Origin of the sequence: Rhodococcus sp. AW25M09 (assembly GCF_000333955.1) — a bacterium.
Taxonomy (GTDB): Bacteria; Actinomycetota; Actinomycetes; order Mycobacteriales; family Mycobacteriaceae; genus Rhodococcoides.
Genome location: NZ_CAPS01000009.1, coordinates 57672 through 114932 on the forward strand (window position 1 = coordinate 57672; position 57261 = coordinate 114932).

57 protein-coding genes (2 of these 57 running past the window's edge) are annotated in these 57261 nt (G+C 60.3%); 27 read left to right on the forward strand and 30 right to left on the reverse strand.

The window, feature by feature from the left end:
- Positions 1–968, reverse strand: partial view of a non-ribosomal peptide synthetase gene (locus tag RHODMAR_RS01380; protein ID WP_008710472.1) — the beginning only. Its footprint begins 8956 nt before the window's first position; only the first 968 of its 9924 coding nucleotides appear in the window; the start codon lies at positions 966–968; its stop codon lies beyond the left edge, outside the window.
- A 504-nt stretch (positions 969–1472) separates the two neighbouring features.
- Here RHODMAR_RS01380 and RHODMAR_RS01385 point away from each other — a divergent pair.
- On the forward strand, positions 1473–2216 hold the full coding sequence (locus RHODMAR_RS01385) for an SGNH/GDSL hydrolase family protein (protein ID WP_157225940.1): 744 nt from the start codon (positions 1473–1475) through the stop codon (positions 2214–2216).
- Between the two features lie 170 nt (positions 2217–2386).
- Here the strand turns inward: RHODMAR_RS01385 and RHODMAR_RS01390 are convergent, their stop codons facing one another.
- Positions 2387–3763 (reverse strand): O-antigen ligase family protein, encoded by a 1377-nt coding sequence (locus RHODMAR_RS01390; RefSeq protein ID WP_008710476.1) that lies wholly within the window; start codon positions 3761–3763, stop codon positions 2387–2389.
- A gap of 193 nt (positions 3764–3956) precedes the next feature.
- Positions 3957–5003, reverse strand: coding sequence for a hypothetical protein (locus RHODMAR_RS01395; protein ID WP_008710478.1), 1047 nt, complete (start codon positions 5001–5003; stop codon positions 3957–3959).
- Between the two features lie 824 nt (positions 5004–5827).
- Between RHODMAR_RS01395 and RHODMAR_RS29530 the strand changes: the two genes are divergently transcribed.
- The 3 genes from RHODMAR_RS29530 to RHODMAR_RS01405 are packed head-to-tail and all read left to right on the forward strand — an operon-like array spanning position 5828 to position 8239.
- A complete protein-coding gene (locus RHODMAR_RS29530) occupies positions 5828–6187 on the forward strand; it encodes a DapH/DapD/GlmU-related protein (protein ID WP_198289375.1) in 360 nt (119 codons plus the stop codon).
- Positions 6187–7047, forward strand: a complete 861-nt coding sequence (locus RHODMAR_RS27345) for a glycosyltransferase family 2 protein (RefSeq protein WP_008710480.1) — start codon at positions 6187–6189, stop codon at positions 7045–7047. Before RHODMAR_RS29530 ends, RHODMAR_RS27345 begins: the two co-directional genes overlap by 1 nt.
- A complete protein-coding gene (locus RHODMAR_RS01405) occupies positions 7034–8239 on the forward strand; it encodes a glycosyltransferase family 4 protein (RefSeq protein WP_198289376.1) in 1206 nt (401 codons plus the stop codon). The genes RHODMAR_RS27345 and RHODMAR_RS01405 overlap by 14 nt, the downstream gene beginning before the upstream one ends.
- Here the strand turns inward: RHODMAR_RS01405 and RHODMAR_RS01410 are convergent.
- The 4 genes from RHODMAR_RS01410 to RHODMAR_RS28075 all read right to left on the reverse strand — a co-directional run bounded on the left by RHODMAR_RS01410 (position 8236) and on the right by RHODMAR_RS28075 (position 12544).
- A complete protein-coding gene (locus RHODMAR_RS01410) occupies positions 8236–9432 on the reverse strand; it encodes a hypothetical protein (RefSeq protein ID WP_008710484.1) in 1197 nt (398 codons plus the stop codon). The two genes, RHODMAR_RS01405 and RHODMAR_RS01410, sit on opposite strands and share 4 nt — an antisense overlap.
- A gap of 103 nt (positions 9433–9535) precedes the next feature.
- Complete coding sequence (locus tag RHODMAR_RS27350; protein WP_008710487.1) at positions 9536–10684, reverse strand: glycosyltransferase family 4 protein; 1149 nt, start codon at positions 10682–10684, stop codon at positions 9536–9538.
- Entirely contained in the window at positions 10681–11505 is an 825-nt protein-coding gene (locus RHODMAR_RS27355; protein ID WP_008710488.1) for a WecB/TagA/CpsF family glycosyltransferase, read from the reverse strand. Before RHODMAR_RS27355 ends, RHODMAR_RS27350 begins: the two co-directional genes overlap by 4 nt.
- Before the next feature lie 220 nt (positions 11506–11725).
- Positions 11726–12544 carry a hypothetical protein gene (locus tag RHODMAR_RS28075; protein WP_157225941.1) on the reverse strand — a complete coding sequence of 273 codons (819 nt, stop codon included), beginning with the start codon at positions 12542–12544 and terminating at the stop codon, positions 11726–11728.
- Between the two features lie 264 nt (positions 12545–12808).
- Between RHODMAR_RS28075 and RHODMAR_RS29535 the strand changes: the two genes are divergently transcribed.
- Both RHODMAR_RS29535 and RHODMAR_RS29365 read left to right on the forward strand, forming a co-directional pair.
- Positions 12809–13252, forward strand: a complete 444-nt coding sequence (locus RHODMAR_RS29535; RefSeq protein ID WP_442970014.1) for a lasso peptide biosynthesis B2 protein — start codon at positions 12809–12811, stop codon at positions 13250–13252.
- 119 nt (positions 13253–13371) lie between these two features.
- Positions 13372–13497: a hypothetical protein gene (locus tag RHODMAR_RS29365; RefSeq protein ID WP_269744586.1), complete on the forward strand. Its 126-nt coding sequence runs from the start codon at positions 13372–13374 to the stop codon at positions 13495–13497.
- 55 nt (positions 13498–13552) lie between these two features.
- Here the strand turns inward: RHODMAR_RS29365 and RHODMAR_RS01425 are convergent, their stop codons facing one another.
- A complete protein-coding gene (locus tag RHODMAR_RS01425; protein WP_008710493.1) occupies positions 13553–14752 on the reverse strand; it encodes an asparagine synthase-related protein in 1200 nt (399 codons plus the stop codon).
- Positions 14753–14852: 100 nt separating this feature from the next.
- Between RHODMAR_RS01425 and RHODMAR_RS01430 the strand changes: the two genes are divergently transcribed.
- Positions 14853–15107 carry a PqqD family protein gene (locus RHODMAR_RS01430; RefSeq protein ID WP_157225943.1) on the forward strand — a complete coding sequence of 85 codons (255 nt, stop codon included), beginning with the start codon at positions 14853–14855 and terminating at the stop codon, positions 15105–15107.
- Between the two features lie 12 nt (positions 15108–15119).
- Here the strand turns inward: RHODMAR_RS01430 and RHODMAR_RS01435 are convergent, their stop codons facing one another.
- Entirely contained in the window at positions 15120–16898 is a 1779-nt protein-coding gene (locus RHODMAR_RS01435) for an ABC transporter ATP-binding protein (protein WP_008710495.1), read from the reverse strand.
- A 42-nt stretch (positions 16899–16940) separates the two neighbouring features.
- Positions 16941–17903 carry a nucleotidyltransferase family protein gene (locus tag RHODMAR_RS01440; protein WP_157225944.1) on the reverse strand — a complete coding sequence of 321 codons (963 nt, stop codon included), beginning with the start codon at positions 17901–17903 and terminating at the stop codon, positions 16941–16943.
- A 121-nt stretch (positions 17904–18024) separates the two neighbouring features.
- On the opposite strand from RHODMAR_RS01440, the gene RHODMAR_RS01445 reads away from it, so the two are divergent.
- Positions 18025–18567 carry a YdcF family protein gene (locus RHODMAR_RS01445; protein ID WP_042937514.1) on the forward strand — a complete coding sequence of 181 codons (543 nt, stop codon included), beginning with the start codon at positions 18025–18027 and terminating at the stop codon, positions 18565–18567.
- A gap of 64 nt (positions 18568–18631) precedes the next feature.
- Here RHODMAR_RS01445 and RHODMAR_RS01450 read toward each other — a convergent pair whose 3' ends face one another.
- The 5 genes from RHODMAR_RS01450 to RHODMAR_RS01470 all read right to left on the reverse strand — a co-directional run bounded on the left by RHODMAR_RS01450 (position 18632) and on the right by RHODMAR_RS01470 (position 25613).
- Positions 18632–19618 (reverse strand): GDP-L-fucose synthase family protein, encoded by a 987-nt coding sequence (locus RHODMAR_RS01450; RefSeq protein WP_042937555.1) that lies wholly within the window; start codon positions 19616–19618, stop codon positions 18632–18634.
- Positions 19619–19623: 5 nt separating this feature from the next.
- Positions 19624–20646, reverse strand: coding sequence for a GDP-mannose 4,6-dehydratase (gene gmd / locus RHODMAR_RS01455; protein WP_008710503.1), 1023 nt, complete (start codon positions 20644–20646; stop codon positions 19624–19626).
- 123 nt (positions 20647–20769) lie between these two features.
- Positions 20770–22215 (reverse strand): sugar transferase, encoded by a 1446-nt coding sequence (locus RHODMAR_RS01460; protein ID WP_232433544.1) that lies wholly within the window; start codon positions 22213–22215, stop codon positions 20770–20772.
- Positions 22216–22712: 497 nt separating this feature from the next.
- Positions 22713–24032 carry a UDP-glucose dehydrogenase family protein gene (locus RHODMAR_RS01465; RefSeq protein WP_008710507.1) on the reverse strand — a complete coding sequence of 440 codons (1320 nt, stop codon included), beginning with the start codon at positions 24030–24032 and terminating at the stop codon, positions 22713–22715.
- 177 nt (positions 24033–24209) lie between these two features.
- Entirely contained in the window at positions 24210–25613 is a 1404-nt protein-coding gene (locus RHODMAR_RS01470) for a sugar transferase (protein ID WP_008710509.1), read from the reverse strand.
- Between the two features lie 511 nt (positions 25614–26124).
- Between RHODMAR_RS01470 and RHODMAR_RS01475 the strand changes: the two genes are divergently transcribed.
- Both RHODMAR_RS01475 and RHODMAR_RS01480 read left to right on the forward strand, forming a co-directional pair.
- Positions 26125–27327 carry a lipase family protein gene (locus tag RHODMAR_RS01475; protein ID WP_051047707.1) on the forward strand — a complete coding sequence of 401 codons (1203 nt, stop codon included), beginning with the start codon at positions 26125–26127 and terminating at the stop codon, positions 27325–27327.
- 41 nt (positions 27328–27368) lie between these two features.
- Positions 27369–27992: a serine O-acetyltransferase gene (locus RHODMAR_RS01480; protein WP_232433540.1), complete on the forward strand. Its 624-nt coding sequence runs from the start codon at positions 27369–27371 to the stop codon at positions 27990–27992.
- On the opposite strand, the gene RHODMAR_RS01485 is transcribed toward RHODMAR_RS01480, so the two are convergent.
- Positions 27971–29050: a cellulase family glycosylhydrolase gene (locus RHODMAR_RS01485; protein WP_008710515.1), complete on the reverse strand. Its 1080-nt coding sequence runs from the start codon at positions 29048–29050 to the stop codon at positions 27971–27973. The two genes, RHODMAR_RS01480 and RHODMAR_RS01485, sit on opposite strands and share 22 nt — an antisense overlap.
- Before the next feature lie 216 nt (positions 29051–29266).
- On the opposite strand from RHODMAR_RS01485, the gene RHODMAR_RS01490 reads away from it, so the two are divergent.
- Genes RHODMAR_RS01490 through RHODMAR_RS01500 form a run of 4 tightly spaced genes read left to right on the forward strand, consistent with a single transcriptional unit; the run spans position 29267 to position 32784 of the window.
- Complete coding sequence (locus RHODMAR_RS01490) at positions 29267–30820, forward strand: sugar transferase (protein ID WP_008710517.1); 1554 nt, start codon at positions 29267–29269, stop codon at positions 30818–30820.
- Between the two features lies 1 nt (position 30821).
- Positions 30822–31280, forward strand: coding sequence for a glycosyltransferase (locus tag RHODMAR_RS27875; protein WP_008710519.1), 459 nt, complete (start codon positions 30822–30824; stop codon positions 31278–31280).
- Positions 31268–32101, forward strand: coding sequence for a glycosyltransferase (locus RHODMAR_RS01495; RefSeq protein ID WP_008710521.1), 834 nt, complete (start codon positions 31268–31270; stop codon positions 32099–32101). The genes RHODMAR_RS27875 and RHODMAR_RS01495 overlap by 13 nt, the downstream gene beginning before the upstream one ends.
- Positions 32098–32784, forward strand: coding sequence for an acyltransferase (locus RHODMAR_RS01500; RefSeq protein ID WP_008710524.1), 687 nt, complete (start codon positions 32098–32100; stop codon positions 32782–32784). Before RHODMAR_RS01495 ends, RHODMAR_RS01500 begins: the two co-directional genes overlap by 4 nt.
- Here the strand turns inward: RHODMAR_RS01500 and RHODMAR_RS01505 are convergent.
- From RHODMAR_RS01505 to RHODMAR_RS01525, 5 genes are read right to left on the reverse strand one after another with little or no spacing between them, the layout of a single operon-like run.
- On the reverse strand, positions 32751–34205 hold the full coding sequence (locus tag RHODMAR_RS01505; RefSeq protein WP_008710525.1) for a lipopolysaccharide biosynthesis protein: 1455 nt from the start codon (positions 34203–34205) through the stop codon (positions 32751–32753). The two genes, RHODMAR_RS01500 and RHODMAR_RS01505, sit on opposite strands and share 34 nt — an antisense overlap.
- Positions 34195–35010, reverse strand: coding sequence for a glycosyltransferase (locus RHODMAR_RS01510; protein WP_008710528.1), 816 nt, complete (start codon positions 35008–35010; stop codon positions 34195–34197). The genes RHODMAR_RS01505 and RHODMAR_RS01510 overlap by 11 nt, the downstream gene beginning before the upstream one ends.
- A gap of 7 nt (positions 35011–35017) precedes the next feature.
- Positions 35018–35932 (reverse strand): glycosyltransferase family 2 protein, encoded by a 915-nt coding sequence (locus RHODMAR_RS01515; protein ID WP_008710529.1) that lies wholly within the window; start codon positions 35930–35932, stop codon positions 35018–35020.
- The gene (locus RHODMAR_RS01520) at positions 35929–37257 is read right to left on the reverse strand and encodes a hypothetical protein (RefSeq protein WP_008710531.1); all 1329 of its coding nucleotides are present in this window, start codon (positions 37255–37257) and stop codon (positions 35929–35931) included. Before RHODMAR_RS01520 ends, RHODMAR_RS01515 begins: the two co-directional genes overlap by 4 nt.
- Entirely contained in the window at positions 37254–38012 is a 759-nt protein-coding gene (locus RHODMAR_RS01525; RefSeq protein WP_008710533.1) for an acyltransferase, read from the reverse strand. The genes RHODMAR_RS01520 and RHODMAR_RS01525 overlap by 4 nt, the downstream gene beginning before the upstream one ends.
- A 103-nt stretch (positions 38013–38115) precedes the next feature.
- Between RHODMAR_RS01525 and RHODMAR_RS28855 the strand changes: the two genes are divergently transcribed.
- From RHODMAR_RS28855 to RHODMAR_RS01560, 7 genes are all read left to right on the forward strand, one after another.
- A complete protein-coding gene (locus RHODMAR_RS28855; protein ID WP_157225946.1) occupies positions 38116–38280 on the forward strand; it encodes a hypothetical protein in 165 nt (54 codons plus the stop codon).
- Positions 38277–38837: a colanic acid biosynthesis acetyltransferase WcaF gene (locus RHODMAR_RS01535; RefSeq protein ID WP_008710535.1), complete on the forward strand. Its 561-nt coding sequence runs from the start codon at positions 38277–38279 to the stop codon at positions 38835–38837. The genes RHODMAR_RS28855 and RHODMAR_RS01535 overlap by 4 nt, the downstream gene beginning before the upstream one ends.
- Before the next feature lies 1 nt (position 38838).
- Entirely contained in the window at positions 38839–39963 is a 1125-nt protein-coding gene (locus RHODMAR_RS01540; protein WP_008710537.1) for a glycosyltransferase, read from the forward strand.
- A 76-nt stretch (positions 39964–40039) separates the two neighbouring features.
- Entirely contained in the window at positions 40040–40666 is a 627-nt protein-coding gene (locus RHODMAR_RS01545; protein WP_008710538.1) for an SGNH/GDSL hydrolase family protein, read from the forward strand.
- A gap of 73 nt (positions 40667–40739) precedes the next feature.
- The gene (locus RHODMAR_RS01550) at positions 40740–41519 is read left to right on the forward strand and encodes an SGNH/GDSL hydrolase family protein (RefSeq protein ID WP_051047709.1); all 780 of its coding nucleotides are present in this window, start codon (positions 40740–40742) and stop codon (positions 41517–41519) included.
- Positions 41520–41562: 43 nt separating this feature from the next.
- Complete coding sequence (locus tag RHODMAR_RS26820; protein WP_008710542.1) at positions 41563–42888, forward strand: Wzz/FepE/Etk N-terminal domain-containing protein; 1326 nt, start codon at positions 41563–41565, stop codon at positions 42886–42888.
- Positions 42889–42946: 58 nt separating this feature from the next.
- Positions 42947–44263 carry a polysaccharide biosynthesis tyrosine autokinase gene (locus RHODMAR_RS01560; protein WP_008710544.1) on the forward strand — a complete coding sequence of 439 codons (1317 nt, stop codon included), beginning with the start codon at positions 42947–42949 and terminating at the stop codon, positions 44261–44263.
- Here RHODMAR_RS01560 and RHODMAR_RS01565 read toward each other — a convergent pair.
- A complete protein-coding gene (locus tag RHODMAR_RS01565) occupies positions 44260–45393 on the reverse strand; it encodes a hypothetical protein (protein WP_157225947.1) in 1134 nt (377 codons plus the stop codon). The two genes, RHODMAR_RS01560 and RHODMAR_RS01565, sit on opposite strands and share 4 nt — an antisense overlap.
- 296 nt (positions 45394–45689) lie before the next feature.
- Positions 45690–46880 (reverse strand): cellulase family glycosylhydrolase, encoded by a 1191-nt coding sequence (locus RHODMAR_RS01570; protein ID WP_157225948.1) that lies wholly within the window; start codon positions 46878–46880, stop codon positions 45690–45692.
- A gap of 179 nt (positions 46881–47059) precedes the next feature.
- Here RHODMAR_RS01570 and RHODMAR_RS01580 point away from each other — a divergent pair, with 179 nt between their 5' ends.
- From RHODMAR_RS01580 to RHODMAR_RS01590, 4 genes are all read left to right on the forward strand, one after another.
- Entirely contained in the window at positions 47060–47752 is a 693-nt protein-coding gene (locus RHODMAR_RS01580; RefSeq protein ID WP_157225949.1) for a hypothetical protein, read from the forward strand.
- 98 nt (positions 47753–47850) lie between these two features.
- Positions 47851–48168: a hypothetical protein gene (locus RHODMAR_RS27370; RefSeq protein ID WP_157225950.1), complete on the forward strand. Its 318-nt coding sequence runs from the start codon at positions 47851–47853 to the stop codon at positions 48166–48168.
- A gap of 175 nt (positions 48169–48343) precedes the next feature.
- Positions 48344–49006, forward strand: a complete 663-nt coding sequence (locus RHODMAR_RS01585; RefSeq protein ID WP_008710556.1) for a TetR/AcrR family transcriptional regulator — start codon at positions 48344–48346, stop codon at positions 49004–49006.
- Positions 49007–49106: 100 nt separating this feature from the next.
- Positions 49107–50252 (forward strand): FAD-dependent oxidoreductase, encoded by a 1146-nt coding sequence (locus RHODMAR_RS01590; protein ID WP_008710557.1) that lies wholly within the window; start codon positions 49107–49109, stop codon positions 50250–50252.
- On the opposite strand, the gene RHODMAR_RS01595 is transcribed toward RHODMAR_RS01590, so the two are convergent.
- A complete protein-coding gene (locus RHODMAR_RS01595) occupies positions 50224–51078 on the reverse strand; it encodes a helix-turn-helix transcriptional regulator (RefSeq protein WP_008710558.1) in 855 nt (284 codons plus the stop codon). The two genes, RHODMAR_RS01590 and RHODMAR_RS01595, sit on opposite strands and share 29 nt — an antisense overlap.
- Positions 51079–51232: 154 nt before the next feature.
- Here RHODMAR_RS01595 and RHODMAR_RS01600 point away from each other — a divergent pair, with 154 nt between their 5' ends.
- The gene (locus tag RHODMAR_RS01600; protein ID WP_008710559.1) at positions 51233–52048 is read left to right on the forward strand and encodes an NAD(P)H-dependent oxidoreductase; all 816 of its coding nucleotides are present in this window, start codon (positions 51233–51235) and stop codon (positions 52046–52048) included.
- A 47-nt stretch (positions 52049–52095) separates the two neighbouring features.
- On the opposite strand, the gene RHODMAR_RS01605 is transcribed toward RHODMAR_RS01600, so the two are convergent.
- The gene (locus RHODMAR_RS01605; protein WP_042937524.1) at positions 52096–53280 is read right to left on the reverse strand and encodes a DUF6461 domain-containing protein; all 1185 of its coding nucleotides are present in this window, start codon (positions 53278–53280) and stop codon (positions 52096–52098) included.
- Positions 53281–53412: 132 nt separating this feature from the next.
- On the opposite strand from RHODMAR_RS01605, the gene RHODMAR_RS01610 reads away from it, so the two are divergent.
- Positions 53413–53697: a hypothetical protein gene (locus RHODMAR_RS01610; RefSeq protein ID WP_008710561.1), complete on the forward strand. Its 285-nt coding sequence runs from the start codon at positions 53413–53415 to the stop codon at positions 53695–53697.
- Between the two features lie 59 nt (positions 53698–53756).
- Here the strand turns inward: RHODMAR_RS01610 and RHODMAR_RS01615 are convergent, their stop codons facing one another.
- The 5 genes in view from RHODMAR_RS01615 to RHODMAR_RS01635 are tightly spaced (at most 31 nt apart) and all read right to left on the reverse strand, a layout consistent with a single transcriptional unit that may run on beyond the window.
- Positions 53757–54593 (reverse strand): hypothetical protein, encoded by an 837-nt coding sequence (locus RHODMAR_RS01615; protein WP_008710562.1) that lies wholly within the window; start codon positions 54591–54593, stop codon positions 53757–53759.
- 31 nt (positions 54594–54624) lie between these two features.
- A complete protein-coding gene (locus tag RHODMAR_RS01620) occupies positions 54625–54933 on the reverse strand; it encodes a copper-binding protein (protein ID WP_008710564.1) in 309 nt (102 codons plus the stop codon).
- On the reverse strand, positions 54930–55268 hold the full coding sequence (locus RHODMAR_RS01625) for a cupredoxin domain-containing protein (protein ID WP_008710566.1): 339 nt from the start codon (positions 55266–55268) through the stop codon (positions 54930–54932). Before RHODMAR_RS01625 ends, RHODMAR_RS01620 begins: the two co-directional genes overlap by 4 nt.
- Positions 55269–55278: 10 nt before the next feature.
- On the reverse strand, positions 55279–56868 hold the full coding sequence (locus RHODMAR_RS01630) for a multicopper oxidase family protein (protein ID WP_008710568.1): 1590 nt from the start codon (positions 56866–56868) through the stop codon (positions 55279–55281).
- Positions 56865–57261 carry the 3' portion of a hypothetical protein gene (locus RHODMAR_RS01635; protein ID WP_008710570.1) on the reverse strand. It continues 914 nt past the right edge of the window, so only the last 397 of its 1311 coding nucleotides appear in the window; its start codon lies off the right edge, out of view; the stop codon is at positions 56865–56867. The genes RHODMAR_RS01630 and RHODMAR_RS01635 overlap by 4 nt, the downstream gene beginning before the upstream one ends.

The following is a 57261-nucleotide window of genomic DNA, read 5'->3' on the forward strand; positions in this document are numbered from 1 at the left end:
ACCTGAATTCGGCGCAGTAGTTCTTCGACCGTCACCCCACGTTCCACTCCGATTCGAAGCGGCACGACGTTGGACATCATGCCGGACGAATCCCGCAGCCTCGTGGTCGCTCTGCCGGACACCGGCAAGCTGAGCATGACGTCATCGGTGTCGGTCATCCGCGCGAGGTACAGCGCGAAGGCAGCAAGAACAACCGGGACGTCGGAGGAGTTGTACCGACGGGCCACTGCGGCCATGGCGTCGGTGAGGTCTGCGTCCAATACAGCACCTACGCTCACCGTCACACCGGATGGTGGCGTGGGTTCACGGGGGTTGCCGGCAAGGCGCGGGGCATCGGAGTGCCCGTCCAGCCTGTCGAGCCAGTAGCGCCGGTCGGTGTGATAGCGAGATGAATCTGGATACGCCGCTTCGTAGTCATAGATCTCGCGCACACCGACAGCACGGGTCTTCTCCACCTCGGTGTCGGTTATCAGGGCGGTGTAGACCGCTGCAGTGCGTTCCTGCACAGCTATGGCACCGAGCCCATCCATCACCACGTGATGTGCACGGCTGTACCAATAGAAGTGGGCTTCGCCGACCTGGATGATTTCGGACGAAATCAATTGGTCACGAACAAGATCGACGGGCCTGCGATATTGCTCGTCCATGTAGCGCTGAGCGTCTACGACCGCCCGGTCACGGTCTCTGAAATCGCGATAGATCATCGCGTACGGCGCGTCGAAGTCCGGCCACTGGTACGGCTGACCGTCATGCATCACAATTCGTACGAACGTCGATTCGAGTTGCCTGCATGCAATATCCGTAGCTCGGATCAGCACGGATGGATCGACATCGCCCCGAATCTCGACGTACTGCGCGATGGTGAACGGGACATCAGGCGAGAGTTGCTGGGCGAAGTAGATGTTCAGTTGGGCAGCCGACAGGGGAAAGTGGCCGTCGTCCAACGGCTCACCCGCCTCTGGCGACACTTGCTGCCCTCCTCGACATCCACGGCCCGACGGCTCTGCTGATTCAGCTCACACGCCACCGAGCAACGTCGACCCACGTCGCCCGTCTACAAAGTAGTCGACTCGATGTGAATGCTCTACTCGGGTGGAGCCTGCCTTCAGACATTTCATAAAGCGCAGAACGGCTCGTCCCCGCGAAGCGATGGGAGGTAAACAACGCTTCTAGAACTCGATCTGGACAAGATCTAGGGCTCAGTCACTTTCAGTGCAGGCAAGAAACGTGGAGTACCTGTCATTCAAAAGAATGATGCCGCAAACCCCAACATCGAGCACTTCGCCGACTTAGGCCGGTAGCGCTGATCGATCTCAGTAGATCAATTCTCGCGTTATGCGCCCGTCCGGGAGAGCCATTCGGTCGTAGGATCGAATCTGCGCTCGCACGGGTGGTACGGCATGATGTCCCCCATGCCGACACTGCGCCGACGTGACTCAAATGCCAACTCCAAGAGGCGAACTATTATCGGCTTGACAGTCGCCGCCCTGGTGCTCGTCCTGGTCGGAGCAGGTGTCTTCTACGACAAACAACGCGCAACCACCGCAGACGGGGAGTACGAGTCAACGTTCCAGGCTCCTACGCCTGAACCACCAGCAGCAGCCGGTACCTTTGAAATGCCTGCTGACCCGCGTCTCTTGATCCTGGGTGATTCGTATACCGAGGGCTACGCGGCCGATCCACTGAGCAACGGGTACGCGTACACCGTTACGAAACAGCTCGGATGGCCGAGTCAGGTCGATGGAATCGGCGACAGCGGGTTTACCTGGGGCGGAGGACCAGACGGTAACGGTGGCAACGACTACCTCAGCCGCATCAACCGCCGTGCCGAGGCGGGCGGATTCGCTCCGAACATTCTGCTCTTGCAAGGCGGACAAAGTGACTACCGAGCAGAGTCGACCGAGGTGTACGACAAGGTGCGCCAGACGATCGACGCAGCTCGCGCAGCGTGGCCCGACGTCCAGGTGATCATCCTTGGACCGTCACAGCCCCAACCGGGCGGGAACCTTCTCGACCGGGTGGCAACACCTATGGGTCAGGCAGCATTGTCCACTGGAGCTGCGTTCATTAACCCGATCGCACAACGCTGGCTGACAGAACAGAACAGTGAGGGCTATTCAGCAGCCGACGGGACGCAGCTGAACACCGAAGGTCACGTGTACATGGCATCGCGCCTGATCACTGCACTCGGCTGGATCGGTGTCCCGATCGTCTAGTGGCTACACAACTGGAAGCACCATCTGGAGAAAATGAGGTCAGCGAGGTCACGAGGAAGTACGGGATCACTGCCTCGACCTCGCCGCCGAGCGTAGGCCATCTGCTGTGCACCGAGATCAACGCTTGGCGTATCGGATACTACGCTTCGTAGCCGCAGTCTAGATTATCGTCATGCACGGCTGATCACCTTCGCGAGCTTGCCGGTTCCCACAGCTGTCCCTGCTCCCATTGACAGCAAGATGCCAACTGACCACCAGAACGGGACGGCACCGAACGGTGATTCCAGAACCACACCGACAGCGGCGATGGGCAGGATGGAGACCGCGAGTACCGCGCAGGTGAACAGCAATTCGTTATTACCGATTCGCCTGATGTTGGTCGCTATTCGAAAGGCAGTCGCGAGCAGGACCGCGGTGACAAGAACGAAGCCGACAATTCCAAACCGTGCGTAAAGGCCGACGAACCAGTTGTGCGGACTTCGCACGTTGGCGTACTGCGTTCCTTGGAGAACTGCGGCGGAGCCGGATTCGACGATGAAGTTCGGTCCCGGTCCAGCGCCGATCGTCTGCCGTGTCGACGTTTCAGCAGTCCAGTACAGCACCTTGTTCCACGCCTCGTTGCGGGCGGCGGCGGTACCCACCGCGCTCTTGGCTTCGACAGAAGACGCGCTGGATGAATCGACCGTAGCGATCAGTCGCTGCCCCACTACGGTGGAGGGCAGGAAGATGACCGCACCGAGAACGAGCGCCCCAGCGACCATGCCGAGCGCAGGACGCATCATCGTCTTGGACTCACGGAGCACGGCGTAGGTCGCCGCCAGACCCAGGATCACCGACGCAGCGATGGCCAAGTATCCGCCACGCGTATCGAGCCCCGATACAGCCAGGACACACACCGCCAAACCGAATAGCGAGCTTTTTACCATTCGCCGGAACAGCACGTTCCGGATCAACAGTGCTGTCGTGACACCAATGACTGCGCAGTCGATGTCTGGGCGAACTGTGCCGATCGGCACTTCCGCACCGGGGAAACGCGGGAATCCCGAGGTGTCGACACCAAGGCCTGCCGCCACGGCCGTCCAGGTGAGGTGGAAGATCAGCGCTCCCCATACGACCTTCATCGTGAGTGCCCGAGTTGCCTCGGTGGATCTCGCGAGTGAGGACGCCCCGACGATGCCGATGCCGATATAGACGTAGGGCGCTGCGTCCCGCACCCATTCGGCACCGAAATTGCCGACGCTGACCACCAGACGGAGCACGACATAGCCGAACAGGAACCAATACAGCGCTCCTGGTGTAGGGCGCGTGAATCCGCGCAGGGCGGGTTGCTGCGAGGCGGTGGTCGTCAGGATGTGATGGACGGTGCCACACGCAAGCAGCACGTCAGTCAGATACAGACCGCTTGCACCCGCGTAGGAACCCCACTTGGTCCCGGCCAGCATCAGTGCGACCGCGAGAGTGCAGGCGACGATGTACGGTGCCCTGACGGGCGCGAGGTCGAAGGACCCGCGCCGGTTAGACCGGACCGGAGGGTTTGCCAATGACATGCGTGGGACTCTATCGGGCCGAAGCGGTGGTCACGCGATGTGTTATCTACACAACGCCTGTGAACTTCGATGCCGCCGAGCGGACTGCTTCGCAGCCGACTTCGTTAGGCCTAAGGCCGTCCGGCAGGATTGGAGTCTAAATACCCCGTGGATCGGCGAAGAACGATTTGCATAGGTCAAGGTATCCCCGGCTCTAGCACGACGTGGCACCGGACAGTTGCGCGATCCGCTGAATATGCAGCGACCCATCGTCAGTTGTTCGGCGAGGTGCGGTGCGCGGATTCTGCCCGACCGCTGCGGCGGTCGATGTCAGGAGTCGATGTTGCACAGCCTCGGTCCACGCCTTGTACCGGTTGAGCCATTCCACCTGACCCGCAATCGAACCTTCGTTGTGGCCGGTATAGGAGAACGACACGGGTTGCCCGTAGTCGGGTGTCTCTTTCTTTAACCGGGCCGCGTTCGCGTGGTAGGCCATCGTGGAACTGGAGCGAAAGTTGTTCATCAGCAGCAGGGTCGGTGCGCCGCCGTAACTGGTCGAGTAGTCGACATAGCGTTGCCACAGCGCGGGCAGGTACGGAGTGATGCACGGCCCGTTCACTCCGTCGCGGATCTGCGTCTCGTTGACGCACCCGTTGGGTGGGGAACCTGCGGACTGCCGGCCTTCGCCGCCTGCCTCGAAAAGTGCGTTGCCGTGGTGGTGGTGCAACGCCGACCGTGCGCGGCCACAGGACAGTATCGGGCCGACCTGCGTCCAAACGATTCCGTCGTCGGCGGGTGATATCCACGTCTTGACGGTAATGTTTCCTTCCAAGCCGTGTACAAGTTCAATGGTGGTGCGCAACCACATAGCGGTGCCGCTGACACCAGTCAACAAGACACTGGGGTAGTAATTGTTTTCGTTGTAGCTGGACCCGTTCGCGGACATCGACAGTGACATCTTGCCGTTGGCTTTGGAGTAGCCACATGGACAACGGATCCTGCACAAGGATGCCGTTGGTGTCGACGAGGTAGCGAATGGCGAGTGCTCGGTCGCCGCTGCCCGGAGCCCACGAGGAGAGGGCTCGCACAGAATGCGGAGGTCAATATTGCCGAAGGTGAACAGTCCTTCGGCGGGGATCGCGGGCTTCCAGCGCAGCGAACCGCCGGTGAGGTCCGCGTAGCGGCTTCCTGCGGACTTCGCTTGCAGGGTGATCAATTTGCAGTGATCCTCGATGTTCGGATTCCACGTCTTGTCGATCACGTGGAAGTCGCGTAGGCCGCGCCAATGGCCTTCGCGAGCAGGATCGAGAATCGTTCGTAGGGGATCGTGGTGCCGTCGCCGTTGTGCAGTGCACCGTTGGAGTCACCCGACGAGTCAACGGAAAAAGGTGAACGCCGCTGCGCGGCCGATGTCGAGGCTCGGTCGGATCGGGAGCACCGACCAGTCGTTCGTCCCCCATTGACAGCGTCGATCGCGCCGAAGGCTTCGCCGAACATGTTGAGCATTGACTGATAGGGAGCACTACGATCGACATGAGCGGAGTCGTGCCGCGCCGACCGACGCACGCAGGCAATTGGACAACTTTCGTCATTCAAACGGCATACGTCCTCGTGTCGTCCGACCGTCACCCTCGAGTAAAAGTCATATGCTCATGTCATCAACTGCCCGCGACCCGACACTGACGGTCCCTGCCGTCGCGTCATGGGCTACTACTCAGACTTGGCAGATCGCCCCGCCGACCCAATCGGACCTTCAACGCGCTAAATTGAGCCGACCAATGTAGCATCTTCGCTGGCGATAGAGCGGAACCATCTCGAAGGCTCGACTGTCTACAACGTGAGATGGACTATCAACGTAAAGGATCGAGACTGGACATGGAAATCGTAACCCAAACCGCCGAACATCCTAAATCTTCTGACTCGACCTCCGCTATCTATAATCAATGGCGTGCTGACATTCGAGCAAACCGGCGGGATCCGAAGGCAATTTTCGTCATGACGACTCTCCGATTCACTAAACTCTTGATGGGGAATGGACCATCGTATCGAAAAGTCTCGATACCAGCGCAACTAGCATACAGATTCATGACCGAATTCATTCTAGGGTTAGAAATACGACCCAAAACGCGTATCGGTGGAGGTCTGACCATCTTTCACGGATACGGACTTGTTGTTCACGATCATTGCATCATTGGGGATAATGTGACACTGAGAAATGGAGTAACTATTGGACAAGCCAATCCCGGTGGCGGCGTACCCACTATCGGAGACAGAGTTCAAATCGGAGCGAACGCTTCAATCATTGGACAAATCTCGGTAGGCACCAACTCAGTTATTGGTGCTGGATCGGTAGTTGTGAAGAACGTACCGGCGAACTGTGTCGCTGCTGGGAATCCGGCACGCATAATTCGAACAAACCGAGAAGAAACTACCAGGACTTCATAATGCCCAGGGTTAGTGTGCTGCTACCGGCAAGAAACGCAGGCTCGACCCTCGTCACTGCAATCAGGTCGACCCTACTGGCAATGCCTAGGGATAGTGAGCTGGTGGTTTTCGACGATGGAAGTACCGATTCGACCGCCGATGTGCTGGAATCGTTCTATGACAGGCGACTCCGAACAATCTCGGGATCAAACACTGGCGGAAGTGGTGTCGCCAACGCATTGAACACACTAATTGAGAATACAGACAGCGAAATCATCGCGAGAATGGACGCGGACGACATCACCCTTCCGCACCGATTTTGGCTGCAAGAGCGGCAGATGGACTCTTCAGGCGCAAAAGTCGAATTCGGCAACGTAATACATTTCGGGGTAGGATTCTCAATTCCTAGACCGTCGAGACCTGTCGGAATCAGCATACGGGCGATGCCCTTGGCGCTCCTGATTTCCAATCCCGTGGCTCATTCGACGATGTTCGCAAGACGCGACGAACTGGTAAAGGCCGGCGGGTATCGTCCCGGTCCAGCCGAAGACTACGACCTTTGGTTGCGCCTCGCCACAGCGCGGGTCCCCATACACCGAGGCGCAACGCCGATACTCGCTTATCGCCACCACGCGAGTCAAGTTACGGCGAACACCGCATGGCTCGCTAAAGCGCGCATGGACCCAGCGGTAAAGTTAGCGTACCGAAACTGCCTCAAAGCCGTGCTGGGTGTAGATTCACAGGAAAAAGCGAATGAACCACTCGACCAGACTAATTACATCGTTGGCCTGAAAGCTGAAATATCTGCATTGCCTGATGGAGCCGATCGATCTTATCTTTCACGCTTCATGGCTGAAAAGTTCGGTAATGGATCTAGGTAGCTTAAGAATCATCAAGTACGGAGAAGCAATGCGGGTACTGATTGGATATAGTTATGCATCGAATAACCGAGATGCGGTAGCCAACGCAATTAACGACCTCGCGAAGGGGTTGTCGGAAGCTGGAGTGCAGACAGTTGTATACAAACAATACGATCCTTACCAAGAGAGGTCCCAACCGGTACCCGGGACAATCGCAGAGTCGTTCCGCAAGGTCAACCGACTGAAGGGGCAACTGCTGTACCTGGCGGGGTTCACCTTGCATCTGATTCGCACCGCATCAACGATCGACTGCGTCATTACGCTGGATACACCATCAGGACTTGCCTTTACGGGAAAACTCGCGAAGCTTGTCTCTCGTGGCAGAATCAAACATGTTGCGTGGATCATGGACCTGTACCGACTCCAGTCACGCAACCAAGAAAATAGCCCATCTAGTCGACTACGTGACGCACGACTAAAGTTTGAGACGGCAACCATAAAGTCTGCCGACAAGGTGGTCGTGCTGGGAGAGTGCATGCAGGTGGAGTTGCGGAGAAATGGAATTTCAGAATCCGTTGTACTGCCTATCTGGCACAACGCGAGCAGCACTCTTCCAATCCCGAAACCAGAAGCAAAGGCTGCGTACTACCGGAGTAGCGACTTTATCGTCATGTATAGCGGTAACGCTGGAGTAGCACATCCGCTAGACGGCCTAGTGAGGGCCGCGGAAATTCTGAAGAACGAAAAACAGATCCGCTTCATTGTCAGCGGCCATGGCAAATCCTACGACTCAGCACAGAAACTTGCTAGGCAAGCTGGCCTCGAGAATATCGAGTTCACATCAGGAGTTCCGTTCCACGAATTGAGCCTCTACCTAAGTAGCGCAGATATTCACGTAGTGTGTTTGAGCGAGCAGGCATTGGGCTCGTGCGTACCCTCGAAGGCATACGGAGCGATGGCCGCTGCGAGGCCAATTCTCTTCCTGGGTTCCGCAGGGTGCCAAGTTGCGTTGGATGTTGACGAGGCGCAGTGCGGCTACTGTATACCGACCGACGAAGCAGAGAAGATCGCAAACACCATATTTTCGCTCTACCGCCAACCAAGCCTCACCGACCAAATGGGCCGGAACTCCCGCCTATATTTTGAGGACCAACGGACTTTAGCAACTGGGGTCACACGATGGTCGCAGATGCTGAGGACAGTCATCGACTAACCTCGAACCGCTTCAGAGCCAGGAGCCAGATCGAATGAGACCGTCTCGGCAACGCGATCCAGTTTGAATCTTCTCTTGGAGAGGAACACGTCGACTGAAAATTGCACGCCGGCGCTCAACGCAATTGCTATGTAGAGCAGCACCATCTCATGGAAAATAAACGCCATTCCTCCGACAGCAACTAGGGTCGGAATTCCCGCTATTCGGGCGGCCACTATATCCCAACGGGCTTTGCTTGATTTGAGGTAAGCCGACCAGGGACCACTCGCAGAATAGAACGGGTATTGTATTGCTAAGATTGACGTATAGACTAGCGAAACCCCGGCAATTAAGTTAACACCGGAAAATTGCAACAATGAAAGCGCAAAGATGCAACAGGATGCAACTGCGAGAGTCACTGCACCTGCGGTCAACGACATACGAACCAGCGTACTGATATGCGAAACTCCACGGGAAATTGATACGAAGTTTGCAGTAGCTAAGGCGACCATGACGAGACCGACAGGCGCCAAAACAGACGAACTCAGTCTGTAATATCCCGCAGCCTCGATGGAGAACACACTGAAAGCCATAACGATGCCAAAGTTGAAGATAAGCTGAAAGGTCAGCGCCTCCAAAACCGAGTAAGCGACAAGGCCAGAACTAGAATTCTTGACCCTGCCAACTCCGCCTGATGTTGGGCGAACAAATCCCGCGAGCAGAATCCCGATTAACAGACTCGACAACGACGCCGCTGACCACGCTCGGAATACGGACGCACCATCGGCCAGCAAGCCGTTGAGACCATATGCAACTAGCGAGAGGAGCCAATACAGATCCATGGCCAAAGTTCGCGCAGGCTTCGCCTTCGCGAAATTAACCTGTCGCACATAATCCTGAATGACGATAAAACCGCCGGCTAGAACTAGTGCGGTTCGCACGTTCACGTCAAGTGATACAGAAACCAAAAGACTAGCGGTGCATAGCGTGAAGGCAAACAAAGTGACTAGTATCAGATAGTCCGTCTGAATTTGTGTTTGCTTACTCAAAAGCATCGGTTCGATAAACAATGCCCTGCTAAGCCCCAGACACACGGCTGTAACAGAGGCGTAAATCGCAGACTGCCCTACATCGGCGATACCACCGAAATGCGCAACCAGGAGGGTGAACGCCAGATTGTTGAGCGAGTAGACCCCCTGCGATGCAATGATCAAATTCCGTGGGTTCGCCAGTCGTACTGACAACCTATTTGTGTCATTTTTCTTTCTATGCCGATTCATTCTAGGCACCGATTTCTACCACGCCAGTGTCCCTGATCTATACAGCATTATCAGCCACTACTCGCTCATATATTCTGTTAATCGATCGTTGCCAAACATCTATGCCGAACTTCTGAATGTAGTTGGACCTTGCCTTCATTCGCATCTCCGCTCCCTGCCGCAGGACTGAATTCAGTGCCGTCGACAGGGAGCTATCTGCAAATGGACTGTAAACGGCCCCGGAACCATTCGCCGTAAGCGCCTTCACCGAGGCAAGCTTGTCGGAGACTATGAGCGGCGTCCCAACAGCAAGAGCCTCCAAAGCGACAGTAGGTATACCCTCACTCCACAAGCTGGGTATCACCAGCCCATCCGATGCGGCGATCAAGTCGAGGGTCTTGGTTGAGTCCGTCCTGCCCAACGTCCTAATATCGAGAGAGGACGATGCGACCATCTCGTTGACAGTGGAGTCAAGAGGCCCACTCCCGACAATGTCGAGCGCAAGGCCGACCGGCCATGACCGCAGGAGTTGCACAATTCCTTTTTCGTCCGTTAGCCTGCCCACGTAGATAAAACGATTTCGTCTTCTCGAACTAGGCTGAGCCCTCGCATTAGCAAAATTCGGTACCGTGACGATCCTGGATTCAGGGAGATACGTTCTGTAGAGGTCTTCGGCAGCAGAATTTAGAGTTATCAGAGTGTGCGGGTGCGCCAGAGTCGGACGTCTGGCGACGTCACCGAAACTTGCGATTGCCAGTGGCAATGTCGCCACCATCGATCCGCGATAGCATTTATGGACAACTGCTCGAATGCTGTTCCGGTCCAGGCACTCAGTGCAGGGTCTACCATCTCTGAACAGGGTTGCGGAAGCACAGACTGCACGGTAGTTGTGCAGCGTCTGCACAGTCTTCCGTCCCCAGAAAGACAACCAGTTCGATCGCCAGTTTGGGAATAAGTTATGAACGTGCACTACATCGGGATCAAACGAGGTTAATTGACTCGCAGGGTCTGAACCGGCGATGTTGGCGGTTGTTAGCGCCGCGCGAAGGCCGTAAAGGCGGCGATTTGATTCGCTGTCAGTCTCCTTTGAGATAAGTAAGACCTCGTGACCGGCCGCTCGCAACTGAATAACCTGGTCTGAAACCACTGTATTTTCACCACTGGGGCTTTGCCGGCTGTAGAAACTATGCACTACGGCAATTTTCATGCTTTCGCTCGCTTCATTTTCCACAGCGCCCGCTCTGCATTCACGACAAATCGCGGATTTCCAAATAGATAGCGCTTCCACAGCCGTCGCGGCTCGGTTGCTAAGCGGAACACCCACTCCAACCCAGAGTTCCGAATCCATTCAGGGGCTTCAGATGCCGTACCCGCTAAGAAGTCGAACGCCGCACCGACACCCGCTGTCGAGACCTGCAACCGGCGTGATAGTTCTGCGCTTGCGAAGTCTTGCTTCGGTGCACCAAGGGCAACCCAGACGAAATTCGGGCTGCACGGGGAAATTGCCTCCACGGATCTTTCGTAGAAGGTTTCATCTAGGGGTCCAAATGGTGGGGAATAGCTCCCTACGATCACGGCCCCAGGGTATTTGTCTTGAATAGAAGCCGTCAGTAGTGCCAAAGTCTCTTCAGAGGCTCCGAGCAGGAAGTGACGTAGATCATGCCGCCTGCCTTTGTCGAGTAGCATCTCGAAGAATGAGGGGCCTCGGACTGGCCTGCAAGTGACATGCCGACCAGTACGGCCCACTTTGAGTGCTCTGCGCATGTACCAGCTGACCGGTGTCCCGTCAGGGAAGTTGATTCCGGAGGAGCGCAACAGATTCTTATAACTCCGATCACGTGTCGCCTCTGCAACTGAGTATGCGTTCGCAAACCGCAGTGTTATGCCGTCGGATGCCGGATCGGCAATCGCAGAAAGCACGTCTTCTACGGCATCGCTCAACGTTGTGACTTGGAACGGTATACCCGCAACGAGTGCGGAGCGGCGATGAAGTGCATGCCCTTCGCCCGCCCCATTACTTCCGGTCATCACTCATCTCCATTAATCCGTCCTCGGTACCCGAGTTCGTGACAATCAGTACTGACTTGTGAACTGCACGATCCGCCGCTCCGTGGCGGTTGGTTGCTGCTGCGCAGGACGGCAGTCATCTATTGCTAACGAAACTGAGTCTACGGTTGGATACTGTAATCTCGCTTGCCGAGGTGATGGCCGCGTAGCACCGCGGAGGTCAGCACTCGATCGACGGGGTTCACGAACCCGAGATTGCGCCGATAATTCTGCGGCCCAAACCGTCGTCGAACGGCGGACCCCAAGGAATCTGCACCTGCCAACATTCGACAATCCTCGCCAGCTGAGACATCTCTCCAAAGTTGCGCAGCAGCCAGCCGTGGTCGATCCAACCCAGCATTCGTGGAGCGGCCAGCAGTTGCTTGAGGGCGTCGGGAGCGGCCAACTTGACTGCTACGACGCTATCGATGTCCCGTCTCGGCATCGGAAACACGCAGGCGCGAAGGGGAAGGGCATCCTCCGCTGCTGCCGCTACGGAAACGGCTGTGCGTCCGTCCGAGGTTCCCCGGTACGACGACACCGAGCCCCCGTCCGACAGGGCAGCCGAATTTTCCCGCAAGCGAAGCTCGCTCGCAGAGACGTAGACACGAGGATTGGACCCCAGGTCGACACGAAGCACATCGTCGGAAATCAGCGGATAACCAGCTTCCGCCAGCAAAGCGGCAACAGTCGACTTACCTGACCCCGACGGCCCGACCACGGCTATGGCGTCGCCTCGGACTTTCGCAGCACTTGCGTGCAGCACCGTGTGACCCTTCAAGCCAAGCCAAACTGCCAACAACGCGCCTGCCGCCATGACATCCAGGATGTCGTGATGTTGCGCCTCCAAGTCGGGGTGCGCGACGAAAACGGTGCCGTCGTCATTGCTCCCGAAATGTCCGACAGCGGGTATCAGCAACCTCGTCTTGCCACCGGAGATCTCGACACGGTGACCTCTCCCAGAGTTGTCCACGAGCTCGTTCACCACGAGAGCATCGCCGGACGGGCTTGGAACCGGCATCGGTCTACCTCTGACGATGGAGAGGTCGACCTTCCGATCAGCATCCGTGTCGACAGGGAGGTTCAGATCGAGGTCACTCGAGATCGAATATCCGTGCGCTCGGTACAGGTTCATTTCTTCCGTCTCGTGAGAACCAAGAAGCAGGCTGGCATGGAATACCATCCGAGCAGTGCGGCAACGGCCGCCGAGCCCACGTACAACGGCATATCCGCGCGGACGCTGAAACTGGCCATAATGTATCAGCCACCCCCTAGAAGGAACCCCATGCACTCCAGAGCTTCCTCATCGACCGGCCGAGCCGTCGAGCAGATCATCACCGCGGTTCGATTGGCCGCTCTGGTCATTTTCGTCGAGTTGGCCCTCCGTGTCACTAGCCTCGAACGCGTATGCCGGCTTCTCGATGTGTCATTCGACGTCTCGACCTGTGCCTCCACAGATCTTTACGACCAATCAGATCCCCACGTTGTACGCAGTCAGCGGCGAGTAGAGCGAGTTTCTCGGCGAATCGGTCTGGGAGACCGCTGCCTACGCCGGTGTGTGGTGCTCGCAGTCGAGATCCGAGATAGCACCCCAATACTTCGCATTGGTGTACGTCGTTTGAATGACAAAAGCTTTGCCGCGCACTCATGGCTCGAGCTAGCTGGAGGCAGCCTGGATTCGGACGCCAACCAATACCAGCCGGCAGTAGACCCCCGCCGTGCTCGCTGACCGCCGATTCGTGCAGCTCAGAGCCAGGGACAACGTGGGATTCAGGTGCTAGCCTTCACGCGGAGGGTCACATCGAATTCTGGGTCATCGTTGCACACATCTCGAACGAAAGGGTTCACATGGACAAGCAGCAGTACACCGCACCATCGATCGAAGACCTTGGCACCATTGAAGAACTGACAATGGCGTCCAGCTTCTCTTTCAAAGCCGACAACAGGACCGGCCTGCCGGTCGCGGGATCGTGACAACTCGGTGGTTGGGCGACGCTTAACTGCTCAACCACCGAGAACCCGGTTTCGCTCAACGTACGGAGTTGTGGCCATCACTCAGCCACGCTTGCTGCAACAGCATTGCTGATTGCAGTGTTACCAGGTTCTGCATCCAGGCGTCACGTAACCGGGACACGTCGACGTCCGGAGACTCAATCCCCGCTCCATCCCACTTAGCAGCAAAGCTTTTTGTGTCCTCACCGAACCTCGATCGGTTGAAGAACGCTTTACTCTCTCGATCAATAACGCTATCTGGCAACATTCCGTCAGACAACAGGCGCATACTTTGGCTACGCGATATACCGAAATAGTCGATGTGACCAAACCACGAGTCGATAAACTGGAAATCCAGGAACGGATCCACGGGGATACAGTCGAAAAGTCCCGCTATTCGATCTCTAGTTTCCAACGATACTTGCACCGCCCGCGTCTTCAGCTTTCTTCGCACTTCACTCTTCCATCCAAAATCATCATCAGCGGCCTGCTTGACGGAGGCGAAAAGTCCGTGAAGTGCGTCCTCCGTCAGCCAGGTAATGCCCGTCAGCATTGCGATTTCCTCCGCACCGATTGATCGCATGGATGGGAAAAGAGGTCTCACGACCCGCCTCATAGAAGTGCGACCAGAATATTTCAATTCCGATATTGAGCGACGAAAACGGTAAGATCTAGAATTCGCGAACAATTCGTCTCCGAATTCGCCGGTTACGAGAGACCCTCCCGCGGCGAATTGGTAGTCGAACAAGCTTGCGCCCGAGGCCGGCGGGAAAAAAGGACGCCCATTCATGGTGAGCAGATCAGTAAGAGGCTTTCCTAGTATGTCGAACTCAGTCGTAACGTCGTTTGTTATCCATTCAACCGGGAGGTCCAGCAAACGCAGATGATCGACAACGCGGTGTTGCCACACCGTCTCCTGGGCATCGACGTCCTCAGCGGGGTAGCGATGCGTCAAGGCCACCGGCCCTGGCAATCCGTGCTTCTTCGCAACCATCGCAGCCCTGGCGAGGAGTAGAGATGAGTCTCGACCACCGGAGAATGTGATAACGCACGGAGACTTCGTGAGGGCGTTCAGCAGTATCGTGTCAAGCACCTGGATCGGATGATCGGAAGGCCCGCGCCGCATCGGTGGTGAATTCTCCTGGATCGAACTGTCTGACATGCCGATCGGAAATCCATATGCAATTTCCCTATCGGTCAACTCCGGCAGCATGCCTGTCGAACCGAGGTAATCCATAACTTGCGATCTCCATTCGTAGCTACCGATGAACACCCGGTCGAGTCCGAAGATACTGTATCGTGAACCGACACGAATTCGCCATCAGATGGGGTCAGCCATGCAACTTCGCTCTCAAGATCTCGCCGTCAGCCAGTTGGATGACGAGACAGTACTTCTCGATCTGCGTAAATCATCGTACATATCGATCAAAGGGTCTGGCGTCGAGCTTGTTCGGCTCCTCAGCGACAACAGAAGCGAGACGGACCTAGTCTCAGCCCTCGTTGCAAAATTCGATGTGGGCGAAGCACAAGCAGCCACCGACGTGCGACAATTTTTGGACGGAATGCGTGATCGCGGCCTTCTCGACGAGTAGTTTGACCGAGAGTCAATCGAATGTGGAAGACTGCAAACGAAAAAGCGTAGAATACTCCCCCGCTTGCGCCATCAAATCTTCGTGTGTCCCGCTCTCGGTTATCCGACCCTCATGCATGACGTAAATTGTGTCCGCCAACCGCGCGCTCGAAATTCGATGAGTAATCAATACTGCTGTTTTTCCGAATAGCGTCTCGCGCATCTGTTGAAACAAGGCGTATTCGGCACGTGGGTCGAGAGACGCACTGGGCTCGTCGAGAATGACCATCGGCGCGTCTCGATACAGAGTTCGCGCAATGGCAATCCGTTGCCATTGGCCTCCAGATAGATCGGATCCTGGCTCGAAGATATTGCCGAGTAGCGTGTCGAGACCGTCAGGTAACTTCGCCGCAAACTCCGTGGCACCCGCCTTGGACAGGACAGAATGCACCCTCTCATCCAAATCGGCGTCACCGAAATCTGACAGTGCTACATTTTCGACAACACTCAAATGATACTCGACAAAGTCTTGAAACAAACATGCAACAGAAGCAGTGACAATCTGAGTGTCCCCCAGTTCCTCGCCGTTCCATAAATAGCGTCCAGATAGTGGCGAATAGAGACCTGCCAACACTTTTGCCAACGTAGTCTTTCCGGATCCATTGGAACCGACCAACGCGATAACTTCACCAGGTCTAATTGCAAGGTTTATGTCTTGTAAAGCAGCGGTGTTCGATTCCGGATACATGAATGCGATGTTCTCGAGGCGTACGGCAGGTGGGGCGTCCTGACGTACCGTGAGAGGAATCTCGCGCGAGTATTCACGCACGAACTCTTGATGGTCCTTGAGAAAAGGAACAGCCTCGGCCAACGTACCAACTGAGGAGAACGCGGTGGAAAACTGAGACGCCAGCAACCTGGACCCAACGGCCGCTGCAGCCGCCGAAGACACGCTCAGGTCACCGTCAGAAACAAGTAGAAACACGTACCCGAGCGCCAAAGCCAGAGCAACACTGTTGATAATTGCAGTCGCGACGGCGTCGAACTGTCGAGATCGAGCTGCATTCTTCAGCCTGACGAAGTAGTCGGTGTTGAGGGCAGTTTGACGGGCACTGAGAAAATCTGCGGTTTCGAATGATCGCAACTCTGCGGCATTCGGCTTCATCCCCATCAGCATTCGGATATACGAACGCCGTCGGTCGATCACATTTGCTCCAGTAGCGAACTGGAACTCCGTCCTACTGGAACGTGCGGCAAAGTACAGCGAGGGAATACCTGACATCAATATCAACGCAACGAGGAGCGGATTGATCGTGGCGAGCGCGATACACATACTGCCCGCTCCGATCACGCCCCCGAAAAGTGAGGACATCGCCGTCACCGTCTGCAAAGGTCGCGTCAGCGCGTTCTGCTGAATCCGTTCCAATGTCCCCAGAAAGTCGGGTGACTCGTACAACTCGAGTTCTACCGTAGTCGTCACAGACTGGAGATCCGACCACAGACGTTGAGACACACGTTCGCCCAGAACTCGCTGTTGCTGAACCTGGATCGCCGCGATGGACGAGACACCCGCAGTACAGACCGCAAGCAAAACCAGCGGAGCAACCAATCGCAACCCTCTGCCGGTCTCTGACGCAAGCAGAGCGTCCAGAGCGAGTTTGCTGGCAAATACAACGAGGACCGCCAGTGCAGCGCTCAAAATTTGTAACACGAATGTGAAGGACGCACCCCGCCGATCCGACTCGAAGACCGTTCTCACAGCGGTGACAATGTATCGGAGTCCACCGATTTTCTTGATGCGCGAGTCACCCATACAGCAGCCGTCTCGACCACAATCCTGCCAACGCCACGTTGATCACAACCCTGTGCCCTTTCGGTACCGCGCATAATCGCGAACAGCTGCCCGCAAGTCTGCAACTCCGCGACCTGCTCGCCGAAGTCTCGACATCGGCGGTGACAGCCGAATCAGACTATTCGATCGGTCACCGAAATCGATGGCGCGGGAACTCGGCCATAGCGCGGCTGCGAGCAGGCCGGCCTTCTTACTCCACGGTGCCGTCGATATCTGGATGAACCAGAAACTGGTGCGCGTCGTCGCGACCTGGCGCATCCGCCAGTCGGGTGAGGGTTCCTCGACAGCAGAAGCAGTGACGTCCAGCCCTACATCCGCGAAAAACTTGGAGGTCGACCGCAGCACTTTCCACTCTGCCGCCAAGAGAAATAGGGGCTGAACTCGATGCGCTTCAGTTGCTTCGACAAGCTCCCGATACTCGAGGGCCCGCAACAGCTCTCGGTCGGCGGACACTTCTCCGGTCTCGGGCCGGAGGGCGTGCATGGCCGCAATCAACGTGTGGGCGAGAACATTCGGTACGACAACGTGTTTACCGCCGATTGCCCTCCGTTCGGTGTTGGCCCACAACACCTCGAACGACTCGTGCGGCTGCAAATCCGACCCAGGAAAGTAGTGGTGCGCATCGACCTCGACGCCCATCACGTCATTCCTGAGAGTCGTCGAATGCCACAGTGCCAACGCCGGGTCACGGCGGCCGAAGCCCATCGCTTCCAGCCGCACGATGAACGCGGGCATGTCGTGCGGGGCGACCCAGACGTCCACATCGACCGAAGCCACTCTTGTTCGCAGACCCTGCGCCTGTAGCGTCGTTCCCTTGATGAACACACACCGGAGCCCTGACTTCTCCGCGACGTCGGCAATCAGCGGGTAGACGAGCTCCATGATGTGCTCTCGCTGCATCGGTCGCGCTTTCTGATCAGAGCCTGCAATCTGATTGCGGCCGCTGGCAAACTTGACAGTTCCCAACTGAGCCTAGTGTGTAAGCCCAACAATCTCGCGCAGTGCGTCCCCGCGCCTTAGGCCAGTACGATTGGGCGGGCGCTAAGATTCGACAGGTGCGCCAAGGTCTATACAGTTCTGTCGGGCGATGACGCTGAGAAGGCTGGCTGCGGTGGCCGGACTGTGTGTAGGTGCGTTCTCGATCAGCGGCTATTTCTTGTTTACGAACGCCGGCTACGACGAGCCGGCTGCAGTGGACGCCATTGTGGTTCTCGGCGGCGATCAAGACGGCAGAATCGACTACGCTCTGCGCCTCGCAGCAGAGGGGCTCACCGACACAGTTGTCGTTTCGGACCCACAAGGTGCCAGCGATTCGAGAGAGCCCAGCCGTTGCCCTGAGCCGAGCGATAAAGTGCGGATTCTCTGCTTTGTCCCCGACCCGCTGACCACGCGAGGCGAGGCCATCTACGCGAATCAGCTGTCTCGCGAGAATGGTTGGACACACGTGTTGGTCATCACCTGGCGCTATCACTTGCCGCGTGCGGGCTACATTTTCGGCCAATGCTTCGACGGAACGACGACGATGGTTCCCGTCGCCCTGACCTACCAATATTCGATTCCCCGTTGGCTTGCCGAATACGCGTACCAGTATGTGGGATACACGAAAGCCTTCATTCAGGGAAGGTGCTGAACGAAGGCTTTCGTGTGAGATGCAGACACGGTCTCGAGTTCCGCGAGGCCGGCCTTTGCTTCGGCTACGTTCGGACGCTGTCGACGTGCTCTCGATACCACTCGACCGTTGAAGCAATTCCCGCTTCCAAGTCGATCTGCGGCTTCCATCCCGCATCCCGCAGCTTGTTCACGTCGAGCAGTTTCTGCGGCGTTCCGTCCGGCTTGGATGTGTCCCACTCGGTTTCACCCTCGTAGCCCACGGCCGAGGCGACGATGCCGGCGATCTCCTTGATCGTCGCGTCCTCGCCGGTACCGACATTCACTTGATCGGGACCGTCATAGTGCTCCAGCAAATGGATACACGCAGCTGCCATATCGTCGACGTGCAAGAACTCTCGTCGCGGGGAGCCACTGCCCCAGTTGGTCACCGTCTCGATGCCGTCGCGGCGAGCCTCGTCGTAACGACGGATGAGAGCAGGCAGGACGTGCGAACCCTTCGGTGAAAAGTTGTCGCCCGGGCCGTACAAATTGGTCGGCATCGCCGAAATCCACGGCAAGCCGTACTGCTTGCGTACCGACTGAATCTGCAGGATGCCTGCGATCTTGGCGATGGCGTACGCATCGTTGGTCGGCTCGAGGTGCCCGGTGAGGAGGTACTCCTCCTTGATCGGCTGAGGAGCCAGCTTGGGATAGATGCACGAAGACCCGAGGAACAACACTCGCTGAACGTTCTGTGCGAGAGCAGCATCCAGCACGTTCACCTGAATTCTCAGATTGTCCGAGAGGAAGTCGACCGGGTACGTGCTGTTGGCCAGGATGCCGCCCACCTTGGCTGCAGCCAACACCACTGTCTTCGGCTTGGTCGCCTCGAAGAACGTGAAGACTGCATCACGGTCCTTGAGATCCAGCTCCGACGACGATCGACCGATCAAGTCACTGAATCCCGACGCTTCGAGCTGACGCCAGATAGCCGAGCCCACCAGACCGCGGTGCCCCGCCACATAGAGTGGAGCGTCACGATCGAGCGGACCTGGCGTGTAGTCGGGTCCGGTCGATTCACCTGCTGTCATGGAATTCACGCCCAATCCGGCAGCGACGGGCGGTCGATCCACGGGCGACCCTCGTGCTCGAGTGCTGCGATGTCGGCATCCACCATGATCTTCGCCAGTTCCGGGGTGTGCACCGTAGCCTTCCAGCCGAGCTTCTCCTCAGCCTTGCTGGCGTCACCGACGAGTGCGTCGACCTCGGTGGGTCGGAGATACCGCTCGTCGAACTTGACGTGCTTCTCCCAGTCCAGGCCGGCCCGCTCGAATGCAACTACCAGGAAGTCCTTCACGGAGAAGTTGCCGCCGGTCGCGAGAACGAAGTCGTCCGGCTCGTCGGCCTGCAGCATGCGCCACATGCCCTCCACGTACTCGGGTGCGTAGCCCCAGTCTCGGATGGCGTCCAGGTTGCCCATGTAGACGTTCTGCTCGAGCCCCGCCTTGATGCGTGCTACGGCACGCGTGATCTTGCGGGTAACGAAGGTTTCGCCGCGTCGCGGTGACTCGTGATTGAAGAGGATGCCATTGACGGCGAAGATGCCGTACGCCTCGCGGTAGTTCTTGGTGACCCAGTAGGCGTAGACCTTCGCCGCGCCGTATGGGGAGCGTGGGTAGAACGGAGTCTCTTCGTTCTGAGGCGGCGGAGTTGCCCCGAACATTTCGGAGCTCGACGCCTGATAGAAGCGGCACTGCAGGCCCGCCAAGCGCACTGCCTCCAGCAGTCGGATGGAACCGATGCCCGTGGTGTTGCCGGTGTGTTCCGGCTCGTCGAAGCTCACCCGGACGTGCGACTGAGCACCCAGGTTGTAGACCTCATCCGGCTGGATCTCGGTGAGGAGGGTGACCAGACGAGCGCCGTCACTCAAGTCGCCGTAATGCAGGAAAAGCTTGGCGTCCGTCTCGTGCGGGTCCTGGTACAGGTGCTCGATGCGGGACGTGTTGAACGTCGACGACCGACGAATCAGGCCGTGCACCTCGTAACCCTTGTTGAGCAGCAACTCCGCAAGATATGAACCGTCCTGGCCGGTGATGCCGGTAATCAACGCGCGTTTCATCGTTTCCACTCTTTCTAGGATCAGTGCCTGATTCCGATATGCAATGAGCTGGGTGCAATTCAACCAGTTTTCGGTGCCACCGCACCTGATGGACCCCGGTGCTGCGGTTCGGCACGCTGTTGCTCAATACGCCCCGTCGCTTCCGGCAACCGCCTTCAACGTCTTGGCGATGATCAGCAGATCGCCCACCATCGACCAATTCTCGACGTAGGAAAGATCCAGTCGGACAGCCTCTTCCCACGACAGATCGGATCTCCCACTGACCTGCCACAAACCTGTGACCCCCGGCTTGACCAGCAACCGCCGACGAACCTCACCGTCGTAGGTCTCGACCTCCCGGCGCAAGGGGGGCCGCGGCCCCACCGCGCTCATGTCGCGCTTGAGAACGTTGATGAACTGCGGAAGTTCGTCGAGACTGAACCGCCGCAAGATCTTGCCGACGGACGTCACACGGGGATCGTCACGCATCTTGAACAGAATCCCGCCGGCACCTTCGTTTTGATCGAGCAGGTGGGCGACCTGCTTATCCGCGTCGACAGTCATACTGCGGAACTTGATCATCGAAAACGGCTTGCCATCGATGCCCATCCGCTCGGATCTGTAGAACACCGGGCCGCGACTCGTGCTCTTGACTGCGATCGCGACTACCAACATGATCGGCGAAATCAGAATGAGCACCGCTGCCGCGAACGTCAGATCGAACGCGGTCTTGCTGAAGCGAGTCGCTCCGTTGTACTGAGGCTTCTCCACGTGGATCAATGGGAAGCCGGCGACGGGCCGCATGATTAACCGGGGACCCGCCACGTCGACAACTCCGGGCGCGACCACCAGGTCGACGTGTTTTTTCTCGAGGTCCCAGATCATTTTGCGGATACCTTCATTGCCCAGATGCTCGGTGGCAGTAACAGCAACGGTGTCCGCCCCGGACTCTTCGATCGCCGCCAGTACATCGTTCTCGTCGCCTAGAACTGGAATATCGACATCGTCGAGATGTACTCGGCCGTCAGCTGGTGCCTCGTATCCGGGCATGCAGATTCCGACCACCGAATAACCTGCTGAAGGCGCTCGCGCGAACGACTGAGCCATGGATACGGCGGCCTCACGGCTACCGACGATGAGAACAGATGTCTGGTAGTCGCCCCTGCTGCGAAAACTCGCGACAGTCTTGCGCCAAACCCAGCGGCTGACAAGCAGAGCCATGAGGCCGACCGGCAGCGCGATAGCCAGGTACAAGCGGGCGAATTCGATCCGAAACAACAAGGACACGATCGCAATTACACCGAACAGCCGAAAAGTCGCGGAGACAATCCGGCGATACTCTTCCGCCCCGTTTCCGATCACCCGCGGGGATCGAGTGCGGAATATGCCGAGGAATGTCAGCCATAGCCCCGCGAGCGCCACGGACACGCTGGTGTAGACAGTCGTTCCTGAGAGCCCAGACTCCTCGACGATCCCGAACCGTACAAGTTGAGCCAGCGCAACGGCAAAAACGACCGCCAGTACATCGGTCACACGCAGCTGAGCAATGTACTGAGCTTCCCATATGTGACGTGCTGTGAGAGTTCGGATGTTCGACCTCCGGGACCACGAGGGCGATCTCCCCGTAGATCGTTGTGCCGACCCAACTATAGCCACACACCCTCCTCCCCCGTACCAGATTTGCCAGCCCCACTCCGTTAGAGGCTCCGAACGACCGCCCGACCCGAAAGACGAACATACGTCGGGCACGCGTTTGCCCCGATCTTCTCACGTCGGTGCGACGTCGACAGGGCAGGCGATTCAGATCACAGCTAATCCGCCCCGACCCCGAAATCACAACGGATTCGCGACAGCACAGAAGCCGGACTGTCCATGAATCGTGGCGTTGAATCCGAAATCCATTGCAGAGGAGCACAATTGGACGATTTTGTGATATCTCGCCAGTCGCTGAAAGATTGCTCGAAAGCGTGGCTGCCACGTCGAGTTCGATGCGCCAACGACGGCGTTGCTACACCGGGCCGCGAATTACAATGCGATATTCATCCGAGTGAATGACGCTGTAATTGGCCTACGAACCGCGGCAATTCTCAGGGTCTGCCCAAACCTCGATAGGTCCAGCCAGCTTCCCGCCACTGTATGGGATCCAAGCAGTTTCGGCCGTCGATGAGCTTCTTGACGCGCACCACCGAATCCAGCATCTCCGGCTCCAACGCCTTGAATTCTTTCCACTCCGTCAGCACCAGCACCACGTCGGCGCCTTCGCACGCCCCGAGAGCGGAATTACTGTAGTTGAGAGTAGGGAAGAGAGCACGAGAGTTCTCCATCGCCTTGGGGTCGTACACGTTGACCGCCGCACCCTGCAGCTGGATCTGCCCGGCCACGTTCAGTGCCGGTGAATCACGGACATCGTCGGAATCGGGCTTGAACGCTGCGCCGAGCACGGCGACCCGGGCACCGAGGAGCGACCCGCATGCCTCGCGCGCCAGCTCCACCATGCGGGTGCGGCGTCGCATGTTGATGTTGTCGACCTCGCGCAGGAACGTCAAAGCTTGGTCGGCACCGAGTTCACCGGCCCTGGCCATGAACGCCCTGATGTCCTTGGGCAGGCAACCGCCGCCGAAGCCGATACCGGCATTGAGGAACTTGCGGCCGATGCGTTCGTCGTGGCCGATGGCGTCGGCGAGCACGGTGACATCCGCTCCGGCGGCCTCACACACCTCGGAAATAGCGTTGATGAACGAGATCTTCGTGGCCAAGAACGCGTTCGCGGATGCCTTGACAAGCTCGGCCGTAGCCAGGTCCGTCACCAGAAACGGGATCTTCTCGTCGAGCAGCTGCGCGTAGACCTTACGGGCGAGCTCCTCAGCGCGACCGGGCTTGGCACGGTCGATTCCGAGTACGAGCCTATCCGGCCGCAATGTGTCTTTGACGGCATAGCCTTCACGTAGGAACTCCGGGTTCCAAGCAACCTCGACGTCGTCCCCAGCGGGCGCGAGTCCGCGAGCCACTCTGCCGAGCCGCTCGGCCGTGCCCACGGGAACAGTCGACTTTCCGAATATCACTGCCGGCTTGGTCAGCAGGGGAGCAAGCGTCTCGACTACCTGGTCGACGTACTTCATGTCTGCTGCGTACTCTCCCCTCTTCTGAGGGGTGCCGACACCCAGGAAATGAACTTCGGCAAACTCGGCTGCCTCTTCGTACGAGGACGTGAAACGCAGGCGCCCGGCCGCCGTATTGCGTTGAAGCACCTCCCGCAGCCCAGGTTCCCAGAACGGGACTTCGCCGGCCTCGAGCTTGCGCAGCTTGGCTTCGTCTACATCGACTCCGAGTACATCGTGACCCAGTTCCGCCATACAGGCCGCGTGCGTTGCGCCGAGGTATCCGGTTCCGAACACTGTTATACGCATACTCGGCCAGTCTCCTTGGTGTCATCGGCAACCGCGACAGCGCCGCGATACCGAGTCGACATTGAGCGCTCCAGGCCAACGAACGGGTAACGCCGGCTGAATGGAAAATGAGCATCGGTTGGTTACCCGGCGGCCGAAACCGCAAACGGCAAGCCGTTACCCCAGGAGCACGCAGCCTCAATAGGCTCCGTCACTCTTGACCACGGCCACTGCCGTTTTCGCTACGATGAGCAAATCGCCTGTCATAGACCAATTTTCGACATAAGAGAGATCGAGGCGCACACTCTCCTCCCATGACAGATCCGACCGGCCGCTCACCTGCCAGAGCCCGGTGATTCCCGGCTTGACTAGCAGTCGACGACGCACCTCACCGTCGTACGTCTCCACTTCACTGCGCAAAGGCGGCCGGGGGCCCACCACACTCATCTCACGCTTGAGCACATTGACGAACTGCGGCAGCTCGTCGAGGCTGAACTTACGCATCACTTTTCCCACTCGAGTGACTCTCGGGTCGTCGCGCATCTTGAACAGCACACCGCCCGCTCCCTCATTGAGGCCGGCCAGCTCCTGGACGCGCTTGTCCGCATCCTGCACCATGCTACGAAACTTGATCATCTGGAAAGGCTTGCCGTCGATACCCATTCGCTCGGAGCTGTAGAAGACTCGCCCCTTGCTGGTGAGCTTGATGATCACTGCGAGCGTGATCAGGACCGGCGAGATCAGCAGCAACACCGTGGCCGCGAACAACAGGTCGAATGCAGTTTTGCCGAATCGCTTCGCGCCGTTGTACTGCGGCTTCTCGACGTGGATCAGCGGGAAATTAGCCACCGGGCGCATCACCAGACGAGGACCGGCTACATCCACGACGCCGGGCGACACGACAAGGTCCACATTCTTCTTCTCCAGATCCCACACCATCTTTCGCAGACCGTGGTGGCCGATATGTTCGGTTGCCGTCACAGCCACGGTGTCGGCACCGGACATCTCGATGGCCTCGACGACGCAGTGCTCGTCACCCAACACGGGAATCTCGGTACCTTCGACCGTGACCGTGGTGTTCTGGTCCGGTTCGTAATTGGGCAGACACATGCCGACCACTCTGTACCCGGCCTCCGGCGACCGCTCGAACGACCTTGCCATGGACAATGCCGAACTACGGCTCCCCACGATCAGGACGGCTGTCTGACATTCACCGCGAGAACGATTGCGAGCCAGCAACTTTCGCCACATCCAACGGCTCAGCAGCAAGCCCATCAGCCCGGTCGGCAGCGCGATGGCCAGATAGAGCCGAGCGATATCGAGTCGGAACAACAGCGATACGATCGCGACTGTGCCGAAAAGCTTGAAAGCGGCCGAGATGATCCGTCGGTATTCCTCGGACCCGTTCCCGATGACGCGAGGAGATCTGGTGCGAAAGATGACCAGGAACGTCAGCCACAGAACTGCGAGCACCCCAGAAACGCCCACATAGCTCGCTACCGACCAGGGCTCGCGAAAGTTGACCTCTCCGAACCTGATGACCTGCGCGACTGTCACGGCCCCTAGAACGACAATCGTGTCGGTAACGCGCAGGCCCTCCATGTAGCGAGCCTCCCAATCGCGGCGCGATGCAAGCCGGGGCAAGGTCTGCGAACCCGCCCGCCAGGATCCCGCACTCTGGGATTCCACATCACTGACCGACACTGCTTCCCCCCGGTACGCGCTCAATAGTCCGCAACGATGCACGGCGTTGCCCTGCTCCACCCCGGTGTGCTTGCAACGGCGTAAACCAGCCACCGATGATCGTTTTCTGGTGCAACACTATGTCCAACCGCGACAATCCGCATGGCCGGACCACCTGGGTCGACCGTGGAACTACGTCCGTCCTCAAACCGACTGGTCTAGAGGATATTGTCGATCGAGCCCGATACCGCGGCTGGAAACGACTCGAAAGTGGACGTGCATGCATGTTTCCATTAGTGCCGTTGGAACGACCGAGTGTCAACGGTTGTCAGTCGAACGCAGGACACTGAGGTAGCGCTCCTTCCGGCATCGACCCCGTCCGGCCTCGGTCGTCTCGGAGGTATCCGGTGCGCACGCTAACCTTGCACACATGTTCGCCTCGTCTGCTTGTCGCGTCGGAACCATTGCCGTAGTCGGCATCCTGACGCTCGCTGGTTGCTCCCAGGAGACACCGCGCGCGGTGGCAGTGCTCGATACCCCGCTTCCCGATATTGCCCCGTCGGTACTCGACCTACGTGGAACCATCGTCCAATCTACCCCGGTCGAAGGCCTGGATCCCGCTCTCGCAGACAAGCTCGGCGAGGCGCGCACCGTCATCTATCGGTCTGTCTCCGCATACGACGGTCAGGCATCGGAAGTGGCGTCGACGGTGTACCGGCCGCGCGGAGACGCGCCGGCCGGCGGCTGGCCCGTCATCTCGTACGGGCACCCCACCACCGGACTCGGCCAGGACTGCGGGCCGTCGCTCAGCCCGGATCTGCGGGGCTACGCACCCACCCTCGCCGCCATCGCCGAGGCCGGGTTCGTCGTGACGATGACCGACTTTCAGGGTTTGGGCTGGCCGGGCGAGCACCCCTACCTCGAGCCACGGACCGCCGGATTCAACATGATCGACGCCGTGCGAGCAGTGCGTAACCAATACCCGGACACCTCCGACAAATGGATGGCCGTCGGCGGATCGCAGGGTGGCCAAGCATCTTGGGCCGCAAACGAATACAGCGCAGACTACGGGTCGGGCCTGAACCTCGTCGGCAGCGTGTCCACCTCGCCTGCAGCCGATATCACCGGCTTTGCCGAGGCCGCTCGAAACGAGACGTTGACCGGTGCGCAAACCGCCTTCATGCCGCTGATCATCGACGGCCTTTCGGTGGTTCACCCCGATCTCGAGCAGAGCGACTACCTGCGGGGTGCTGCCGCAGGTGAGCTGACCGGCCTGACGTCGTGTGCACTTCCCGACACCGAGAAAGCGGCCCTGTCCACCCAACTCGACGCATCACAGGTGCAGCCGGCATCGGACGAGGCGACCGATCGACTCACCGAGTGGCTCACCGAGGCCTCACTCCCCCAGCGACGAGCACCGGCACCGATGCTGGTGATCAACGGATCCGACGACGAATTGATCCTGCCCGCATGGGTTTCCAAGGCCGTCGACGCCGGATGCCGCATCGGCGACCGAATCGTGCACCGCGAGATGGCCGGTCAAGGCCACGTCGACGCCGACGCAGGCGACGAGATGTACCAGTGGATGCTCGAGCGGTTCTCGGGCAATGATGCACCCAACGAGTGCCCCTGATCGATGAGACGCTGACGGCGCTTGCACCTACAGTGGATCGGGTGACCGACAAGACATCCCTCCTCACCTCTGCAGCGGCCGTCTGGGCATATCCACTCTGGAAGGCAGTGCACCGGGCAGGTGTGGCCGACGACATCGCAGCGGACGTGGCCAAATGGGCCGAATGTCTCGAAGTCGAGGCCATCAGCGCACTCGATCCCTACCGACGATTCGCCTACATCGCCGGCGCGCTGCCCGAGTTCAGAACCCTTGTGCACTACCGCATCAGGCACATCGGGATGGTTCAACGGTTAGTACTGAAGAAGCTCTATCCGGGACTGTCCACCCTGACGCTCGAAGCAGGATCCATCGGCCCCGGACTGTTCATCCAGCACGGCCTGGGCTCGATCATCACCGCAGAACACATCGGTAAGAACTGCTGGATCAATCAGCACGTGAGCCTCGGCTACACGGCCAAGGGCCGCCCGGTCATCGGCGACAACGTCCGCGTGGGCGCGGGCGCCGCGGTACTGGGCCCGATCACCATCGGCAACGACGTGACCATCGGCGCGAACGCCACGATTCTGCACGACGTAGCGCCGGGAACCGTCATGGTGTCACCGCCGGCCATGACTCTCGAACACGCGAAGGCCACCCGTCGCGCTCAGTTGGAACCGCCGGCCTGAATCACGGCATCGAGCGCGGGCTTGGGGCTGAAGTCCGACCGAACCAAACCAGCGTTGAGCTCGTCCACTGCGTTGCCGGTGTCGTAGTCACGGAAGTCGAACAGGAAGATCCCGCCGCAGTAGGACATTCTCCGCAGGTAGTCGATGCCGTCCACCAACAGCTCGGCCTGCTTGTCCTCGGAGACGCTCTCCGGTCCCGTGCCGGAGGCTGCCCCGAACTCGGTGAACCAGATCTTCTTGTCACGGTCACCGTTGACCACCATCGTCTCGCGGATTCGCGCGATCGCCGTGTTGGAGCTGTACGACTGCGCCGATGCCTCGCTCAGACGATCGGGGGCACTATAGGGATGCATCGCGATGGCGTCGAAGAAGGGCCCTGCGCCGGCCGCATACAGGCCCTTGACGAAGCTCGCCGGGCTCAGATCCGTCTCGTTGTCGATGGTGGGCGACGTGCCTCCGGTCAAAACCTCGATCGACGGGTCGATACTTTTGATTTTCTCGTAGGACTGCTTCAGCATCGGAACATAGGTCTGTAAATCCACGCCGGGTCCGAATGTGGCACCAGTATTGGGCTCATTCCAAATTTCCCACGTTCGAATTCGGTCTTTGTAGCGGTTTGCTGCCAATTTTGCGAACTCAGAGAACTTTTGTGGATCGGACGGCTTCGGGTGCATGACATTTCTGTTGGCCGGGTCGACGTCCCACCACGGTGCCCACGTCGCAACTCCCAGAATGTCGAGACCGGCGTCGGAAAACGCCTCGACCTGCGCGTCGGTAGAAACCCAATCGTAAACACCGGGATACGGTTCGATGACGGGCCAATGAATTGTGAGTCTGACCGCGCCGAATCCGTACTGAGATATCAGCGAACTCTGTTTCGTCAGCAGGCCTTTCGAGTCCGACGCAGTCACCGCTGTCAGGCCGAGATGTCCGACCGACGGCTGGCATCCGTCAGCCGTCGCAGCTGCCGTCGGAGTAGGTGCTACCTCTTCGTCGGCCGCGTGATCGGCCGACGAACACGCAGTCAACAGCAGCGACGTCAACCCGATCGATGCCATCAATGTTCGGCACCGCCGGCGTCTCACGGCCTGCATTCAGTCACGTCCTACTCATCTTTCGGTGATACCTGACACAAATCGTGTGCGCCCAGTAACGCTTTCGCGTCCTCCTGCGAATACTTAGCAGCGCTCGGGGAAATCACATTCGGTCGGTTCTTACCAGTTCGTTGTAAAGCTCAGTCTGTTTCGTAGCACTGCCAGACACGGAGATCGCACATGAATGTCGCCCTCGGCAAACTCGCATCAGGTTACAACCCGGTTAAGTCGACCTCTGATTCGGCGGACCTTCCCACGCTGATCTCGTCCTCCGAAGAAGCTTACGTCCCGGCAAAACGGACCGAGTGGCAGCGCAGCTACCGACGCAAGGTTCTGCTGACCGACGCCGCCGTCATCGTCGCCGCGCTCGTCAGCGCACAACTGATCAGATTCGGTGCCCCCGCAACCGACTCGCCCGAGACCCTCAGCGCATTGATCTTCTTCACGGCCTTTTCCGCCGCCCTCGGAATCGTCTGGCTGCTTTCGCTCGGCTTCGTTCAGTCCAGGGACCCACAACTGATCGGCAACGGTGCGGACGAGTACCGACGAGTCGTTTCGGCCACCGGATGGCTGTTCGGCGGCATCGCCGTCGCAGACCTTCTCGTCCAGTCCGGCATCGCCCGCGGCTACCTGGCCATCGCGCTGCCGATCGGCCTCATCGGTCTCTTGGCCGGACGCCGCTTCTGGCGACGGAACCTCGCCCGGAAGCGTTCGGCCGGGAGCTATCTCAGTGAGGTCATCGTGATCGGCAACGTCACGTCGATCAAGAGAATTTCGGGCAACTTCGACAACGCGGCCGACGCCGGCTACCGCGTGATCGGTGCGTGCATCCCCGGGTACATCGGTGCCGCCGGAGCAACAGTCGACGCGAACGGCCGAACCATCGAGATTCTCGGTGACGAAACCGCGATCGACAACGCACTCCGGAAGACGTCCGCAACAACGGTCGCCGTCGCAGCCGTCGAGCATCTCGGCTACGAGCGGATGCGTGATCTGGCGTGGAAGCTCGACAAGCACAGGATCGATCTGGTGGTCGCTCCCGGAGTGGCAGACATCGCCGGGCCTCGGCTCAAGATCCGACCCATCGACAACCTGCCACTGCTGCACGTCGACCGCCCGAAGTACGACGGTGCGACCAGGCGAAGCAAGACGGTATTCGACTTCGTCCTCGCCTCTGTCGCGCTGATCGTGCTGTTTCCCGTGTTGGCCGCAGCCGCCATCGCCATCAAGGTCGGCGACCGAGGGCCGATCTTCTATCGCCAGGAGCGAGTGGGCCTGCAGGGCGAGAGGTTCCGCATCTGGAAACTGCGAACCATGGTGGTCGATGCAGACTCGGCCATCGCCGATGCACGACAGGACGCGGATCAGCAGACCTCGGTTTTCTACAAGTCGGCCACCGACAGTCGGATCACCAAAACCGGCCGGGTGCTACGCAAGCTGAGCATCGACGAACTTCCGCAGCTGTTCAACGTGCTGGCCGGCGAGATGAGCATCGTCGGCCCCCGCCCGCTGGTTCCGGGCGAAGGTGCGGACGTGGAGAACTTCATCGAGCGCCGCGGCCTCGTCAAGCCCGGTGTCACCGGGCTGTGGCAGGTTTCGGGTCGGTCGGATGTAGCCGAGTCGGAGCGAATTCGCCTGGACCATTACTACGTCGACAACTGGTCCGTCGTTCAGGACCTCGTGATCATCTGGCGGACCGCTGCTGCAGTGCTCAAATCGGACGGCGCATACTGACGTGGCAGAAGTCCCCAACGAACAGCACGCATCACTGTCGCTTCATGGATTGTCCGTCTGTGTGGTGGCCTGCCACTACGCACCCGAGACGACCGGAAGCGCGCCGTACAACACCGCACTTGTCGAAGCACTCAGCAGCGCAGGTGCGGATGTGGACCTGATCACCGGAATTCCGCACTACCCGCAGTGGGTAATTCAGGATTCCCGCTACCGTCGCGGCATCATGTGGCGCGAGACAAAGGGGAACGTCCGAATACGACGGGTCCGCCACGCAGTGCCCGCCGCGCCGAATCTGATCGGCCGTGCACGGATGGAGCTGAGCTTCGCTACCCTGGCAGCACCTTTGGTACGCGCCTCCCGTGCGGACGTCGTCATTACCGTCACCCCCTCCTCGGGGCTCTGCTTGCCGCCTCTCTCGGCCACCGTAGGCGGCCGCTGGGAGTTGTCGTGCACGATCTGAGCGGAAACGCAGCATCCCAGTCCGGCACCACCGGCGGCACAGCCGGACGCGTGGTCGGATCCTTCGAGTACCTACTGGCTCGGCGCGCAGACTCGATCGGTGTCATCACCCCACGATTCCGCGATGTGCTCACCGAGAACGGCGTCGACGCGACCAAGATCGTCGACCTGCCTATCTTCACGCACATTTCTGGATCGACCGAGACGACGCATGAAGCCCGCGCGCGGCTCGGATGGACCGACACCGACCGACGCGTCGTGGTTCATACCGGCAACATGGGCATGAAACAGGGACTCGAATCGGTGGTCGGTGCCGCTCGGATGGCTCACGAGCAGTCGATGCCGATCACCTACGTGATGGTGGGCGACGGTAATCAGCGACAGCAACTCGTCTCTGCTGCTGGCGAACTACCGACGATGAAATTTGTCGACCCCGTGGACGAGGAGACGTATCCCAGTGTGTTGGCCGCCGCCGACGTGCTGCTGCTCAACGAGCGTCCGGGAGTCAGGGAGATGTCGCTGCCGAGCAAGCTGACGTCCTACGTCGCGGCCTCTCGGCCGATTGTGGCCGCAACCGAACCCGGTGGCATCTCACACTCAGTACTCGACGAATACTCCTCTGCGCTGTTCGCAACTCCGGGTGACCCAGCGGCCCTCAACCGCGCGGTGATGACCCTTGACGGCAACCCGGCAGAGGTCGATCGACTCATCCTTGCAGCCAGAGATCTTGGCGACGCGCGCTACAGTGCATCCGCCGGTCGCGAGGGGTTCAGGCGCTTCGCGCACAACCTGGCCCGCCGCGATCGGGAAGGAACCAGATGACACTGCGAGCAAAACTCGGCCTACTGTTCGGCGAGTTTCGTCCCACCGTGCTGCGCACCGTACCGATGATTGCGCGCCGCAAGCCAATCCTGGTGGGCCGCAACTTCCGCGTACGAGGCTCCGGAAACATCACCGTCCGTGACGGCTTCCTCGCCCTGGGCGTCAACAACTACGGCTTCGCCGATAGCAGGATGGCGGGCTTGCTACGAGTGCGTGGCCGCTTCGAAGTGGATGGCTCCGTTGCCATCACGTCCGGTAACCGGTGGGACATCGGGCCGGGTGCGACCATGACCATGAACGGACCGACCACCGTCTCGCCGATGTCCGTCGTGGTTGCGACCACTGAGATCACCATCGGAAACGAAGGAATGATCGGGTGGGACGTCCACCTGATCGACGACGACTTCCACCCGACCCGGTCCTCCCCCGACGCCCGGTTTCGGCACGCAGACAAGGGCATTCACATCGGAAACCACGTGTGGATAGGGTCGAGGGCCACCGTTCTCGCAGGGACGCGAATCGCCGACGGTTGCATAGTGGCCGCAGGTGCCGTGGTGCGCGGTACGTTCGACGAACCCAACTGCCTGATCGGCGGTGTCCCCGCGAAAGTGGTGCGCAAAGGCGTCGCATGGACCGACCCGGCCTTCGGCTACACCGAGACCGACCCCGAAGTCCCGATTTGACCCAGCACCACTGGATCACGTCGCTTGACCAATCGCGGGACGAACGCGAAGTCCGGCACGATCTGAGTGACCAATACTGCTGCAGCAGCGACCAATACCACTCCAACGGCCCCGTACTCCGGAGCCACGACAATGCCGCCGACCACGCTGATCAGTCCCATCCCCATGATGCAGAACGCCTGAAACCGCATCTCCGACGGCGTGGTGAGAAGCACGCCCGCGGGAAGGTGGATGCACTGCACCACCAGCAGGCAACCGAACGCAACCGCCAGCCAGGTTCCGGTCTTCACCTCGCCGCTGGAGAGGATGTTGGTCGCGAAGGGTCCGAGCAGCGAGATGAACACCGCCGCAACGACGGACACCCCGAAGAACACCAGAACGATCTTGATCCACATCTTGATGGTGCCCGCCTGATCGCCCCGCCGTTTGACGAACACCGGCCAATAGGCCATGCCTGCGGTGGAGAACACCGACCATCCCAGCGCGTATACCTGCGCCATCAGTGCGTATCTCGACAGCTCCTCGGGCGTGGACAAATGCGACAGAATCACCCGATGGGACTGCAAGCCCAGAGGCAGCCCGACGCTGGCGATCAGCATCCACAGAGAACCTGCCAGCAGCTTCACCTGGGCCATCTCCTGCACCGGCGCAGCAAACACCACCGTCCCCAGGCCGGACATACGCAGGGCGACAATCGTTCCCACCACGTTTCCGAGAAGTGCGCCGAGAACACCGGGTATCGCGAAGAAGATTCCCTGAGCTCCGGCGAGCATCAAACCGACCGTGATGAGCAGACCGAACACCGTATTCGACATCAGTACCAGCACTGCCAGCTGATTCTTGTTGATCCCAATGAGAATTCGGATACCGAGACCTGTCGGAAGACTCAATGCGAACAGACTCGCCGCGATGGTGATGACCCATCGATCATTGGGTCCCGTGGTCAAACCGATGACGGCCCCCCACTTGTCGAAGACCATGATCAAAACGAACACCACGATCAAGCCGGTGGCAATCATCGCGAGCACACGGTAGGCACGCTGAATGGTCCCGACAGTCACCGGGTCTTCGGACAGCTTTCCGGCCCGCGAACTCGCATTGGTCACCACGGCTCCGATACCGAGGTCCGCGAACGGAAAGAGCAGGCTCATCGTGGCGATCAACGATACGACGCCGAAGATCGACTCACCGGTCTCGCGCACGATGATGGCGGTGTTGAGCAATCCCAACAACGCCATGATCGGCGTCCCGAGAACCCGGAAGACGGTCCCCCACAGGACGGCTTTTTGCTCCTGAGAAGACAGACCACCTGCCGGTGCCGCGGTATCCACCAGCTCATTGGGGGCAACGTCCTGGACTGCCGCCGGGTGGACCGTGGAAAATCCCGTCTGTCCACGGTCCACGCGGTGCCTACCCGCCATTCGCCGGTGCCCTCCCCAACATCGCACGGACTCTTTCGCGGCCGTGAAACGCCACCCGAACCAAGAATTCGATCGCTCTCGACCGCAGGCGGGACTTTCGACGAGTGCCGTACGGGTAGTGGCCCAGTGTGTCCCAGGCCCGCCGAAGATCCGCGAAGCTCTCCTTGATGGGCCGAACTGTACCGGCACCCGTGGTGTCGAAATCGCACACGACGCGATCGAACGTGACCGGAGGCTTCGTCAGTGCCGCTCGCATCAGATACAGCTGATCGGCTGCCAACCCGAACTCTTCGTCGTAGGGCCCCAGCTGTTCGGCAAGATCGACACCCACGAACGAACCTTGATGCGGGATGGGTGCTTGGCCGATGGTGAAGTTGTGAAGGTCGAAGGGCATGAAGCCCCACTCACCCAGGTCGACACCGTCTGCGCCGACGCGTCGTACCTTGGCGTAGCCCCACTGATCCCGAGGGTCCGACAGATTCTCCACGATGTACTCGAGTGCACCGGGGTCGGAGAAGCAGTCACCGGAGTGCATGAGCCAGACGATGTCGCCGGTGGTCTGCGCTATGCCCCGGTTCATCGCGTCGTACCGCCCATTGTCGCGCGCGGACCGCCAGTACTGCAGGCCTGCGCCGATCGACTCGAGGTATTCCTCTACCTCAGGGCCGGACCCACCGTCGAGTACCACGTGCTCGATCGGGACCGAACACCGTTGGGCTCGAACACTGTCGACAGTTTTCCTCAGCCCGTCCAAGTCACGAAAACTGATGGTGACCACAGAGACTTTCTCGATCTTCGACGCCATGCCTATCTCATCTCTTCGTCAGCTGTGCAACGATTCCCATGGCCTTCATCAGCACCAATCGCGCCGAGCTCACGAGAGCAAAACCCCATGCCCACTTTCCCGGCCTCCCGTACCACACTCCCGCAGCGAGTGACCGGACCACCCCGCGTAACGACTTGCCACTGACCGCGGAGGACAACGGGCTCGTCAGGAAGTAGTCGCCTCTGCTGCGTCGATCAGATGGCTCCAGATACTCTTTGCCCCACTGGATGTAAGCCGCACTCTGGTCGGAATCGGTTCGCGAAAGAGACGCTGAGGTCATGTTGTACTCGACCAGCACATCTGGCGACTGAACGATCGGAATATCGGGAAAGCGACGACGTACATCGATGAGCCAGGACGGGTCGTCGTGTACCGCTCCCAGCGGCAGGTCCATCGGGACCGCTTCGGCGATCTCACGGGGAAACAGCAAAGTCGACGTCTGCGCACTCGCCCCGCCGAACCTGAGCGAGTAGAAGCGAACCAGGTACTGGTCCACGGGCTCATGAATACCGATCAAACGAACCGGCCACTGCGACCCACCACCATCGGCAGTGATCGTCCGAAAGCGGCAGGACGCAATCCACAGCGCCGAATCCGTTGGTAACGAGGATAACTGGATATCGAGCTTGTCCGGCAACCACACATCATCGTCGTCGAGCAGACCGATGACGTCTCCCGTGCTTTCGTCGATCCCCGACTGGCGCGCTCTGCTGCTTCCTGCGCCGCCACCGGTGTGAATCACGGTGACCCGATCATCTTCCGGAACAACGGGTTCAATATCGGAATCCACCACCACGACCACCTCGGAGACTGCATAGGTCTGAGCCAGCGCAGACCGCACAGCAGCATCGAGAGAGCTACGACCGATAGTGGGGATGATAACGCTGACGGAGAGTTTCATCGAAGAACCACCGAATCGTACTCATTCGCGGGTACCGGAGGAGGAGTCGACGCCCGGCGTGGGCCGGGCACGGGTAGATGTCGACTGGCGAAGATCACTGCAAGCAGTGCGAATGCCGTCAGGAGGTTGTACGACATCGGGGAGAACATCAGGTCCCACCCCGCCTGGACCGCTATCTGCACCGCCATCGCCGCCCAGATTCCGTACCGCGTCGAGTTCCAGATGACGGTGAGTGCCGCGATCACCAGGAACACCGGTAGGACTGCGGCGAAGACTCCGCCCTCTGCCCAAGAGCTGAAGAGAACGGAGTGCAACGAGGTGGCACCGTTCGCCAGATGCCAGAAACCGTAGAACGGCAGGTTCGGGTCGAAGCCGATGCTGATCGCGAATTCCTCACCACGAGCGAATACCTCGGTCGTCAGGTTGTCAGCACTACCCCAACCGAAGATCGGCTTGTCCAAAATCGCTGCTATTGAGAGAGGCGATTCGGTACGCCCTGCCAGGATTGCGGGCACACCGGTCGAATCCTGCAACTCGGTCTTTACTTTCACTGCTTCTCCGGCAATTCCACTGCGCGCGATCGCCGGAATCAGGGTCCCGAGGCCAGCACCGACCCCGGCGACGATCAGGATCTGCGTGAAGCGCGACATTCTCTCCTGAGCAAGCCAGGTCACCAGCAGAAATGCCGCGCTACCCAGGCACACCAAAGCGTGAGATCGGAAATTCAAGACCAAACTTGCTCCTGCGAGCAAGACAAGAAAAATCGCTTGAAGGTGAACGGGGACTTTGGCTCGAACGAGAATGAACAGCCCGATCAGGGTGGCCCACGGTGCGTACGCGTACTTCCAGAGTTCCTCGAATGTGGACAGACTGGCGAAGGGCAAACCCGCAGTGACGAAGTACAGGCAGGATCCGAGGGCAATCCCGGTCGCGAGCGAAAAGAGTCGTTCCAGGTCACGACCCGCAATCACCGTGATTCCAACGAAATAGATGGCGAACGATGCCCACTGAATTACGCGCTCGTCGAAAAAGCTCAGGTCGTTGAGCTGCGAGGAGACAATGAAACCGGCAAATGCCACTGTCGACAGGCCGATAACCAACCGATCACCACGAGATGTTGCCGTCAGGAACAGCGCCGGCGCGGCGAGAAGACAAACTCCTGAGAAACCGGTGACGGTGAAACCCATTACCTGCAAGCCCGAGGTCATGCCCAGCAGAATCAACACCCCACTCGAGATCACCCGCTTGCCCACGACTCGGCGAGCCTCGAACGACAGACCGATCGCGGCAGGTTTCCGCGAATCCAGCCTGGCTACCGTCGTCATGCGGTGCCGTCATCCCCGACTACACGCAGAGCGTCCGACTGCGACACCCCGGTACCACGCGCCAAAGTGTCCCTGTTCAGACCCACCACGCCGTCGATGGCAACATCGGTGATGGGAATTTGCGTGCGCTCGAACCATTTGCCCGAAATCGGAGCAAGAAACCTGGCCGGCGTTCCTCCGTACACCCCAGGTTTCGGATCGGCGATCGACTTACCGGTCATTGTAGAGTGCGCTGCAAGAACCGAACATTCGGGCACTTTCGCACCTTTGAGAATCACGACGTTGCTGCCGACGGAAGTGTGGTGCCCGATCTCGATTCGGCCGACGGTCTGAATCATGTCGCGCATGTTCGGCTCGTGGCTCTGCAGAGTGCAGCGCTGTCCACCCACCGCGCTGTAAGCGCCGACCTCGATCGTGCCGGAACAGTCGAGGTAGGACCGGCTTTCGATCCGAGCCCCGTAGCCCAGTGCCAGTGTTCCGGCCTCCGGATCGAGCGCCTGGTAAGCCGGGTGAGCAGAAATCCAGTTCCAAGAACCGATCCCTGCCTCGTTCTCCAGGTGTAAAAGTGACACATTCTTGAATGTGTTGAACGGACCGATCGACACATTCTCGCCGAGTTCCGCGCGCCGAACCCCCGACACCAGGCACGGCCCAATTTTTGCCGACAGTGCGACATCGTGGCCGAAAGCGTTCAGAATTCGGTTCTTCAACCGGAGTGGTGGCAACAACCAGATGAAGAGCTGGATCAGCCTCATCGACAGGGCCTTTCGCTTGAAACGGGGTGACGGTCTGTTCGAGCGAGCGCACGCCACTATCGGCCGATACACTGCCCACGATCGGGACGATGGAAGCCTAGCAATGCTACGACTCTCGGTCTCGGCTTCACTGTTGGCTCACACCCTGATCGCGGTCTCACTCCGGTACCGTTACAAACGCCTCGATCCGTACGGCGGACTGGTCGACGCGCATTCCACCCTCGCTCTCGCTACTCGTGACCTGATTCGCAAAGGACAACCTGCGTGACCGACTCCACTGCATCAGTCAGATCCCTCGGCGCACTACGTGGGCGCTCCTACGACAAGGGCCGGGGTTTCGTCCATCAAGCTCTGTGGGTGGCGTTCTCTTCTCTCGTGTTCACGAAAGTGTGGTGCCCCAACCGCGTCCGTTGCGCCGCACTACGTGCCTTCGGGGCCAAGATCGGCACGGGCGTACTCATCAAACACGACGTGCGCATCCAGTGGCCGTGGAAGCTCGAGATCGCCGACAACACCTGGATCGGCGTGGGGTGTGACCTCTACAACGTAGAGCAGCTCACAATCGGTTCGGATGTCTGCGTGTCACAGCAGGCATTTCTCTGCACCGGCAGCCACGACCATCGTTCGCCGGTGTTCGAGTACGACAACGGCCCGATCGTGATCGAGAACGGTGTCTGGGTGGGGGCACGCGCACTCGTTCTTCGAGGAGTCACGGTGGGTGCCAACTCGGTCATCGGTGCCGCAGCACTGGTGTCAGCCGACGTTCCTGCATCGTCCTTCGCGCTCGCCCCGCCGTCGACCATCCGGCCGATTCGGCCACACTGACGTGCGTATTCTTCACGCAGTCACCTTGTTCAGCCCCGACGGCGCATACGGTGGGCCGGTTCGAGTCGCCCTCAATCAGGCATCGGCACTGAGGGAATCCGGTCACGAGGTCACCCTCACGGCTGGTGTTCGCGGATTCGATCCGATCCCGACCGAGCAGGAGGGCGTTCCACTGGCATTGAAGGGGGCGCGAAACCTCGTCCCCGGCGTCGGTTTTGCAGGCCTCGTGGCACCGACCTCGCTCACCTGGTTGCGCAAACACCGAGCCGAGTTCGACGTGGTACATGTTCACCTCGCCCGCGACCTGGTGATGCTGCCGTTCGCGGCGACCGTACACAGATTGGGCCTCCCGTTCGTCGTCCAGTCGCACGGCATGCTCGCACCCAAGTCCAATCCACTGGCTCCGGCGCTCGATTTTCTGTTGGTCCGACGCCTGCTTCGCCAGGCACAGACTGTGTTCTGCCTCACTGATCAAGAGCGAGAAGGCATTTCCGACGTAGCCGGCGACGGAGTGAATATCCAAATGCTCAACAACGGCGTCCCCGAGTACGAAGCGGCCGAATCAATTGATGCGGTGCCCGAAATCCTGTATCTGGCCCGCCTGCACCCGAGAAAACGTCCACTCGATTTCGTCGACGCTGCGAAACAAATTCTCGACAGCGGTTTTTCGGCTCGCTTCACCCTGGTCGGACCCGACGAGGGTGAAGCCGAGCAAGTAGCGGAGTCCATCGCCAGCAGACCCGAGATCACCTGGGAAGGGCCACTTCCTGGGGGCACGGGCCCCGAACGGATGCGTCGCGCGTCGATCTACGTACTGCCGTCGGTCAACGAGCCGTACCCGATGTCGGTCCTCGAAGCGATGGCCGTCGGCATCCCTGTCGTAGTCACCGAGGAGTGCGGACTGGCCGCCCTAGTGTCCCGCACGGGTTGCGGACTCGTAACGGTGCCGGGTAAAGGCCCGATTGCACAGGCAATGCAGACATTACTGACCGATCCCGCACTTGCCCGGGCGATGGGCGAACGAGGTCGTGCCTCCGCCAGAAGTGAACTGAGCATGAGGTCGGTGACGGCCAGGCTGTCCGATACCTACGCCGACGCCGCAGCTCAGCGAGTTCGTCGTGGGTGATCGTTCGAAGGCCCTTTGGCGGCGTTTGCGAGTAGGGAGCCGAGCGGCGAACGCCGCACTCGTCTTGGTGCTCGTCGTGGCCGTCTCTCTCGTGGTCGCAGCCGTCGTCCGAGACGACTCATCTGCCCCCACCGTCACCACTGTCGACAGGCCGGTACGGATTTCGGTGGTGGGCGATTCCTACAGCAGGGGCCTTCCGGACACCCTCGTGTGGCCGGAGCTGGCCGCAGAATCGACCGGGTGGTCGATAGACAACGTCAGTATCTTCAGCGCAGGATATGTCGCAACCGACGGCAACGGAACCTTCGCCGATCAGATCGACGCGGCACTGGCCGGCAACCCGGACGTCGTTCTCGTCGTAGGCGGGATCAACGACGTCGGGAAGCCACCGGAACTCATCACACAACGCGCGATCGACACCCTCGGCGAGTTGGCTCGCCGAGCACCCACCGCCAGAATCGTGGTCATGGGCCCGATATGGCACGAACTCCCGGTTCCCGAAGCTGCCGGGGTCATCGACAATTCGGTAGGTACCGCGGCACACACGCTCCGGTTGCCTTACCTGAGTGTGGTGGGTGAGGATTGGTTGGTTCCGGAAGGAATGATTCAGGAAGACGGCATCCATCCCACCGAGGCCGGCCAACGAGTACTAGCCCAGCAGATCGTTGCGTCCCTCGAAACGACCGGAGTTCCCTTTGTCTGAGCAATCACGGCATTCAGCGGCTCCCAGCGGCAAACCACGCCGGATTTCGCCCACCAACGTCCACCGTGGGCGCATGATGACCGGTGGCGTCGTCGCACTGGCGATGGTCGTCGTCATCGGAGTGGCCGCAGTGATGTTCGGCCACGACAGCGCGTCGTCCGACCCCGACTCGGCTGTGTCAGCAAGCGAGCCGACGACCGACTTCGGCGCATCCCAGTCGGCACTGTTCGTCGGCGACAGCTATACGGTCGGGCCCTCGTCCGTGCCGGATTTTGGCTACCCATGCCTCACCGCCACCAATCTCGGGTGGAATTGCAATTTGGGTTCCCAACCCGGGACTGGATACATCAGCGGCGGACCCGACCACCGGTTGCCCAGAGTCCTCGGCGCGCTCGAAGTAGCGTCACAGAGCGCTTCAGAGCGTCTTCCGCGTCTGCGAGAGAACTTCGACGCCGACGTAGTGGTGCTCGACGCCGGCCGCAACGACCTCCAGTTCGGCCCGATCTACTTGAGCAACATGTTCCTTTACACCGTGGAGCGGGCGCGCGAAACTTGGCCGGCTGCACGAATTGTCGCCATCGCACCGTGGTTCATAGACGACCCCGACGTGGAGTTCGACTCTGAGGAAGGCCCGGTGAGGGTCGGGCCGTATCTGGAGGGGAAGCTCAGGGAAGTACCGGAAAATGCGTCCGTCACGTTCATCGATCCAGGTACTCTCGGATGGTTTGTCGGCGAAGACGTGAGCTCGCTCTTGGCGGACGACGGGATCCACCCGAACCCCGAAGGCCACAAACGAATTGCCGAAAAGCTCACAGCCGCCTTGATCTCCGACGGATTCGGGCAGCTGCAATGACGCTCGGCCCGACTCCATCGAAGTTCGAACTCGACGGGATCCGATGAACAGCACCCTCTCCGAATACTTCCGCATCCTGACCGAGCGTTGGCGTTGGGTTGCCGTCGTATGCCTCGTGGTTGTGGGTCTCGCAGCGACGTACCTCCTTCTGCAGCCGAAGTCCTACCAGTCGCAGTCGACGGTCTTCATCTCGACCCCACGCGACGATTCCGATACCTACTACCGCGGTGACCTGTACGCCAAGGAACGCCTTCCGTCGTACGCCGCGTTGATCCAAAGCCAAGATCTCGCCAAGAGAGTCATCGCCGATCTTCAATTGGACAGCACGCCGGAGGCGATGATCGCCAGCACGACGGCCACGCCGATCCCCGGCACCGTCTTGATCCTGCTGGCGACGTCGGCCGGCTCACCGTCCTCGGCCCAGGCCATCAATCAGGCCTATCTCGACGAGTTCATGGCCGAAATCGCCTCTCTCGAAGCCATTCCCGGGGCTCTGACACCTCGAGCCGAACTGCTGGTCGTCGAACCACCGACCAGTTCGGACCTGCCGGGCGGGTTCCCTCCTTCCCTGGTGCTCGGTGCTGCGACGGCAGCAGGGCTGATTGCCGGCGCGACTCTGGCGGTAGTTTTGGCCCTCGCCGACTCACGTATCCGACGACCGGAGGATGCGATCGAGGCAACCGGTTTACCATTGCTGGCAGCCTTTCCCGCTCAAACATCCAAGACGACGGGAATCGAACCTGGCCGCGAACTCCGCGACTCCTTGCAAGCGGCTCTCCCGGTGGACCGGAAGCACATCGTGTTGGTGACCGCACCGGATGTCTCGTCCGGCTCCACGTCCGTTGCCCAGCAACTCGCCGATTCTCTCCGCGATTCGGGAGAAAGTGTCGCGTTGATCGACTTCGACGTCCGGACGAAGTCCACCGGCACGCCCGACGATTCCGTTGTGTCGGTCGTCGACGTGGTCGAAGATCTCGTGGCACCCGACGACGCCCTGAGCAACAAGGTCGACGGAATCACCGTCGTTCTCCAGGGCCGCACGTCCGAGAACGCGGCTCGAGTGGTCGATTCTCCGCGCGCAGGCCTGTTGATCGAGCGAGCCGCACAACTGCACGGCTGGGTCATTCTGGATTCCGCTCCGACCAGCAAGTTCAGTGATGCGCAACGGCTAATGCGCTTCGTTGATGCAGTGGTGATCGTGTCTCGCAGCGGCCGAACCAAGTTCGAAACTCTGAGGGAGACCGCTCGACAATTAGCGCCGGTCGGTCCGCAAGTTACCGGAATTGTCCTCAATGGTTGTTCCACGGCAGATATAGACCGCATCGGCCGATCGCATACGCCTCTCCGGTCCACATCGGTCGACCGATGACCGATCTCCGCCCAGCAACTGAACCAGCCCCCGGAAACCAAGGAGACCTTCGCTAACAATGGATATCAAAAGGGCGTTTGTAATCCTGCTCGAGCGCTGGTGGATCGTCGCGGTCACACTTGTGATCGGTATCGGCGCAGCGATAGTCGCAACCCTGGTCACCCCGCCGCAATACACCTCGAATACACAGCTCTTCGTCTCGACCACCGGTGGCACCAGCTCGACCGAGTCCTACCAGGGTGATCAATTTTCTCAGCAGCGCGCCACGTCATACGCGCAGATCCTGACCAGCGAGATCCTCGGCCAGCGAGTATCGGATGCGCTGGGCCTGAGCCTGAGCGGTAGTGCAGTGGCCGGCCGAGTAACCGCCACCGTCGTCCCCAAGACGGTGCTGCTGGATGTCAGCGTGACCGACTCGTCCGCTGACCGGGCTGCCGAGATCGCAAATACCCTGTCCGACGAGTTCATCTCCTACATAGTGCCTTTGGAGACACCGACCGGCCAAGACCAGGCCCGAGCGACCGTGACCATCGTCAATGGAGCCGAACCAGCGACGAGACCCACGACACCCAAGCTGACGACCTACCTCATCTACGGCGCTGCCTGTGGGATTCTGATCGGCCTCCTACTTGTCATCGTGGTGGCGACGCTCGATCGGAGGGTATCCAAGCGATCCGACGCCGAATCGCTGACCGGGCTACCGGTCCTCGGCCCGGTCACCTCGGTCATGCAAAGTCCGGAGGGTCGTCGTACACAGCTCGACAATTGGACCAGCCCCGAAGCCGAGGCGTTTCGTAAGATTCGGGTCCACGTGCAATCGATACCAACGGGCCCGCAGGTAATTCTCGTGACCAGCTCCTCGGCCAAGGAGTCGACCATCAATTTCTCGGTCGATCTCGCTGTGGCACTGGCAGAATCCGATCGGCGGACGGTGGTGATCGAGACCGATTCTGCGCACCCCACGGTAGCCGAGCAATTGAGCCTGCCAGACTCCGCAGGACTGGTCGAGGCGTTGGCGGACACCGCTGATCGGCCGGACGCTGCAGACCAGCTCGCTGCACCCACCACCAACCGGAATCTCGACGCGATTGCGGTCGGTGTCGGTGTAGACGCAACTCCGATGCTCTCCACGGCGGCGATGCGCGAACTGGTGGAGAAGTTGAGGCAGTCGTACTCCTACCTGGTGATCGATGCTCCACCGGCGGCCGCGAGCGGCGCAACGGCCGTCCTCTCCGGATTGTGCGACGGAACACTGCTGGTCATCGACACCAGGCTTGCGCGCGATCGCGACGTTGCTACCGCAGTCCGAGAGTTGCAGGGCTCGGATGCTCGGCCGATTGCCGCAGTTCTGACGAACTCGCGCCGCAAGCGCTAGACGCGATCCTGTTGCTCGACCAGATCACCGGTGAGCGACTCGAGCAACAGGATCGGATCCGTGACAATCAGATTCATTGCCTCTTCGATCTTCGCTCGCTCGAACACATTGTCGTGGAACGATACCGAGTAGGTGCGTTCTTTACCTACGACGCCGCACATGACCGTGATGGCATCGGGTGCCGAAGGATCGAGCAGGCCTGCGAACTGGCCACCCTCACCTTCGGCCCACGGAACCCGGTCCCACGACGGCGGTCGACCCAGATCCGAGTACATGAGCTTGACCTTCGGTTCGCGCAACACACGATCCGCCGCGGTCGGGTCTGCCGCGGACTTGATCCGCACACTCGCCGATACGATCCCGAGCACGGCCAACGGGAGTCCGGAGGTGTAGACGGCGTTCAATACCCGAGCCTGCGGCTCGATCGGGCGGGTCCCGGAAATGGCCACGTTCAGCCCAACGGCGAAGTTTCCGTTGACAGTCGTCTTTGCATCCAGATACCTGCGGCAATTGATGGCGATCGTGACTGCCGGGGTGGACTCGAGACCTACCCGGTCCATCGCGCAGCGCACCAACCACAGGGCCACCGTGGCCGCGCCCGCCGACGGAGCATTCTTCTTCCGCCATGCTGATACCGCGGCTTCAGAGGCCGCCGTGGACTGCCTGATCACCACCGCGGGCGATGGGCTCCACGGAACCGTCTCACTGCTCTCGGGCCGGCCTATCCCCTCGAGGGACTGCTGATTCAGGGCCTGCATTGCCTTTACCGCCCGCCACGCGTCGCGCAGCCTCAGTGGATGCAACGCGAACCATCGCAACAAAGCTCGCGGAATGACATGTCGAGACTCGGGCTCGAGAGACCATACGCTCGCGCCGTCGCTGTCATCGAGATGCAATGCCTCGACCAGGTCGACGAAGAGCTTTCCATCACTCAACCCGTGTGCGGTGTCGATGAACAGGTACTCGCCGCAGATGGTGACCTCCAGCGGCAAGCGTTCTCCCGCTCGACGTCGCACATCCGCGATTGCTGCTTCCAGTTGTGCAGACGTCGCAGCCGGCCCGACCTCTCGGACCGCGTCGTCACCGATCGATTGCGCAATTCCCCAGGAGACTGTCCCTGGCTGCGGCACGAGGCCGATCCGAGTGTGAGTCCCCGAATCCACAAGGCTCTGAAGCGTGGCCCGGACGGCATCGCCATTCACCCTCCGGGCCGGGCCGGCCACGCCGATGTATCGACTGTTGATCATGCACAGGTCGGCACCCGTGACCCTGTAGGTGTTATCAGAATTAAGGGACAAGGATGAAACTCCAATCCGACAAACCAACTGCGACGTTCCGTCGTCCTCACAATTTCACGAGTCGGGCGGAACCGGCAATTCGCCGCCTGGAAATCATTCGTTTGACCGCGACCGATCCACGACCAGAATCAGTTGATGAGTGCCCGAACCGCGGCCAGGGAGGGCTTGGCAGAGTTATCCGTCCTGATCAACCCGTAGTTCTCTTCGAGGTTCTGACTACCGGTATTGATGTCACGGTGGTCGAAGATGAAGATGGGCCCACCGTTCGGCAAGGACCTCAAGTAGTTGATGCCGTCCACCAGAATCTCGGTCTGTCGTGCTTCGGTCACACCGTACGGAGGCTGCCCGGGAGTAGTGGACGCACCGAACTCCGTCGACCAGATCTTCTTCCAACCGTCTCCGTTGACATACATGAGGTACGAGATCATGTCGATCGAATTTCGGGGAGTCCACCAATCCGTGCCAGCACTCAGAAGATCGGGCGAACTGTACGGATGGTTTCCGATACCGTCCAACGACGCCCCGGCCTGATTCGCATAGAGGGCCTCGACAAAACGTGCCGGGCTGATGTTGGTGCCGTCGTCGATTGCCGGCGATAATCCGCCGCTGATGATCACGGCGTACTGATCGACGGCTTTGATTGCGGCATAGGACAGCTTGAGCATCTGGCTGTACTTCGCAGCGTCGGGCTTCGGCGCGAAGCTGTGAACAACGTTTGGCTCGTTCCAGATTTCCCAGTTTCGAATCAGGCCCCGGTAACGCTCTGCCGCCAGACGCGTGAAGTTGGCGTACGTGGCCGGATCGGCAGGGCCGGGATGCAAGAAGGTCCTGCCTTCAGGTATCGCCGCCCAGGTCGGCGTATAGGTCGGCACAGCCAGTATATTGAGACCAGCGTTGTATGCGTCCACTACCAGTTTGTCGGTGCCCGCCCAATTGAATACGCCTCGAACAGCTTCGACCTGGGGCCACTGGATCGGTATACGCACCGCCGGAAAACCGCTTTGCTTGATCGACTCAATCTGGGCTTGCCGCACGGAATCGGAGGTCTCCAAGGTTACGGCAGTGACACCAAGTGTGCGCGGGCCCATCGGCCCCGACGCGGCCGACGCGGGTGCCGGCAGAGCCACCGACACGGAAGCCGCGACGATCAGCGCGACAGAGGAAGACACCGCACGACGAAAAAATGGCCTACTTTTCGACGCACTCGGCGAGAGGGATCTGAAACTGATATTCACAGCGAAGGCCTTACTCGAGAGTAAACAGGTGTGGCTCTTGCGGACAGTCCCACAAGAGGAGGAAAGCAAAGGTTCGAGTGCCACCGAAGGGCTTTGACCTATATGTACACCAGGCTCGGAAATAAACAAACACGAGAAATAGCGAAACCTGGAGACGTATGACAATGAACCGCGCAAACAATCTGCGAGTTTCTTCAATTGCGATTTTCGCAACCATCGCCCTGACATCTGCGTCGTGCGCGAGCCAGACGTCGGAAAGTATCTTGGTACCGGAAGTAAGAACATCTGCGCCGCCGACGGGCACCGAGGCCGACAACTTCACGGTGTACAGCAATTTCACAGCCCTACCCGACGGCCCAGCCCCGAGCACGTTCGAGACCGGCCAGGCCGCTTCGGTAGCACCGGTGCTCGACCCATCCATGAATCTGCGAATCGCCAATGGCAAGTTGACTTTCGCCCCGACCGTCGACGGGCCCGCGGCCGCGTACTTCAGGACAGGCGACCTCGGCAAGCCAGTGACATCCGTGGGTATGAAATGGACTTTCACCGCGCAACCAGGGGATACACCCGGTGTCGCCGCCATGGCGATCGCCGACAGACCGGCAGATCCACTGGGCGGCGCATCCCCCCTCATGCCCCTCCACTTCATCGTTACCCGCGACGGGTGGAACTACTCGGTGTCTCCCGGCACGTCCGGCGGCGGAGCCGAATTAATTACCATCGCCGCAGGAAGATTCAGCTCTCCGCTCGCCGAAGATGGAAATACAATTCATGAAGTGCACATCGCCATTCGTGGCGATACCGCAGCTATCGATTTACCCGACGGAAACCGGCAAGAAGTTCAAGATCCTCGAATCGAGGCATGGGCATCTCGATACGCATTCTTCGAGCCGTACGCCGACCGATCCTCGACAGACTCCATTACGGGCTTTACCGAAGTGTGGGCCGACCTGTGAAAAGGAAATAACAGAAGAGGAGCAAATAAACCGAACAGTTCCGACTTTATTGCCTGGTCTGAGTATCGTCACCGCCGACTATGCGCAATCATGACTGGATGCCCACCACCGACCCCTTCCACTCGCTGGTACTGCTCAACTCGGTCTTTGCCTGCGCGACATGGAGCCTGACGAAGCCGAGCTGGGCCGCTGCCATCACACTGACGGCCAGCTCGATCCTATGGCTGTTCTTCAATCACCCAATCGAGGGTCGGGTGCTCTACTCAATCGACTACCAGACGGGCTTGACGGAGTCCGATTTCGTCTCGGCGGCAGGGCTATTGCTTGCAGCCGTGACGGTAATTCGCATAAAACGCCGTCCGGTTGCAACGCCAGGAAGCCGCGGGGAATCAGAAGCGGAACGACCCAGCCGGTAGACACACCGAACCGGCGCTTTCCAGATCCGGCTCGTCGGCAGGAGCCATAAAAATGACCGGAACCTGGGCTGCATTACCGCCGCAAACCTCAGGACGCCACTGTTCACCCGATCCGCCGCGCAATCCCGGCCTTTCGGGGCATGGAACGCCATTCCAGTTGTGACAGGATCTGCGCATGACGAACTCGAAGCCGGCATCCGCTCGACGTTCCGATGCCCTGTCGAAAGCGCGCATCGTGCAGGCAGCGACCGAGATGCTCGATGAGGGCGGTACCGACGCTCTGACCTTTCGCACGCTCGCCGCACGACTGTCGACCGGCCCCGGAGCGCTGTACCACCATGTCAGCAACAAGGAAGATCTGCTCGCGGCAGCGACCGAAGCCGTCATGGCATCGGTCTTCGAGTCCTCGCCCGACAACGGTGCGACAGAGCCGGGTGTTCGCGGCGTGATGATGAGAGCGTTCGACGCAATCACCACGCGGCCGTGGGTGGCAACGCAACTCGCCGGAGCGCCGTGGCAGCCGGCCGTCATGCATCTCTTCGACCGCATCGGAACCGAACTGGACGCACGCGGAGTTCCAGAGCATGCACAGTTCGACGCCGCTTCCGTGCTCATGTACCACGCTCTCGGGGCTGCGAGTCAGCGTCATGCCGGGAGGCAACTGGCCGCCACGGTGACCGACCGTGCGACTTTTCTCGACTCCACTCGCTCGGCGGTGACCGATACCGGCGACTATCCGTTCCTGACGCGGATCGCGTCGCAATTCGCCGGCCATGACGACAGAGAGCAATTTCAGGCCGGTGTCGACATCATCCTGGCCGGCATCGACCACCCCTGAACCGGCCCAGTTCGCCACTTCTGCCCTCTCCGCTTGACAGCTTTGGAACACTGTTCCATCCTTGCTTGGAACAGCGTTCCAACAACAGGCGGAGACAGCCATGAATCCATCCATCACGATCATCGGGGCAGGACTCGGCGGCCTGGTGCTGGCACGAGTACTGCACGTTCACGGAATCGCCGCCACGGTGTACGAGGCTGACCCCACGGCTGACGCTCGCACACAAGGCGGGCAGCTCGACATCCACGAGAACGACGGGCAGGTCGCACTGGCCGCGGCCGGGCTCACGGGCCAGTTCCGCGCCATCATTCACGAGGGAGGCGAAGCGACTCGCGTACTCAGCCCCAATGGCGAGGCTCTACTCGACGAACCCGACGACGGCACCGGAGGTCGACCGGAGGTGCTGCGCGGAGACCTGCGACGCATTCTGCTCGACTCCCTGCCGGCCGACACCGTTCGATGGGGGCACAAGCTCACCTCCGTCCGCCCACTGGGCAACGGACAACACGAAATCGAGTTCGAGAACGGAACCACCACGGTCAGTGATCTGCTCGTCGGCGCCGACGGCGCGTGGTCACGAGTCCGATCCCTGCTCTCCGCCGCCGTACCCGACTACGTGGGCACCGTCTTCATCGAGACCTACCTCCACGACGTCGACGCACGGCACCCCGCCACCGCCCGCGCAGTCGGTGATGGCGCGATGTTCGCCCTGACGCCGGGCAAGGGGATCGCCGTGCACCGAGAGGCAGGCGACATCCTGCACACCTACGTCCAGCTCAACCGCAGCGCTGAGTGGATCGACGCGATCGACTTCACTGACGCGGTCTCCACCAAAGCAACGATCGCAGCCGAGTTCGATGGGTGGGCAACGGAATTGACGGCGTTGATCACCGATGGAGAGACCGCGCTGGTTCCTCGCAGGATTTTCACGCTGCCCAACGACCACGATTGGGGGCGCACCCCGGGAGTAACCCTCGTGGGCGACGCCGCACACCTCATGCCTCCATCCGGAGACGGCGCGAATCTGGCGATGTTCGACGGCGCCGAACTCGCTCGCGCGATCTCCGATCACCGCGGCGACATCGAAGCAGCCCTGTCGATCTTCGAGAAGGCCATGTTCACGCGAAGTGAAGCAGTGGCCGTCCAGGCACACGAAACGCTCGACCTGTGCCTCGGGGAACAATCCCCGTCCGGGCTGATCGACCTGCTCACCGGCGTCACCTCGGGTGATCGCCTCTCGCAGTAGCAGATTCGCTGTTCGACGCAGTGTCGAGTGCGAGGGCGGCAAGGAGCCGCAGTCCGTCTTCGCTGGCGCTGCCGGCCGCGGCGTTCAGGACGATCATCTCCATCCCCGGTTCTCCCGGCAGCGCGAAGTTCTCCTGATGCAGTTCCAACAGACCCACCAGAGGATGGTGGTAGGCCCTGCGCCCGTGCGTCCGCGCACACACATCTGCGCGGGCCCACAGTCGACGGAATCGATCACTCCCCATGGACAATTCACCGATCAGCGACGCCAACTGCGCATCATCGGGAAATTTGCCCGCGGCGAACCGAAGGTGCCCCACCACATCCAAGGTGCAGGTGTTCCAGTCGGCGTACAGCCCGCGTTCGGCTTCTTCGAGAAAGATGTGCCGCGCAGTGTTCAACCCCGGTATGGGTTGGCCGTACAGCACCTGCGCCATCCGATTACCGGCAAGCACGTTCAGACGGTGATCCATGACGAATGCAGGCGCTCCCTCGACCAGATCGAGGACGCGCAGAAGTTCCGGTCGGACGCGGCCCTTCGGGATTTTCACAGGTCGACGGCGTCGGCGGGCGAGCCGAAGCAAGTGCGCCCGTTCGATGTCGTCGAGACCGAACACACGCGCAAGGGCGTCGAGAATCTGCTCGGACGGCTGTGTGGCGCGGCCCTGCTCGAGACGAACGTAGTAGTCGATACTGACGCCCGACAGGTGAGCGACCTCTTCGCGCCGCAGTCCGTCGACGCGCCGATACCGGTCGACGGGGATGCCGACCGAAGCCGGATCGACGCGGGACCGCCGAATTCTCAAAAAGTTCGCCAAATCGTCCACACCTCAGTATCCCCCGGGTATGTCCGTCGAGAGTGGTACCGCCGATACCAGGAACACCGACCACAGGACATCGCACCCCTGAACGACAAGGGCCTGACGAGACAGGGTGAAGACGTCACTCGAACACGAATTCTCTCGAAAACCAGGAGCAACCGTGAAGACTCTCGTCGTCTACGCCCATCCCGAACCGAAGTCGCTCAACCACTCACTCGTCGAGCTCGCCGTCGTCACCTTGGAATCCGCAGGCCACGAAGTGCAGGTGACCGATCTCTACGGCTCCCACTGGAAGGCTGCCCTCGACGCATCGGACTACGGTCCTGCAGCATCGTCGCCACTGCGGGTGGCTGCAGATTCCGGACGGGCCTTCGACACAGGCACTCTCACACTCGACGTCCGCGCCGAGCAAGAGAAGTTGTTGTGGGCCGACACCATCATCTTTCAGTTCCCCCTGTGGTGGTACTCGATGCCCGCGATACTCAAGGGGTGGGTGGATCGAGTGTTCACCTACCACTTCGCCTATGGCGTCGGCGAACACAATGACACCCGATACGGCGAGCGCTTCGGCGAAGGGACACTCGCAGGCAGGCGAGCGCTGCTGTCGGTCACCGTGGGCGGCCCTGAATCTCACTACTCGGATCGAGGCATCAACGGACCGATCGACGACCTGCTGTTCCCTATCCAGCACGGCATCCTCTACTACCCGGGGATCGACGTGCTGCCTCCGTTCGTCGTCCACGGATCAGATCGATTGACGGCCGAGGAGTACGCCGTTACCGCAAAGAACTGGGAACGCCGCCTACTCGAACTCGAAACGACCGAACCGATTGCGTTCAGGAAACAGAACTTCGGCGATTACGAGATACCGTCCCTGCGCCTCAAAGAAGGCCTGGAGCAACGCGGGCAGTCGAGTTTCGGGTTGCACGTGAGTGGCCCGGGCATCACTCCACTCCGAAAGCCCATGTTGGGATAAACCCCTGGCCGAGGCGTCCGATGGAGCGTCAGGTGCACACCCTTCGGTCAATCACCGCTGAACAAATCGTCGGCCAAATCCGCGCCGACGACGATGTCGCTGAATTCGATGCTGATGTACGGCATGTTTCGTCGCACAGCTATGCCCGACTCCGCATCGAATGCCACGGCGCTCGGAAAGCCCTGCCACCCCGGCGGTAGCTCGAACTCCCACGCGGGCCTGCCGCCGACCTCGACAGCAGTCCCTTCGGTGTTATCAGCGATCAGAGTGCTGAACTCGACATCCCAGTTCTTGTGCACGTCGACCAGGGATTCAGGGTGTACCTCGAGACCGATCGGCGGAGTACCTTTCTGCAGGACGCCGTCCACTCGGGACCAGTAGTCGCCGCGCCGGTTGATGATGTGCCGGGCCCCTTCTCGGTCTGCCATCCGGTACGACCTATATGGGCGATACCAGAACCGAATCTCCGCTACCCGATCTCCCCTGGTCTCGACAGCCCGTCCGTACCGGGACAGCCGGGAAGATTTCCGGTACCGGTCCACGACGGCACCCCACGAAGATTCGGACTCGAAAGTGCGCGGCGGATCGACAGGCAGCGCGGACCCTGTCCGAACCACTGCGACGGAAAAAATGCCCTGGCTCAGCACATCAGGGCTGACGTGAGACTGGGTCAGATGATCGGCCAACGCAAACGATCCAGCTACCGAGGGGTATCCGTCGTTCTGCGGTGGCGGCCCATCGATCCCGATTCCGCCGATCGCACGCGCGGCCTCGATCACCGACTCCGGTGCACCGCCTTCCTCGGAGTCGTAGTGGTAGGGATCGAAATCGGCGACGACCTTTCCGTCGGACCACCAGACGAACCGCTCCCCCGAACCGAGGCTACTGTGCGACAGGATGACCCGGCCTGCGAACAACGGCTGCAAGCATGATTCCGTAGCTCCCACGTACTGCGAGTTCTGTTGTACGAGTAGTACTTTGTTGTCACCGAACTCCATGACACCGATGAGCTGAGTATCGAGTCCGTCGAGCTTGCCTGCTTCTTCCAGATCGAACTCTGCCGGCAACAGATCCGTGATGCCCTCTGCCGTCACGTGTTCGGTGTTGTCCGCGCCCAAAGCCTGCAGTACCTCAGCGGCCGACGCATCGCAGATGATGGTCGAGACGTATCCGTTTCCGATCCAACCCTCGTACAGATCCGGGATGAACACGTACTCCTCGTACGAATGCATACCGCACGGTCTCACAAATCTCGCGTCGAGACCATACGACATTCGAGAAACCGCCGGGCCGACACGTCAGCGGTTTGCCTCCGGGCGCCGCTCCGATGCGGCGCTGACGCGATAGTCGGCGATGATGAGTCCGTGCCGACTACCGATCCGTTCCACGCGCTCGTTCTCCTGAACGCAGTGTTCGCCTCTGCCGCGTGGTCTCTCGCCAAGCCGTCGTGGCCGGCAGCGATATCGCTGGGTGCCGTCTCGATTCTGTGGCTGTTCTTCAACGCCCCCATCGAAGGCGCGGTGTTGTACGTGGTCGACGCGGACAGAGGCTTGACCGAGTCCGACTTCATCACGGTTGCGGGGTTGATCCTGGCGGCCGTGACGATTGCCAGAGTCCGGCGCGGACGGAGATCACGCGCCGACTCCTGAGAACCACAAGAAAGGGGTGACCCGGGTATCGAACCCGGGCCACCCCAGCTCTCGACGCCTCAGATGAGAGTGACTGCAGCGAACACAGCAACACCGACCAGCACTGCACCGGTGAGCGCCTGCACCCGACGGTCCACGACACACATGAGCGAGAGGAACCCGGGCATCGATCCACCCCGGCTGGTGTGCACGATGGCCAACGCGCTCGGCATGCATCGGCCGAGCGACACCGTCACGAACAGCACCGCACCCAGCGCGGGCGAGCCCATCGCTGCCACGCCCAGCGCCATCAGGTAATACGCACTCGACCGAATGTAGATCAAGAAGCCCGGTCCGATGATGGCACCGAACACCAGCGATACCTTCCAAGGTTCCATACTCCGCCGCAGATGACGCGGTAGCTGCTGCCGCCGCATCGGAGTCGGCATCGAGATCAGGCCCAGCTCGTGCAATCCGTATGCGAAGGCGAGAACCGCCCACACTCCGAGCATCGCGCCGACAGGCACAGCACCCGAGACGACACCCCCGACAGTACCGATCACGGTACCCGTCACCGAACCTGTGACGACGGAACCCAGTGCATGCCAACCGAGTCGACGGACCGGCGTCGAGGATCCCTTACGCCCAGGCTGCTTAGGTGCTACGACAACCCCTGCGACAGACATGCCGCACGTCGACCAATTGGCCGCGAGCGCGGTAACGGCTCCGGCGGCAACGACGACTCCGGTCAAACCGGCCGAAGCCGTCGGGGTGAACGCAAGCGCTGCGCCAGCTCCGATCGCCGCGGCGGCCGAGATCATGACGGTGCGGGTGCCGAGCCCGACCGAACCCTGCAGAGACGGCCTGATCTGGGGCATATCCTGCTGGAGCGCAGTGTGATCGATGATCGTGGTCATGGATACCTCCTCGATGATGTGGTGATCCACGTCAGCCGACGTGAACCGTTCCGGACATGTACGGGTGAATCGAGCAGTGGTACTCCACGTCACCCGGCGTGTCGAACGTGAACCGAAATGTGCTGTCTCCGTTGACGCCGCTGTCGAAGACATCGTCTGCGTGTACTTCGTGGAGCAGACCGCCGTCGTCGAACTGCCACTCAACGGTGCCCCCGACCGGGATGCTCACCTCCTGAGGGTCGAAGCGGACATTGCTGATGAGCACGGTCGCGTCGATGTCGGGTTCGGACGAGCAGCCCGCGGCCAGCAGCAGGATCGACACCGCGACGACCGTTCTCACTCCTCGACGACGACCGTGCCGAGCATCATCGGGTGCGGCGTGCAGTGATAGTCGAATGTGCCTGCCTCCTCGAAGGTGTAGGAGTAGCTACCTTCGGTCAGCAGTTCGCTCCGGAAGGTCTCGTCGGCCGTTTCGACGACGTCATGGGGCAGGCCGTTGTCGTCGAAGATCCACTCCACCGTCTCGCCCTTCTTGATGGTCACCGACGCCGGGTTGTAGCTCATGTTCTCGACGCGGACGGTCGCTGCGGGAGCATCGCTTCCCGAGTCGCTGCCACATGCCGTCAACCCGAGCAGCGCAACGAGCGCGATGGCCAGGACAAGAATCTTCTTCATGGGTTACCTCTCATCGGATGTACATCAAGTTCGCCGTCATACCGGCCTCGAAGTGATAGGCGTTGTGGCAGTGAAACATCCACTCACCAGGGTTGTCGGCGTCGAACTCGATCGCCAACGAGGACCCGGGTAGGACGTTGACGGTGTCTCGGCGCAGCCCGCCGTAGTCCGGTACGGAAAACGTGTGTCCGTGCGTGTGCATCGGATGCCACATGGTCGAGGTGTTGTTCATCGTGATGCGGATTCGCTCGCCCTGCTTCATGACGAGCTTGCCCGCATCTGCACCGGCCATGGCCCACACGTAGCGGTCTCCGGCCTGCAGCAGATCCACCGAGAACTCACGATCGGGTGTTCTGCTGCTCAGTTTGGTCTTCTCGGCCGGTCGAAGTGCGCTCTCCGGAACGAGCTCGCGTCCCAACTCCGGAATCGACCCGCCGACATCAGGATTGGCCATGGGCGCCGCGTCGGTGCTGCGCAGAACCGTCGAGGCATACCCCGGCCGACCCTCTACCGCGGCCACCATCGGCCAGGCACCCGACGCCACCGTCACCAGGACGTCGTACCGCTGCGCCATCCCGATGAGAATCGCATCGGTCTCGACCGGCACCACGTCGAAACCATCGACGGCCACGATCGTCATGCGATGCCCGGCCACAGCGAATCGATACGGAGTTTCCGCTCCTGCGTTGATGATGCGCAAGCGCATGCGGGAGCCGGGTGCGGCCTCGACGACGGCCGGATCGTTGGGCGGCCGGCCGTTGATCAGATGCAGCGGATACGCGATGTGCTGCGTCATCCCCCCGAGAGCCTCGGAGTCTCCGTGCCCCGAGGACGTCAGAGAGGTTGCGACCGTTGCCTCGTCGGCACCGATCGGAGCCGGCGCAGCGGCGCCGCCGTGCCCGGCATGACCGCCGCCGTGCAACTCCGGGTTCAGCGCTGCCATCACAGCATCGGGCGTGGTGCCCAGCCCGTCGACCCAGTCGTCGAGGACCAGCACTGCATCGACGTCTGCACCCGTGACGTCATCGGGATCTTCCACGATCAAGGCCCCGAACAGTCCACGATCCGCCTGCAGACCCGAATGCGAGTGATACCAGTACGTCCCCGGATCCGGCGCTATGAACGCGTAGTCGAAGGTGCTCCCCGGAACTATCGCCTGCTGCGTCACCGGTGGTACGCCATCCATGTCGTTGCGAATACGAATGCCGTGCCAGTGAATACTGGTGTCGCTCGGCAGTGAACTGGTGACCGATGCGCGCATCGTGTCGCCGGCCGTCAGCCGCAGTTCCGGTGCCACAGCACCGGTCCCGTAGGTCCACGTGTTGACCAGACGCCCGCCCAGGTCCACTGCTGCCGGGCCGGCGGCGAGGGCGTAGGTCGCCGCCTTGCCGGAGGATGCGCGTGCGGCTTCGGCCGCGGCGACCTCCGGGTCGGTGGCCTTGATGTAGTCGAGCTTGGCGGTGGATCCAGATGCAGCATCCGAGGAGCTACTGCATCCGGAAACTCCGAGTGCGCCGATTCCCGCCAGGCCGACGCCTGCTGTCGCGAGGGACAGGAAACGGCGTCGGCCCAGCGTCGACCGGGTGTCCGGTCGACTCACTCGATCACCTCGGGCGTCACCAGACCCGTGACCGGGTTGACTGCACCGTCGATGTCGACCGAACTCACCTGCTCGCCTGTCGCGGCATCGAATCCGACCAGCTTCTGCGGTGCTACGCCGTCGACCTCGGCTCCGTCGCCCAGCACGTAGAACGTGCCGCCGTCGACACTGAACGCCATCGACGAGAAGCTCTCGATTCCGATGTCCGCCAACGTCAACGAACGAACGGGGGCAAGATTCGAGGCATCGGACAGCACAACTTTGGCCACCGAACCCCCTCGTGCCGAGTGCGGATGGATGATGCTGTCGGTGTAGGTGATGGCCAGCCGCGAGGCGTCGGCATTGATGACGTTCTCCGCGAAACGCCCCGACGGATCACCGGCATTTCCGATC

Excerpts from the sequence above, each read along its gene's own strand:
- RHODMAR_RS01390 (WP_008710476.1), bottom strand. The coding sequence starts at position 3,763 with ATGTCATTGGCAAACCCTCCGGTCCGGTCTAACCGGCGCGGGTCCTTC.
- RHODMAR_RS29530 (WP_198289375.1), top strand. The coding sequence starts at position 5,828 with ATGACCGAATTCATTCTAGGGTTAGAAATACGACCCAAAACGCGTATC.
- RHODMAR_RS27345 (WP_008710480.1), top strand. The coding sequence starts at position 6,187 with ATGCCCAGGGTTAGTGTGCTGCTACCGGCAAGAAACGCAGGCTCGACC.
- RHODMAR_RS01405 (WP_198289376.1), top strand. The coding sequence starts at position 7,034 with ATGGATCTAGGTAGCTTAAGAATCATCAAGTACGGAGAAGCAATGCGG.
- RHODMAR_RS27350 (WP_008710487.1), bottom strand. The coding sequence starts at position 10,684 with ATGAAAATTGCCGTAGTGCATAGTTTCTACAGCCGGCAAAGCCCCAGT.
- RHODMAR_RS27355 (WP_008710488.1), bottom strand. The coding sequence starts at position 11,505 with ATGACCGGAAGTAATGGGGCGGGCGAAGGGCATGCACTTCATCGCCGC.
- RHODMAR_RS28075 (WP_157225941.1), bottom strand. The coding sequence starts at position 12,544 with ATGCCGGTTCCAAGCCCGTCCGGCGATGCTCTCGTGGTGAACGAGCTC.
- RHODMAR_RS29535 (WP_442970014.1), top strand. The coding sequence starts at position 12,809 with ATGCACTCCAGAGCTTCCTCATCGACCGGCCGAGCCGTCGAGCAGATC.
- RHODMAR_RS29365 (WP_269744586.1), top strand. The coding sequence starts at position 13,372 with ATGGACAAGCAGCAGTACACCGCACCATCGATCGAAGACCTTGGCACC.
- RHODMAR_RS01425 (WP_008710493.1), bottom strand. The coding sequence starts at position 14,752 with ATGGATTACCTCGGTTCGACAGGCATGCTGCCGGAGTTGACCGATAGG.
- RHODMAR_RS01430 (WP_157225943.1), top strand. The coding sequence starts at position 14,853 with ATGCAACTTCGCTCTCAAGATCTCGCCGTCAGCCAGTTGGATGACGAG.
- RHODMAR_RS01435 (WP_008710495.1), bottom strand. The coding sequence starts at position 16,898 with ATGGGTGACTCGCGCATCAAGAAAATCGGTGGACTCCGATACATTGTC.
- RHODMAR_RS01445 (WP_042937514.1), top strand. The coding sequence starts at position 18,025 with ATGACGCTGAGAAGGCTGGCTGCGGTGGCCGGACTGTGTGTAGGTGCG.
- RHODMAR_RS01450 (WP_042937555.1), bottom strand. The coding sequence starts at position 19,618 with ATGACAGCAGGTGAATCGACCGGACCCGACTACACGCCAGGTCCGCTC.
- gmd (WP_008710503.1), bottom strand. The coding sequence starts at position 20,646 with ATGAAACGCGCGTTGATTACCGGCATCACCGGCCAGGACGGTTCATAT.
- RHODMAR_RS01465 (WP_008710507.1), bottom strand. The coding sequence starts at position 24,032 with ATGCGTATAACAGTGTTCGGAACCGGATACCTCGGCGCAACGCACGCG.
- RHODMAR_RS01470 (WP_008710509.1), bottom strand. The coding sequence starts at position 25,613 with ATGGAGGGCCTGCGCGTTACCGACACGATTGTCGTTCTAGGGGCCGTG.
- RHODMAR_RS01475 (WP_051047707.1), top strand. The coding sequence starts at position 26,125 with ATGTTCGCCTCGTCTGCTTGTCGCGTCGGAACCATTGCCGTAGTCGGC.
- RHODMAR_RS01485 (WP_008710515.1), bottom strand. The coding sequence starts at position 29,050 with ATGGCATCGATCGGGTTGACGTCGCTGCTGTTGACTGCGTGTTCGTCG.
- RHODMAR_RS01490 (WP_008710517.1), top strand. The coding sequence starts at position 29,267 with ATGAATGTCGCCCTCGGCAAACTCGCATCAGGTTACAACCCGGTTAAG.
- RHODMAR_RS01500 (WP_008710524.1), top strand. The coding sequence starts at position 32,098 with ATGACACTGCGAGCAAAACTCGGCCTACTGTTCGGCGAGTTTCGTCCC.
- RHODMAR_RS01505 (WP_008710525.1), bottom strand. The coding sequence starts at position 34,205 with ATGGCGGGTAGGCACCGCGTGGACCGTGGACAGACGGGATTTTCCACG.
- RHODMAR_RS01510 (WP_008710528.1), bottom strand. The coding sequence starts at position 35,010 with ATGGCGTCGAAGATCGAGAAAGTCTCTGTGGTCACCATCAGTTTTCGT.
- RHODMAR_RS01515 (WP_008710529.1), bottom strand. The coding sequence starts at position 35,932 with ATGAAACTCTCCGTCAGCGTTATCATCCCCACTATCGGTCGTAGCTCT.
- RHODMAR_RS01520 (WP_008710531.1), bottom strand. The coding sequence starts at position 37,257 with ATGACGACGGTAGCCAGGCTGGATTCGCGGAAACCTGCCGCGATCGGT.
- RHODMAR_RS01525 (WP_008710533.1), bottom strand. The coding sequence starts at position 38,012 with ATGAGGCTGATCCAGCTCTTCATCTGGTTGTTGCCACCACTCCGGTTG.
- RHODMAR_RS28855 (WP_157225946.1), top strand. The coding sequence starts at position 38,116 with ATGCTACGACTCTCGGTCTCGGCTTCACTGTTGGCTCACACCCTGATC.
- RHODMAR_RS01550 (WP_051047709.1), top strand. The coding sequence starts at position 40,740 with ATGATGACCGGTGGCGTCGTCGCACTGGCGATGGTCGTCGTCATCGGA.
- RHODMAR_RS26820 (WP_008710542.1), top strand. The coding sequence starts at position 41,563 with ATGAACAGCACCCTCTCCGAATACTTCCGCATCCTGACCGAGCGTTGG.
- RHODMAR_RS01560 (WP_008710544.1), top strand. The coding sequence starts at position 42,947 with ATGGATATCAAAAGGGCGTTTGTAATCCTGCTCGAGCGCTGGTGGATC.
- RHODMAR_RS27370 (WP_157225950.1), top strand. The coding sequence starts at position 47,851 with ATGCCCACCACCGACCCCTTCCACTCGCTGGTACTGCTCAACTCGGTC.
- RHODMAR_RS01585 (WP_008710556.1), top strand. The coding sequence starts at position 48,344 with ATGACGAACTCGAAGCCGGCATCCGCTCGACGTTCCGATGCCCTGTCG.
- RHODMAR_RS01590 (WP_008710557.1), top strand. The coding sequence starts at position 49,107 with ATGAATCCATCCATCACGATCATCGGGGCAGGACTCGGCGGCCTGGTG.
- RHODMAR_RS01605 (WP_042937524.1), bottom strand. The coding sequence starts at position 53,280 with ATGCATTCGTACGAGGAGTACGTGTTCATCCCGGATCTGTACGAGGGT.
- RHODMAR_RS01615 (WP_008710562.1), bottom strand. The coding sequence starts at position 54,593 with ATGACCACGATCATCGATCACACTGCGCTCCAGCAGGATATGCCCCAG.
- RHODMAR_RS01625 (WP_008710566.1), bottom strand. The coding sequence starts at position 55,268 with ATGAAGAAGATTCTTGTCCTGGCCATCGCGCTCGTTGCGCTGCTCGGG.